Genomic DNA, 56,113 nt, shown 5'->3' with positions numbered 1-56,113 from the left:
AGCGTCAACGCGGGTTTCCAGGGTTCGGCGCGCGCCTTCCAGCAGTCGCTGTCGAACCAGCCGCTGCTGGTGCTGGGTGCCATCATCGCGGTCTATCTGGTGCTCGGCATCCTGTACGAAAGCCTGATTCATCCGCTGACCATCCTGAGCACGCTGCCGTCGGCCGGCATTGGCGCCATCCTTGCGCTGATGGCGTTCAACATCGAATTCGGGCTGATCGCCATCATCGGCCTGCTGCTGCTGATCGGCGTCGTCATGAAGAACGCCATCATGATGATCGACTTCGCGCTCGATGCCGAACGCAACCGCGGTTGCGCGCCGCACGAGGCGATCCGCGAGGCCTGCCTGATGCGGCTGCGGCCCATCCTGATGACCACGCTGGCCGCCATGGTCGGTGCGCTGCCGCTGGCCATCGGCTTCGGCGAAGGCTCCGAACTGCGCCAGCCGCTGGGCATTGCGGTAGTCGGCGGCCTGGTGGTGAGCCAGTTGCTGACGCTCTACACGACGCCGGTCACCTATCTTTATCTCGAACGTTTCAGCCGCTACAGCCGCCGGTGGTTTGCCGGCCGCGGCCGCACGGTGACGCCATGAATACGCTGCTCCCCCGTTCTTCTCCTGTCCTGTGCGCACTCCTGCTGGCATTGTTTGCCGCCGGGTGCACCTCGATCGGTCCCGATCACCAGCGACCGGCCTTCGACATGCCGGCCGATTTCCGTGCCGCCGAAGGCTGGAAGCCGGCCGAGCCGGCCGACCATCTGCCGCGCGGCGAATGGTGGCGCGCCTATGGCGACCGGGTGCTCGATGACCTGATCGTCCGGCTCGACGCGGCCAACCCCGACCTGCAGTCCGCGCTCGGCAGCTTCCGCCAGGCGCGCGCGGCCGCACAGCTCGCGCGCGCCGGTTACACACCTGAAATCGGGCTGACGGCGGCGGCCCGGCGCAGCCGCGGTGCGGCGATCGAAGGCCGCTCGGCAAACCAGTCCAACACCACCCAGCTCGGACTGGACGCCAGCTGGGAAGCGGATCTGTGGGGGCGCATCGGTCGCGAGGTCGAAGCCGCCGGCGCCGAACTCGATGGCAGTGCCGGCGACCTGGCGTCGGTGCGACTGAGCCTGCATGCCGAGCTGGTGCAGAACTACTTCCAGCTGCGTGCGACCGACCATCAGCGCGACCTGTACCGACGCACCGTCGCATCCTTCGAGCGCGCGCTCGAACTGGCGCGCAACCGCGTCGCGGCCGGCGTGTCGACGCGCGGTGACGAGGTGCAGGCACTGGCGCAGCTGCGCGCTGCGCAGGCGCAGGCGGTCGATCTCGATCTGACGCGGACCCAGCTGCAGAACGCGATCGCGGTGCTGATCGGCGCGCCGCCATCGGCCTTCGCGCTGGAATCGGCCGACTGGCCAACGGCACCCCCGGCCACGCCGGTCGGTCTGCCGTCAACGCTGCTCGAGCGGCGTCCCGATGTCGCAGCGGCCGAACGCCGCGTCGCGGCAGCCAATGCGCGCATCGGCGTGGCGCAGGCGGCGTGGTTCCCGTCACTGACACTGAATGCCTCGACCGGCTATGCCGGCAACCAGTTCGCGCAGTGGTTTTCGGCATCCAACCTGGTGTGGTCGTTCGGCCTGAGCGTGGCGCAGGCGGTCTATGACGGCGGCCGGCGCGATGCGCAGATCGAATCGGCGCGTGCCGCACATGACATAACGGTCGCCCAGTACCGGCAGACCGTGCTCGGTGCGCTGCAGGAAGTGGAAGACAATCTGAGCGCGCTGCGTCTGCTGGAAGACGAAGCGGCGCTGCGCGCGCAGGCGCTCGAAGCGTCGCGCGAGGCGGAAGCGCTGGCGCTGAACCGCTACCGCGCGGGCATCGCCAACTACACCGAAGTGATCACCGCCCAGACCACCGCACTCGACAACGAGCGCGGTCTGGCCCAGCTGCGCGGCCGGCAATTCTCGGCCAGCGCGCTGCTGAACAAGGCGGTCGGCGGTGGCTGGCAGGGGTTGGCCGCGGCACCCTGAGCTAGGCCGGACGACGGATGGCGAGCGTGGTTCGATGCGACTAGGATTCAGGCATATGTCCTTCGCCGCTGCGCGCTCGAGGTTCCGATGCCCGTCCCACCGCTGCCCGCCGGTTTCCTGTTCATTCTGCTAGCGCTGTCGCTGGTGCCGACGCTGGTCATTCCTGCGTCGTCGGCACAGGCGGCCGATTTCGCCTATGTCGTCCGCGAGGGTGACAACCCGTGGAACCTCACCCAGCGCTATCTGAAGGATCTTTCCTACTGGCCGCGCATCCAGCGCTACAACCGCATCACCGAACCGCGCCGCATGCAGCCCGGTACCCGGCTGCTGATTCCCGAAGGCTGGCTGAAACTGCGCACGCGCGAGGTGAAGCTCGACGCGGTGCAGGGCGACGTGGTCGTGATCGGTGCAGACGGGCAGCGCAGCGCAGCGGTGGCTGGCCAGTTGCTGGCCGTTGGCGCGCGCGTGCTGACTGGCGAAGCCGGCAGTGCGGCGCTGGCGTTCAGTGACGGCAGCCGCGTACAACTGCGTCCGGGCAGCGAACTGGGCGTGCGCCAATCGGCCGACTTTGCGGTTGGTGCCGGATCCTGGGTGCGGCTCGACCTGCTGCGCGGTTCGCTGGAAAGTCTGGTGGTGCCGCGCAGCGGCACGGCGAGCCGGTTCGAAATCGACACGCCGGCCGCGATCGCCGCCGTGCGCGGTACGCGCTTTCGCGTGCATGCCGGTGACGCCGATACGCGCAACGAGGTGATCGAAGGTCGCGTCGCCTTCGGCAATGCGGCGGGCGAACAGCAGGTGGCTGCCGGCCAGGGTGCGTCGGCCGTGCGCGGTGCGCCCATTGCGCCACCGCGTACGTTGCTGCCCGCGCCCGCGGCGCAGATCCTGTTCACCGACCGTCTGCCGCTCAATCTGCCCTTTCCGCCGCTCGCCGACGCCACCGCCTACCGTGTGCAGGTCGCGCCGGATGACCGCTTCGACATCGTGCTGTCCGACCGTACCGCATCTCAGGCCGCCGTTGCAGTCGCCACGCTGCCCGACGGCGAGTACCGCGTTCGTGTCCGCGGCATCGATGCGACCGGCCTCGAAGGGCGCGATGTGGAATGGCCGCTGACGCTGGACGCACGACCGGAACCGCCGGTGCTGGTCAGCCCGGCGCCGAATGCCCGCATCAGCGACGACCGGCCGGCGATGAGCTGGAGCCGGTCGCGTGCAGACGAACGCTGGCGTCTGCAGGTGTCGGCGAGCGAACGCTTCGACAGCCTGATCGTCGACCAGCGTGATCTCACCGAGCCGGCGTATGCGTCCGATGCCGCATTGCCACCCGGCAGCTACTTCTGGCGCGTGGCGAGCAGCAACCCCGACGAGGGGGCCGGGCCATTCAGTGACCCGCAGCCGTTCCGGCGCCCCGAACCCGGCCCGGCGATGGAAGCACCGGAGGCGTCGCCCGACGGGCTGGCGCTGCGCTGGCGCAGTGCCGGAGAGGGCGTGAGTTACCAGCTGCAGATTGCGACGCGCGATGACTTCGCTCAGCCGCTGGTCGATACCCGGCTCGAACGCGCCGGCTACCTGCTGCGCGATGCCGCGCCCGGACGCTACCTGCTGCGCGTGCGCAGCTTCGCCGCTGATGGCGTCGAAGGTGACTGGGCGCCGGTGCAGGCCATTACCGTGCCCGAGCCGCCGCCGTCGTTTCAACCGTGGTGGCTGCTGCCGCTGCTTTTGTTGCTCTGACAGGAGCCTGCATGAAGCTTGTTGAGCCGAAAGACTGCTGCGGCGGGTTTGCGGAAAGGTCGGGCCACCGGTCTGCCACCGGATCCGTCAAATGAAAGCAGCTCAGCGCATCGCCGCCGTGCTGCTCGACCATGGGCGCATGCCCTGGTTGGCTGCGATCGCCCTTCTGCTGGTGCTGCATGCCCTGTCGCCGCGTGCGCTGGAACGCGCTGACCTGCTGGTGCACGATCTGCTGGTGACGCAGGGCGTATCGGCCGACGCGCCGGCCAGCGCAGTCAGTGCGCCGCTGGTGATTGCCATCGATGAGGCCAGCCTGAAGGCACTGGGCGCATGGCCCTGGCCACGCTCGCGCCATGCCGAATTGATCGATGCGCTGAACCGTGCCGGTGTGGCCGGCATCGGGTATCCGGTCATGTTCGCCGAGCCGTCGCCGGACCCGCGCGAAGACGAGCGCCTGGCCGAAGCGATTGCGCACGCCGGCAATGTGGTGCTGCCGGTTGCACCGGTGGCGCGGCGGGGTGGCGGCATCGACACGCTGCTGCCGCTGCCGGCGCTGGCTGCAGCGGCAGCGCGGCTTGGCCATGTCGATGTCGAACTCGACGCCGATGCGCTGGCGCGACGCCTCTTTCTGGAAGCCGGCGAACACCGCCCGCAATGGCCGGCATTCGCGTGGGCGCTGCTGGATGTGTCACAGCCGCCGCGCCCGCTGGCCGGTCTGGGTCGGCAGCATGATGGCGGGGCCACCGCCGCAAGGCGGTGGGTGCGCGACCATGAAGTCATCGTGCTGCCGTCGTCGCATGACTGGCCGCTGCGACACATACCAGCGGTCGACCTGCTGGTCGGGCGGGTGCCGCCGGAAACCCTGCGCGGTCGCACCGTGCTGGTCGGGGTCACGGCGGCGGGGCTGGGCGTGCCGCTGGCGACGCCGATGTCCGGCCACGGCGCACCGATGACATCAGTGGATTTTCATGCGCGTGCCTACAGGGCACTGAGCGATGGCGCAGTCGTGACACCGCTTTCGCCGCGCTGGAGCCTGTTCGCCGGTCTGCTCCTGCTTGGCGCCGTCACCTGGGTGGGGCCGAAACGCCGCATGCGCGATGTCGCGCTGGTGGTAGCGGCCGTGCTGCTGCCCTGGCTGGGCACATTCGTGCTGCTCGATGGCCTGTCCCGCTGGCTGGGAACCAGCAGCGTTGCGATCGCCGTCACACTGGGTGCGCTCGGCTGGCTGGCCATCCAGTCGCTGCGCCTCGGATTGCGCCTCAACCGTGCCAATGCCCGCGCCGATGCCACGCTGCAGGCGATTTCAGATGCGGTGTTCCGGCTCGACATGCAGTTGCACGTCCGCTATCTGAACCGGCAGGCGCTGGCGCTGGTCGGTTCGACCATCGATCACGTGCAGGGGCGGGCGCTCGGCGACCTGGTCGTACTTGGCCGCGATCTGCTGATCGAAACGACGGCGCTGGCGGAGCGCTGTCGCGACAGCGCCAGATCGGTGACACGGCCGGGTCACGTCAACATGCCGGCGGGCCGCGACGGCCCGGCGCGTGCGCTGCGCCTTTCGGCCAGCCCGCTGTTCGATGCATCGGGTCGCATCGAAGGCGTCGTGCTGGTGCTCAATGATGTCAGCGATACCGTGGATGCGGCTGAACGTCTGGCACATCAGGCAACGCACGACGCGCTGACCGGCCTGCCGAACCGCCTCCTGCTGCGCGACCGGCTGCGCCAGGTGCTCGCGCAGCGCGACGCGGGCGTGGTGGCCGTGATGTTCGTCGACCTCGATCGCTTCAAGCGCATCAACGACAGTCTGGGTCACCAACAGGGTGACGCCGTGCTGACCACGCTGGCCAGCCGGCTGCGCACAGTATGTCGCGCGAGCGACACGGTGGCGCGCTGGGGTGGCGACGAATTCATGATCATCCTGCAGGGATTGGGCGATCGCGACGCCGTGTCGCGCGTGGCGTCCAAGGTGATGCATGCGGTCGGCCAGACGATCACGCTCGACGGCGTCGACTTCCGCTTCTCGTGCAGCATCGGCGTCGCCATCGCGCACGAAGACAGCAGCGATCCTGACGTGCTCTTTGCCATGGCCGATACCGCGATGTATCGCAGCAAGTCACAGGCCGGTGCGGCCATTCACTTCTACGCGCATGACATGAGTGCCGGCACGCGCGACTGGATCGAGCTCGAGTCGGACCTGCGCCACGGGCTCGAGCAGAATCGCTTCGAAGTGCATTACCAGCCACAGTACGAACTGGCGACCGGTCGTCTGTCGGCGCTTGAAGCTCTGCTTCGTTTCCGGCGTGAAGGCGGCACAACGGGGGCGGGAAGCGAATTGCTGCAACCGGTCGATTTCATCGCGGTCGCCGAAGAGTCCGGCCTGATCGAGGAAATCGGCGACTGGGTGCTGCAGGCCGTCACCCGGCAGATCGCCGAATGGTCGCGTCAGGGGCTGAACGTCGTACCGGTCGCCGTGAATGTGTCGGCGCGCCAGTGCCTCGGGCGTTCGCTGGTGCGTCGCGTGTCGGAAGCGCTGACCCGCTCCGGCATCGAACCGTCGCTGCTCCGACTGGAGCTGACGGAAACCACTGCGATGAGCGACGTCGATCATGTCGCGGCGCTGCTGGCGGACATTCACGCACTTGGTGTGTCGCTGTCGGTCGACGACTTCGGTACCGGTTATTCGTCCTTGTCCTATCTGAAGCGCTTTCCGATCGACGAACTGAAGGTGGATCGCTCCTTTGTGCGCGATCTGGTGCGCGACGCCGACGACGAGGCCATCGTGCGCGCCACGATCGCGCTGGCACATGGTCTGGGCATGCGGGTCGTGGCGGAAGGTGTCGAAAACGACGAACAGCTGTCGCGGCTGTCGGCGCAGGGCTGCGATGTCGTCCAGGGCTATCTGTTCTCGCGGCCGCTCAGTGCGGCCGACCTGCTCGCAAACAATATCCTGGGCAGCAAGCAGCGCAGCGAGCCGCGCGCACTGAGGCTGATCAAGTCCTGAACGGAACGGCGAAGGGAGGCTGAAGTGACAGAATCAGAAAGTGATTGACATCCGGACCGGAAGGGGTAATCTGTGTATATTGTTGCACTGCAACATAACCAAAGGAGACACACCATGACGACAAAACCCGATTTTCAGAAGCCGATGGAAGCCGTTCAGACATTGATGGCAATTCAGGCCCAGACCATTGCCAAGTCGATCGAACTGCAGAAGAAGTCCGGCGAAGAGCTGATGGCTTTCTTCCAGTCCGAAGCGCAGAAGGCCGCCAGCCTGAAGACCCCGGAAGAGCTGATCCGCTTCAACGTGGAAGCCAACACCGCGCTGTTCAAGCTGCTGCAGGCGCAGGGCCAGACATTCACCGCGTTCGCGACCGAAGCCGGTCAGGCCGCAATGGCATCGTTCAAGGGCTTGGGCAAGTAAATTTGCCGGACCGGTTCTCCGGTCAGCAGCCTGCGAAAAAAAAGACCCGGGTGGCTCAAGCCACCCGGGTCTTTTTGCATTCCGCCGGCGTCGCGGCAGCGCCGATCAGCTGGCTTTCTTGGTGCGTGTCGCGGCGGGCTTGGATGTTGCGGCCCTGGTCGCTGCTGACTTGGCTGGCGCAACCGGTTTGGCGGCAGTTTTCACTGCAGGCTTAGCAGCCTTGGCGGCGGGTTTGACGACCGGGCTGGCGGCAGGTTTTTCAGCAGCCGGCTTTGCGGCGGGTTTGCGCACCGCTTTCGCGGCCGGCCGCGCTGCCTGTCTTGCGGCAGGTGAGACCGGCGCAGCGGCAACCGTCGGTGCCGTGGTCGGCTTCGGTGTCGCAACCCTGTTCGGCGCAGCGGGCTTCGCAGCGGCTTCCGCGGCCATCCTGGGGCGCGCCGGTGCAGCCGTCGCGCCGCCGGCAAACTGCTCGAACGCACTGCGCGTCAGCGCGCTGATCTGTTCGAACGCGCCGCGTGCCTTGTCGATGGCTTCCTGCATCGAACCCATCGATTGCGTGCTGGTGATCGGCATGCCGGCCAGCAGCTTGCGCAGGCTGTCCATCAGGTCGGAGCCGCCGCTGTTCAGCTGTTCTCCGACCAGCCGGCCGAATTCCGCCTGCGTCTCAGATGTGATTTCCGCAATTTGTCGCGCGCAGCCGAGCATCTTTTCGGTGGTCGAGCGAGCCAGTTGCGACCGCAGTTCCACCTGATTCGCCGGTTCGCGCACATCGGCCAGCGCACGAGCGTTGGCAACGCTTTCTTCGAACAGTGCGCGGGCGGTCGCGACCTGCAGCTGCATGATGCGCTGCGAATTTTCCATCGACAGCTGCGCCAGACGCATCGCCGCCTCGATGTTCTTCTTCTGCAGCTCCGACATCTGCTCGGGATTGCTCATGGCACGACTCCTTGTGAGGTGAATGTCAGCGATTCTGCCGCCACTGCGCGTCAAGCGCCATGACGGTATCGGCAAAGATGCCCGGATCCATCGTCCGCAGCGACGATGAAATGACGGGCACAAAGGCCATGCGGGCCAGCACGTCGCGCTCGAGGTCGATGCCCGGTGCGATCTCGATCAGTTCGAGCCCGCTGTCGGTCAGACGGAACACGCAGCGCTCGGTGACGTAAAGCACCTGCTGACCGCGGCGGCGTGCCTCGCGACCACTGAACGTACGGTGCTCGACCGCCTGCACGAACTTCATCCGGTCGCCATCGCGCCGGATGCGCAGCGCGCCCCGTTCGACCGCGATGTTGCTGTCGCCGGTCGTGAAGCTGCCGGCAAAGACAAGTCTGCGGGCGTTCTGCGAAATGTTGATGAAACCACCAGCGCCGGCCAGGCGCGATCCGAAGCGGGACACGTTCAGATTGCCCTCGGCGTCCGCCTGCGCCAGACCCAGCACTGCGATGTCCAGGCCGCCACCGTCGTAGAAATCGAACTGATAGGGTTGGTCGATCACCGCCTGGGTGTTCACCGCCGCCCCGAAGTCGAGCCCGCCAGCAGGAATGCCGCCGATGACGCCCGGTTCGGCGGTCAGCGTCACGGCATCGCTCAGGCCTTCTTCGGCCACCACTGCGGCCACGCCTTCAGGCATGCCGATGCCCAGATTCGCGACGTCGCCGGGTCGCAGTTCAAGTGCGGCGCGGCGCGCGATCACCTTGCGGGTATCCAGTGGCATCGCCGCATGTGAGCCCGGCGGCAGCCGCACTTCGCCCGAATACGCGGGGTTGTAGTGCGAGGCAAAGGTCTGCATGTGATGTTCGGGTGGTGCCACGACGACGCAATCGACCAGCACGCCGGGAATCTTCACCTGGCGTGGATGCAGCGAGCCGCGCGCAGCGACGCGTTCCACCTGCACGATGACCAGACCGCCCGAGTTGTGCGCCGCCATCGCGACCGCCAGCGCCTCCTGTGTCAGTGCCTCGCGCTCCATCGTCACGTTGCCGTCGGTGTCCGCGGTGGTGCCGCGCACCAGTGCGACCGTCACCGGAAAGGCCTTGTAGAAGAGGAAGTCCTCCTCGCCGATGCGCATGCGGGTGACCAGGTCTTCGGTCGTGATCGCGTTGATCCGGCCACCGCCATGGATCGGGTCGACGAAGGTATCGAGGCCGACGCGCGTCAGCTGGCCCGGTCGATGCGCCGCGATGTCGCGGAACAGCTGCGAAATCACACCTTGCGGCAGGTTCCAGGCTTCGATGCGGTTGGCCACGGCGAGCGCCTGCAGCCGCGGTACCAGTCCCCAGTGGCCGCCGATCACCCGCTTCACCAGACCTTCGTGGCCGAAATGGTTCAAACCGCGCGAGTGGCCATCGCCCTGACCTGCCGCATAGACCAGCGTGAGGTCGCGTGGATGCTGCTCGGCGATGAAGCGCTGTTCGATTGCGATCGCCACATGTTCGGCGAAGCCGATGCCGACGAAACCGGTGGTGGCCACGCTCGCGCCGTCGGGAATGCGGGCAACCGCCTCGGCGGCACTCATGATCTTGCTGGCAGTCTTGGGCGTTGCAGTCATCGTGAAGGACATGTGTCGGACCGGCTCACTGTACCGGAGCCATCGCGGCCTGTGCGTCGCGAATTGATCCGCATCAAGCGCCGCCCGATTGAAAAGCGCAGTGTCTGCCCCAGATAGCGTGCAGACCATGATTAGGGAGACTCCCAATGCGTTTCGACAAACTGACCACCAAATTCCAGCAGGCCATCGCCGACGCCCAGAGCGTTGCAGTCGGTCGTGATCACCAGTACATCGAGCCGGCCCACCTGCTGCTCGCACTGCTCAACCAGGACGACGGTGCCACCAGTTCGCTGCTGCAGCGCGCTGGCGCCAATGTCGCACCGCTGAAGAAGTCGGTCGACGAGGCGCTGTCGCGCATCGCGACCGTCGAGGGGCACGGCGGCGAGGTGCAGATCGGGCGCGACCTGACCAATCTGCTGAACCTCGCCGACCGCGAGGCGCAGAAGCGCGGTGACCAGTTCATCGCGTCCGAAATGTTCCTGCTTGCTGCGGCCAGCGACAAGGGCGATATCGGCCGTCTGCTGAAGCAGTCGGGGCTGGACCGCGCGACGCTGGAAAAGGCGATCGAACAGGTGCGCGGCGGCTCGTCGGTCGGCAGCGCGGAAGCCGAAGGCTCGCGTGAGGCGCTGAAGAAGTACTGCGTCGACCTGACCGAGCGCGCGGCCGCCGGCAAGCTCGACCCGGTGATCGGCCGCGACGATGAAATCCGCCGTGCGATCCAGATCCTGCAGCGGCGCACCAAGAACAATCCGGTGCTGATCGGCGAGCCGGGCGTCGGCAAGACCGCCATCGTCGAAGGTCTGGCGCAGCGCATCGTCAATGACGAAGTGCCGGAAACGCTCAAGGGCAAGCGCGTGCTGGTGCTCGACATGGCTGGCCTGCTGGCCGGTGCCAAGTACCGCGGCGAATTCGAGGAACGGCTCAAGAACGTGCTCAATGAAGTGGCCAAGGATGAAGGCCGCATCATCATGTTCATCGACGAACTGCACACCATGGTCGGCGCCGGCAAGGGCGAGGGCGCGATGGATGCCGGCAACATGCTCAAGCCGGCGCTGGCGCGCGGCGAGCTGCACTGCATCGGCGCCACCACGCTGGACGAATACCGCAAGTACATCGAAAAGGACGCCGCGCTCGAACGCCGCTTCCAGAAGGTACTGGTCGACGAGCCGAGCGTGGAAGCGACCATCGCCATCCTGCGCGGCCTGCAGGAAAAATACGAATTGCATCACGGCGTCGAAATCACAGACCCGGCCATCGTCGCCGCGGCCGAGCTGAGCCACCGCTACATCACCGACCGCTTCCTGCCGGACAAGGCGATCGACCTGATCGATGAGGCGGCCGCGCGCATCAAGATGGAAATCGATTCCAAGCCCGAGGTGATGGACAAGCTCGACCGCCGGCTGATCCAGCTGAAGATCGAGCGCGAAGCCATGCGGCGCGAAACCGACGAGGCGTCACAGCGCCGCTTCGGCCTGATCGAGGAAGAAATCGCCCGGCTGGCGCGCGAATACAACGACCTCGAAGAAATCTGGAAAAGCGAGAAGGCGCAGGTTGCCGGCAGCAGCCACATCCGCGAAGAGATCGAAAGGGTGCGAGCTCAGATGGCCGATCTGCAGCGCAAGGGCCAGTTCGACAAGCTGGCCGAACTGCAGTACGGCACCTTGCCCCAGCTCGAAGCGCAGCTGAAGCAGGCCGAAAAGACCGGTTCGGCGAAGCCCGCCAACAAGCTGCTGCGCACCGAAGTCGGCGCCGAGGAAATCGCCGAGGTGGTGTCGCGCGCGACCGGCATTCCGGTCAGCAAGATGATGCAGGGCGAACGCGAAAAGCTGCTGATGATGGAAGACAGGCTGCACCGGCGCGTGATCGGTCAGGACGAGGCGGTGCGCCTCGTGTCCGACGCGATCCGCCGTTCGCGCGCCGGGCTGTCGGACGAGAACCGCCCGTACGGCAGCTTCCTGTTCCTCGGCCCGACCGGTGTCGGCAAGACCGAACTGTGCAAGACGCTGGCCGAATTCCTTTTCGATTCGGAAGACCACCTGATCCGCATCGACATGAGCGAATTCATGGAGAAGCATTCGGTGAGCCGCCTGATCGGCGCGCCGCCGGGCTATGTCGGCTATGACGAAGGCGGCTACCTGACCGAGGCGGTGCGGCGCAAGCCTTACAGCGTCATCCTGTTCGACGAGGTCGAAAAGGCGCATCCGGACGTGTTCAACGTGCTGCTTCAGGTGCTCGACGACGGTCGCATGACCGACGGCCAGGGCCGCACCGTGGATTTCAAGAACACGGTCATCGTGATGACCTCCAACCTCGGCAGCCAGATGATCCAGCAGATGTCGGGCTCGGATTACGCGGTGGTGAAGCTGGCGGTGATGGGCGAGGTGAAAACATTCTTCCGCCCGGAATTCATCAACCGGATCGATGAAGTGGTGGTGTTCCACGCGCTGGATGAAAGCAACATCCAGAGCATCGCGAAGATCCAGCTCGGCTATCTGGAAAAGCGCCTGGCCAAGCTCGACATGGGGCTGCAGGTGTCGGATGCCGCACTGGCCGAGCTGGGCAAGGCCGGCTTCGATCCGGTGTTCGGCGCACGGCCGCTCAAGCGCGCGATCCAGGAGCACATCGAGAACCCGCTGTCGAAGCGCATTCTGGAGGGCAGCTTCGGCCCGAAGGATGTGATCGTCGTCGATCTGGACGCCGGCGGTCACTTCAGTTTCCGCAAGCCGAACTGAGCGCGATCGGCGCCGCCCCTGTGGGCGGCTGTGGGAGATTCTATGTCTGAGCACAAGTGTTTTTGTGCTCCCTGGGTTGGTATTGCGAGCCGGTTTTCATGAGAGAGAACGCAACGCGAGCGATCTTTCTCGCGAGTGCGACGAGGGCCTGAGTGCAGGAGAATCCGCGAGCGATGCAGGCCTGATAGAAGGGTTTCCAGGTGGCTGAGCGGCTGGCTGCCATGGCGGCGTTGTGCAGGAGTCGGCGCACCTCCGGGTCGCCCTTTTTGCTCAGGGTGCCGCGGGCGTTCTGGTTTCCCGATTGGCGCACGCACACATCGAGCCCGAGATAGGCGATGAAGGCGTCTGCGCTTTTGAAGGCGCCCCGATGGAAGGTCGCGCACAAGGCGGCGGCGCTCAGCGGACCGACGCCTTCGATACCCTGGCAGCGGCGGTGATCGTCGATCCAGTCGCTGGCTTTGAGCTTTTCCACGATCTGGGCCTGAATCTGCTGGGCGAGCCGGTCGGCCTTGGCCAGCAAGGCGCGCACCTCGCGCTTGAAGCCGGGCAGATCGAACAGGCTCTGGCGCAAGATGACGGCGGTCCGGACCAGGGTGGCGCGACGACGCAGCAGTTGCTGCACGCGTTGCGTGGCCTCGGGCGGCAGCGTGTAGGGGCGCAGGTGCGAGCCCTCTTTGGCGACGTAGCGGGCGATGAGCCGGGCGTCGATCGGGTCGGTCTTGGCCCGCACGCTGGTGGCGCCGCGGTAGCGCGAGAGGCGGTAGCCGTCGATCAGGTAGAGCGGGTGCCCGGCCTTGATCACGGCGTCGCGCAGCGCGAGGTGGTAGGTGCCGGTGGCCTCGCAGCCGATGTGCAGCGGGCCGCTGGGCAAGGTGCGCAGCCAGGCCCGGATGGCTAGAGGGGTGTTGTCGATGCGCTGCACCGGGCCGTGCTCGCCCAGTGCGATATCGAGGCTGGCTTTGGATACGTCGATGCCGATGTGAATCGGCGAAGGCTGACTTGTCATGAACAGGCGCTCCCGACTAAGGTTTAGGGACTTGTCGGGACTCACCAGGCAATCGCTTGCAGGATATGGTCGATCAGGGCCGGCGAGGGCCGCGTCGATGGATTCCTCATGGGTGCTCGATGGTGAGGGGCGGGACGATATCTCCCACGGTCTGTGCAAAAGCCAGAAGCGGCGTTAGTCCCTCCACCCCGACAAGTTCTCACTACAACTTGCCGAGACAGAACATACAAGCGGCGATCCACTGCTGGCCCTGCATGGCCAGCCGGCTCTGCGGGCGGCGAGCAGTGCTCGCCGAAACCCCCGCGCCGCCCTCGCCGCGATACGCACTTTGCACGGCGATGGTCGCGGCACGATCGCGGCGAGGCCGCCGCTCCCACAGGGGTACTTCACTCCCACAGGGGTACTTCACTCCCACAGGGGTACTTCACTCCCAAAGGGGTACTTCACTCTCACAGGGAGGGGTACTTCACTCCCACACGCCGCTCCTCCCACGAAGGAATCGAGGCCTCGTTGTGTCCGATGCCTCCCTGCGTGTCGGACGGCGCTGACACGTGGCTGCGCTGCCCGCCGACACCCGGGTCCCTGCCGCTTTTCTAGACTCGTTTCGAAGCCCTGTGCCGCATCGGCATGACGGGGCGGACATACACGAACCTGGAGACTTGCGATGACGACCCCGACCCCTTCCCTGAAAACCCTGGCCATCGTGTCTGCGATGGCGGTGCTGATGACCGGCTGTGCCGGCATGAGCAAGAGCGAAAGCAATGCGCTGATCGGCGCGGCTGCCGGCGGTGTCGCCGGATCGGTGCTGACCGGCGGCAGCACGATCGGTACCGTCGGCGGCGCGATTGCCGGTGGCGCCATCGGCAACGAAATGGGCAAGAAGAAGCGCTGATCGCCGCACCGCCGGCGGTCAGCCGGCGGTACATCGGGGGCGCAGGCCGCTATGCTTGTGCCCATGCTGATCGATACGCACTGCCATCTTGACGCATTCGAATTCGACGCTGACCGCGCGGGCGTCATCGAACGCGCCCGCGCGGCCGGCGTCGGCGCCATCGTGCTGCCGGCGGTCGATCGTGCCGGTTTCGGTCGCGTCAGGGCGGTGTGCGCCGGCCAGTCCGACCTGCGCTTTGCGCTGGGCATCCATCCGCTTTATGTCCCCGCTGCACAGCTGCCCGACATCGACGCGCTGGCGTTTGAACTCGATGATCCGGAGGTGATCGCAGTCGGCGAAATCGGCCTCGACTTCTTCGTCACCGATATCGATCCGGTTCTGCAGGAAGACTATTTCGTTCGCCAGCTAAGGCTGGCGCGCGATTTCGGCCTGCCGGTGCTGCTGCACGTGCGGCGCAGTCAGGACCGCATCCTGAAGCATCTGCGCGCGGTGTTCGGCCGCACCGGTCCCGGCGGCATCGCGCATGCCTTCAACGGCAGTCGCCAGCAGGCGGACGAATTCATCAAGCTGGGTTTCGCACTGGGCTTCGGCGGCGCTGTGACCTGGGCACGTGCACTGAACCTGCGCCGGCTGGTAACCGAACTGCCGCTCGACACGCTGGTGCTCGAAACCGACTCGCCCGACATTCCGCCCGAATTTGCCGCCGGTGAACGTAACGAGCCGGCCAACCTCCCGCGCATCGCGCAGGTGATTGCCGGCATCCGTGGTGTCAGCGAAGAGACGCTGGTGCAGGCCACCGGGGCGAACGCGCTGCGCGTGCTGCCCCGGCTCGCCGCGAAGGCTTACAGCGCGTAGCTGGCTGACACGCCGATCAGCCAGGTGCGTTCCGACGCCGGCGCGTAGTAGCGACCGGTCAGCGCATTGCCGGCGTTGATGTACACCGAACCGACATATTCCTTGTCGAACAGGTTGTCGATCCGAGCGAATTCGTTCAGCTTCCAGCCGCCCACGTTCTGCGTGAAGCCGCCTCGAATCGATGCCACACCATAGCCACCGACCCGCACCAGATTGGTGTCGTCGCCGAACATGCGGCCGCTGGCGCGGTACTCCACGCCGCCGCTGAAACCCCACGGATCGTGCTTGTAGGTGACTTCGCCGAAGAACGACTTGTTGGCTACGCCGGCGATCTTGTTGCCCGAATCGACGGTGGTCGCCTGATTGACCGCGCAGGGGGTGGTCAGGCAGGTGGCAAAGGCATCTTCGAATTCGGCCTTGATCAGCGTCAGCGACGCGTAGGCGCCGATGTCGCGCGTCAGTCTGGAGTCGATTGCGAGTTCGAGACCGCGGCGCGACGTGTCGCCGGCATTCTGGTACACCGCCCGCCCGTTCTCGTTGCTGCGGATGACCACCTCATCGGACGAATCGATGTAGAAGGCCGCGATGTCGAGCCGGGTCGAATTGTTCAGGAAAGTCTTGAAGCCGATTTCGTAGTGGTCGCTGACCGACGGCTTCAGATTGAAATTCAGGCCCGCTCCGCCATCCGGGCGGTAGGCGAGTTCGATCAGTGTCGGTGCTTCGAAGCTGCGCCCCGCGTTCGCATAGAAGTTGCTGGTTTCGGTCACTTTCCAGATGGCGCCGAGGGCCGACGTCCAGTCGCTGAACGAGGCCGAACCGCTGTCGTCCGGATTCACACCTGCGACGTTCGTCGTGCCAGAGCAGCCGCCGTTGCAGATGAAGTTGTCCTTCGACTTGAAATCCATCTTCGTGTAGCGCAGGCCACCTGACAGCGACACGTCCTTCGTGACCGCCCACTCGCCCTGGACGAAAGTGCCCGTCTGTTCCGCCACATTGCGCTCGTCGCGCTTGAGGTCGCCCCGGAAGCCGAAGACCGCAGCCAGCGCCTGCGCGCCGCTGGAGGTCGTGCCGTTGCGGTAGCCCTTGCGCGCTTCGTCGGCGCGCTCGTATTCGGCGCCGACGCTGAACGTGACGGTTTCGAGCTTGCGCGTCCAGCGCAGGCTGGTGCCCCAGTAGTCGCGATCGAACACCGATACGCCACCGGACGCGGTGACGTTGTCCTGCGTGCCGGCGTTCAGCGCGAGGTACTGTTCATTGTTGCGGTTGCCCAGATAGAACATGGCGCGCAGGCTGTCGCGGTCGGACAGGGCGGTGTCGAACACCACGCCGCCCTGCGAATTTTCGAGCGTGCGACGTGTGCCGAAGAACTCGGCGGTTCCAGGGTTGCCGGCGAGGTTGCGATTGGAGGTGCCCTGCTGCCGGCGATCGCTGTTCAACTGGGTGAAGGTGAGACCGAGCGGATCCTGACCCTGCTGATGCATGTAGTTGCCGACGAAGGTCAGCGAAGCCTTGTCGCCGAGCATCCAGCGCGCCTTGAAATTGGCCTGCTGCTTGTCCGAGCGGCTGTAGTCGCGGTAGCCGTCGGTACGGAAGTCCGACACGCTGGCCGTGTAGTTGAAGTTGCCGACGGTGTCGCCGAACTTAACGCCCGAGCGCTGCGTGCCGTAGCTGCCGAACTGGAAGCTGGGGGTGATCGTGAAGCGGTCCGGGCCGTCTTCGGTGAAGATCTGGACGACGCCGCCCGAATGGTTGCCATACAGCGCCGAGAACGGGCCGCGCAGCACTTCGATGCGACTGGCCGATGCCAGATCGAACAGGCCGGTGCCGCCCTGGCCGTCCGGCGTGCTGGCCGGGATGCCATCGGCGATGAGCTTGACGCCCCGCACGCCGAACGCCGAACGCGCGCCGAAGCCGCGGATGGTCAGCGACTGTTCCTGCGTGTAGTTTTCCTTGCCGGCCGAAGCCACGCCGGGTACGCGGTTGATCACTTCCGACAGGTTCACCGTGCCGCGCTGTTCCTGGATCGTGGCCTTGTCGATCGAATCGATGGCCATCGGCAGATCGAAGGAATTCTGCTCGACCCGGGTACCGGTGATGACCACGGTCGGGGCAATCTTCAGTTCTTCGGCACTGGCGCACTGGCCAATCAGCGCAAGGGCGAGCGCAAGCGGGGTGTGACGGAGCGCGGGGGTCATGCGGGGCCTCTCTCTGGGTGTCTGCAGGCAAGGCGCGCGGGGCTGCGCGTTGCGAAGTGGGTTGGGCGACGTGTCTGCGCACGTCTGTCGAAGCGGCCGGAGTATAGGCAGGGCCGACTTACAAAACCTCACGAAAAGCTTGAATCTGCGACCCGGGACCGAAGCCGGGAATTACTCACCGCCTGCTGCGGCGAACAAGGTCTGGATGGCGGGCGGGGCGAGGACGCGCAAGGTCGGCGGGCGCAGACGATGTCGGCCGAGCCGCAGCAGCGCGCGGTCGCGCGTCACCAGCAGGTCGGCGCCGGCGCGCACTGCGAGGTCGAAGAACTTCTGGTCTTCGCGGTCGCGGCAGCGCGGTTGGAGGGTGTCGGGGCTTTCCGGCAGCGGCGACAGTTCGAGCTTCAGGAAATAGGCTTCGTAGAGCGCCGCCGCCTGTACCTCGTCCAGCCCGAACTTCGGGTAGCGCAGCACGGTGCGCAGTTCGCGCAGGCAGGCGTCGTCGCACACCAGCTGCGCACGGCCGGCCGCCAGCGCCTGCGCGACGCAGTCGAGTTCGGCGTTGTGCCACAGCAGCAGGTCGAGCACGGCATTGGTGTCGAGCACGATGCGCATCGGGCAGGGCAGGGCGAGTAAGTGCACGTGAATGGAGGCAAGTGAAGGGCGGCAAGTGTAGCCGGCGAACGAACCGGTGCGAGCCGCTGTCTTTCGCTGCGGGCGCGTGACGACCCGACCAACGACCGACCGGAGCGCGTACTCATGGTGAGCCAGGAACTGCTGTCCTTTCTGCTGACGCTGGCGGCCAAACTGTCGGGCTATCCGGAAATTCCGCTCGCCGACCTGCCACCGATCCAGATCATGAGCGAACAGGCGCTGGCGGATGCCGTCTGTCCCGAGACCGGCAACGGCTGCACCAATATCGTGGCCACCTTCGAAACAGAGCGTTACGTGATCTACGTGCGCGACACGCTCGATCTGGAGAACGCCGCTGACAATTCCTTCCTGCTGCACGAACTGGTGCATGTGCTGCAGCACAAGGCGCGTGGCGACGCCATATTCGCCGACTGCCCGACCACGCTGAAGACCGAAACCGAGGCCTATCAGGCGCAGAACGCCTACCTGAAACGCGAAGGCCAGTTCCTGCGCTTCGGCGAGGCGCTCGGCTTCATGAGCTGCGCCGGCGAGCAGAACACCTTTTTCACGCGCGACATCATGATCGACCCGCTGATCATGAAGTGAGCGCGTCCGGCCGGGTCAATCCAGCCACTGAGTCCAGCCACTCAGTCCAGCCACTGCGGACGCGGCTCGAAGCTGAACGGCGGCGTCGCGGCCGGATCGACCTTCACCAGCGTCCAGCCCAGCCAGGGCGAACCGTGGGTTTCCAGCCGCGTCACGTTGTCGAGCACGGCGCCGCTGCGCGGATCATGCAGCGGCTGATCGACCCGGTAACGGTGCGTGTCACCGTGGATCAGCAGTACCGGGCGCGCGTAGCGGGCAGCGCCAAGGGCCAGGCGGTCGAGCAGCGAGCGGTAACGCGGGCGCGGCGTGCCCTTCGCGTGATCGGCAAACGCCGGGTTGGCATGGAAGGCGATCACCAGCGCCTGCGCGCCGTCCGTCTGCGCCTGTGCGAAGGTGTCGTCCAGCCAGTGCAGCGTTGCATCGTCCAGCTGCGCACTGCGCGGGCCCGGTGGCAGCGCGCTGCCGGACACATTCAGCGTGGCGAACAGCACGCCCTGATGCGACCAGCGCACGTTTTCCGCGCAGCAGTCCTGCCGCGTCAGCGCGAGACGGCGCTGGCCGAGCGATTCACCGGTCGCGAAGAAGCGCGCCCGCAGCGCGTCCAGCCGCTCGTGCGGCGCATAGCGGCCGGCCGATTCGCGTGCGCAGTCGGTCCATTCGTTGTCGCCGGGAAGCAGGATCAGCGGGTGGGTCGAGCCGTCGAGCAATGCCTGCCGGTCGGCGAACGTGGCGTCGTCGCACACGCTGCCGCCGCTCTTGATGTCGCCGATGTGGATCGAAAAGGCCAGTGGCAGTGCGGCCTGTTCGGCCAGCATGTCGCGCGCCTTGTCGCGCTCGACCCGGCTGTAGGGCACATCGCCCCAGGCGGCAAAGCTGAATGAAGCGGGGTTCGCGGGCTGCCCGCTCGCCGGGCCGGCCATCGTCAGCGCCATCAGCAGGGCGATGACGCCGTCGCGCATCGGCACGCCCCGCTTCAGCCGGCCACGCGCCGCGCGGCGGCGATGCCGCTGCGCACCGCCGATTCCAGCGTTGCCGGATAAAGCGGCAGCAGGTAGTCGCCGGCCAGCGCCAGTCGCGGGTCGGCCGGCTGCGCGATCGCCGCACGACCCGGCGTGCAGCGGAAGGTCGCGCGCCGGTCGGTCAGCGTGCGCACGCGGCGCGGTTCGGGCAGCGACGGAAAGGCGCGCCGCACTGCATCGATGACGGCGCGCTCGGTGTCGTCGCGTGCCGCGTCGGCGGCCGACACCACGCAGGCCATCAGTCCGGGCGGCCCGCCGAGCGCGCCGCGGTCGAATATCCAGTGCGGCACGCCGTCGGCGAACCCCATCATCGACTGCGGCAGGCGCGCGCCTTCGCCGAAATCGGCGAACACGGTGGTGACCTGTTCGTACCCGAGCAAGGCGATCTCGGCCGCGATGCGCTCGGTGCCCGGCAGGGCGCCGATCAGCGCGGGCACGTGGTGCGGGCTGGTGGCGATGACGACCTGTGCAAACACTTCCGGGCCGCTGGCGACATCGAGCGCAAAACCGTCCGCATGCGGCGAAATGCTGCGCACCCGCTCGCCTGCGCGCACCTGGCCGCCCTGCCGCGTCAGCCAGGCGGCGGCCGGTGCGGGAAACAGCTGGCCCAGATCGGTGCGCGGCAGCAGGACGTCGGACGCGCCGGCGCGCCCGAGCAGCGTGTCGCGCAGCACCTGGGCGAACACGCGGGCACTCGCGTCGTCGAGCCCGGTATTCAGCGCGGCGATGCACAGCGGCGCCCACAGGTAGCGCACATTGGTGTCGGTCTGGCGGGTACGCGCAAACATCTGCGTCACGGTTTCGTCGTCGCGAGGTGCGCGGCGGATTGCCGCCATCAGTCGCATGGCCGCCAGCCGGTCGCCCCAGGTCAGACCCGGGCAGGTCATGAAGGCCATCGCCTGCGCCCACGGCGAGCCGGAGCGGGCGCGCAGTTCGAAGCCGTCGGTGAAGCGCAGCGACAGCGGCAGGCGGTCGAACAGCCGGTCCGGGTCGGCGCCGACGGTGCGCATCATCGCCAGCGTGTCGACATAGCCGCCGATCAGGATGTGCTGGCCGTTGTCCAGCGCCAGACCGTCGAGCTCGACCGCGCGCGCGCGGCCGCCGATCTGCGGCGCCGCCTCGAACACCACCGGGCGCACACCGCGCGCCACGCACTCGACCGCGCAGGCCAGCCCGGCCCAGCCGGCGCCGACGATGGCGACCGATGGCCGGTCGGTGTTCAACTGCGCAGCCACGTCTTCCAGGCCAGCCAGAGCTTGCGCACCGGCGTCAGCGCGATGCGCCGGTCCAGTACGCGGCAGCCGTCGCGCTCGATCTCGTCGAGCAATGTGCGATAGATCGCCGCCATCACCAGACCGGGGCGCTGCGATGCACGGTCAACCGCCGGCAGTGCGGCCATCGCCTGTTCGTAGTAGTGCCGGGCGCGCTCGATCTGGAATTCCATCAGCTGACGGAATTCGTCGCTGTAGCGCGCGTTCAGGATGTCGGCGGCGCGCACGTTGAAGCGCTGCAGCTCATCGACCGGCAGGTAGATGCGGCCGCGCCGCGCGTCTTCGCCGACGTCGCGGATGATGTTGGTGAGCTGGAAGGCGATGCCCAGATCGTGTGCGTACTTCTGCGTTTCGCGCTGCGTGCTGCCGAAGATCTGCGCCGCCAGCAGCCCCACCACCGACGCGACCCGGTAGCAGTAGAGCTGCAGTCCCTTGAAGTCGAGATAGCGCGACTGGTCGAGATCCATTTCCATGCCGTCGATGATTTCGAGCAGCTGCTCGCGCGGCAGACTGAATTCGCGGATGGCCGGGATCAGCGCGAGGCAGACCGGATGTTCCGGCGTGCCGTCGAAACAGGCGGCGACCTGGGTGCGCCACCAGGCGAGCTGGGTGCGCGCGAGGCTGATGTCGGTGGTTTCGTCGACCACGTCGTCGATCTCGCGGCAGAAGGCGTATAGCGCGGTGATCGCGCGGCGGCGCGGCGGCGGCAGGAACAGGAAGCTGTAGTAGAAGGACGAGCCGCTCTTTGCGGCACGGTCCTGACAGTATTCGTCGGGAGTCATGGGTAAGTCAGGGCTTTCCACCCGATCACGGGCCAGTCGGCACGGCCCAGTTTCGGGCGGTGGCGGAATACATCGTAGTCGACCTGCTCGATGCGCTGCAAAATGCGCAGCCCGCCCTGCACGACCAGGCGCAGTTCCCAGCCGGTGCGACCCGGCAGCGTGCGGGCCAGCGGCATGCCCGAATGCATCAATGCGCGGGCGTCATCGACCAGGTGTTTCATCAGTGCGCGGAAGGCGGTGTCGCAGGTCGACAGCGCCAGATGCGTTTCGGTCACATCGAAGCGCGCCAGCGCATCCTGCGGAATGTAGACGCGGCCCGGCGGAATGCCGTCCGGGTTCTTGCGCCAGTCGATGGCCACGTCCTGCCAGTGGTTGATCAGTTGCAGCGCGCTGCAGATGGCATCCGACTGCGCCAGGCTGGCGGCGTCGTCCACCTTGTACAGGCACAGCAGCAGGCGGCCGATCGGGTTGGCCGAGCGGCGGCAGTAGTCGAGCAGTTCGGCATTGCTGGCGTAGCGTGTCTGCACCACGTCCTGTGCGAAGGCGTCGAGCAGGTCGTGGAACAGCGGCAGCGGCAGCGACCACTGGCGCACCGCGCGCGCAAGGCGGCGGTGGATGGGGTCGTCCGGTTCGCCACCTCGCTCGATGATGCGCAACTGTTCGCGGCACAGTTCGAGCGCAGCCAGCCGCGCCTCGGGCGCGGCATCGCCTTCATCCGCCAGATCGTCGGCATGGCGGGCGAACCAGTAGATTGCGGCGACCGGCTCGCGCAGCGCGGGCGGCATCAGCTTCGACGCGACCGGAAAGTTTTCGTAGTGTTCGACCGACATGGGAGCCGGAGTATACCGGGCACGTGCCGCCGCCCCTGCCTGATAGAATCCGTGCCGCCTGCCCAGGTGGCGAAATTGGTAGACGCACCAGATTTAGGTTCTGGCGCCGCAAGGCGTGGGGGTTCGAGTCCCTTCCTGGGCACCAGCCGGCCGGTCAGGCCGGCCGAACGGTCACACTTTCTTCGCCACCATCCCGATCAGTGCCGAATGCCCGCGATGCGCGAGGCCTTCGTCCAGCACCGATTCATATTCCTGCAGGCACTCCAGTTCGAAATCGCCGAAGGCCTCGCGCAGCAGCGCGGCGGTATACAGGTTCTCGACCGCAGACGGGCCGCCCGTGCCGTAGTCGAGCTGCTTCGGCGTGTAGCCCTGCAGCACGATGTGCCCGCCCGGCCTGAGCGTGCGCTTCATGCTGTCGAACAGCGCACGGCGCTCGTCCGGCGCAGCGAACTGGATGAAGATGCCGACCACCAGATCGAAGGCCTCGTCCGGGTAGGTCCAGCTCAACGCGTCGGCCAGCGCGAAGTCGACACTGACGCCGCGCGCCGCGGCGAGCGTCGCCGCCTTGTCGAGCGCGACCGGCGAAAGTTCGGTCGCGGTCACGTCCAGTCCGCGTTCCGCCAGCCAGACCGCGTTGCGGCCTTCGCCGTCGGCGATGCTCAGTGCGCGCTGTCCGGGTACCAGCAATGCGGACTGCGATTGCAGGAAGCGGTTCGGCGCGGTGCCGAACAGATAAGCCTCACCGGCCGCACTGTACTTGGCGGACCAGAAATCCTGTGCATCGTCATGGCTCATGAGGGCGGGTCGGTATCCTTCAATCCTGCAGGTGACCCATGCGATGGGCCTTGGTCGACAGATAGCGGTGATTCAGCGGATTGGCGCCCGCGTGCAGCGGAATGCGCTCGACCACTTCGACCTGCTGCGCTTCGAGCGCGCGCACCTTCAGCGGGTTGTTGGTCAGCAGGCGGGCCTGGCGGATGCCCAGACTCTGCACGATGTGCGCCGCGAAACGATAGTCGCGCGCGTCGTCGGCGAAACCCAGCATGCGGTTGGCGTCCACGGTGTCGGCGCCGGTGTCCTGCAGTGCGTAGGCGCGAATCTTGTTGATCAGGCCGATGCCGCGGCCTTCCTGGCGCAGATACACGAGCGCGCCGCGCCCTTCGGCGGCGATGGCGCGCAGCGACGCTTCGAGCTGCGGGCCGCAGTCGCAGCGCAGGCTGAACAGCGTGTCGCCGGTCAGGCACTCGGAGTGCAGTCGCAGCAGCACCGGTGCGCCGTCGGAAAAGTCGCCCAGCGTCAGCGCGACATGTTCCAGCCCGGTGGCCGGGTCGGCGTAGCCATGCAGCGCGAAGTCGGCAAAGCGCGTCGGCAGGCGGCAAATGGCGCCGGACATGGCGGCTGGCCCGGCGCCAGCGGGCGCATCGACCGCGTTCTGGCCGGCCGCGTCGCCCTGCGGCAACTGGCCGATGGCGCGGTATTTCTTTTCACTGGATTGCGAGGTCATCTGCTGCTTTGCTGAAGGTGGCCGGATCAACGCCGGGAGCGGACGGATGTCGCCCGTCCGCGGGGCCATAAGTATGGCGCAAGTCGAGGGCGGTCAGGCAGACCTGCGTCAGGCTAGCGCATGCACGAGCACGGGCACCACAATCGATGTGACGACACCGTTCAATCCCATTGCGAGCGCCGAGAAAGCGCCTGCGGTTTCGCTGATCTGGAAGGCGCGCGCCGTGCCGATGCCGTGCGCGCTCATGCCGATCGCAAAGCCGCGGATCGCGTCGTCCTGCGTGCCGGTCGCCCTCAGCAGCGCCGGGCCGATGACCGCGCCGACGATGCCGGTCAGCATGATCAGCACCGCCGTCAGCGATGGCAGCCCGCCGATCTTTTCCGCAATGCCCATGCCGATCGGCGAGGTGACCGACTTCGGCGCCAGCGAACGCAGCACCTGATCGCTGGCCCCGAGTGCTTCGGCGATCAGCCACACCGACACGACCGACACCACCGATCCGGTGACCAGCGCCAGCATCGATGCGCCGAACAGCTTCTTCAGCCGTGGCCACTGCGCGTAAAGCGGCACCGCCAGCGCCACGGTGGCCGGACCGAGCAGGAAATGCACGAACTGCGCGCCCTCGAAATAGACCGCATAGGGCGTGCCGGTGAAGCTCAGGATGGCCACGATGAGCGCCACTGCAATCGCGACCGGATTGGCCAGCGGATGCGAGCCCAGCTTCACGTAGATCGCGTACGCCAGCTGGTAGGCGAGCAGGGTGAGCGTCAGCCCGAGCAGCGGCGAGGTCGATAGATAGACCCACAGTTCGCGCAGCTCGGGGTTCATCGCTGGCGGGCGGTGGCGCGCATGACGAAGGCGGTGACCAGCAGCGTGACGGCCGTACTGAGCAGGATGGCGACGGTGATCGGCAGCCAGGCGGTGGCCAGCAGACCCAGATGCGTCATGACCCCGGCGCCGGCAGGCACGAACAGCAGCGACAGGTGCTGCAGCAGGCCGTTGGCCGTGTCGCGCAGTTCGGTCGGCACGCCGCCGCGAATCACCAGCGCGGCAAACAGCAGCAGCATGCCGAGCACCGGTCCGGGCACCGGCAGGCGCAGCCACTGCACGACGGTTTCGCCGATCAGCTGGAACACGAGCAGGAGCGTGAGCGAGGCGAGCATGGGAGGCAGGGGAGGGTGAGCGCCCCGATTCTATCGATGTGCGCGCCGCGCATACGAAAAAGCCCCGCCACGGGCGGGGCCTCTCTAGTCGAACGCGCGCCGCTCAGCGATAGCCGGCGCGGTCGAACACCTTCTGTGCCTGGGCGGTCGTCTTCGCCAGTTCGCCGACGTTCAGCGTGTCGGCCTTGAAGCTGCCGAGCGACTTCAGTTCGGCGTTCGACACCTGCACCGACGGCACCACCGGCCATTCGTTGTTGCCGTCGGCGAAGTAGGCCTGCGCTTCGTCCGAGGCCAGATATTCGAGGAATTTCACCGCGGCGTCCTTGTTCGGTGCGGTCTTGAGCATGCCGCCGCCGGACACGTTGATGTGCGTGCCGAACGACGACTGGTTCGGCCACACCACGCCGACCTTTTCCATCAGCGCCTGGTCTTCGCGCTTGGTCGAGCGCAGCAGCCGCACGAGGTAATAGGTGTTGGACACCGCCACATCGCATTCGCCGGCCGCCACCGCCTTGATCTGGTCGGTGTCGCCGCCCTTGGGCGAGCGGGCGAAATTGGCCACGACGCCGCGCGCCCATTCTTCGGTCTTCGCCTCGCCGATGTGCTGGATAAGCGCGGCGCCGAGCGAAATGTTGTACGGGTGCGCACCCGACCGCGAACACACCTTGCCCTTGAGTGCCGGCTTGGCCAGATCTTCGTAATTGGCCACGTCGGCCGCCTTCAACTTCATCTTGTTGTAGACGATGACGCGCGCCCGCGTCGAAAAGGCGAACCAGTTCGACTCCGGGTCGCGCAGATGCGCCGGAATGCGGCTTTCGAGCACGGCCGACTTCACCGGTGCGAACAGGCCGAAGCCGTCGGCCTGGGCGAGACGCGATGCATCGACCGTGATGAACACATCGGCCGGGCTGTTGGCACCCTCGTTGCGGATGCGCTCCAGCAATTCTTCTTCCTTGCCTTCGATGCGGTTGATCTTGATGCCGGTCTGGCGCGTGAAGTTCGCGTACAGCGCCTCGTCGGTCTGGTAGTGGCGGGCGGAGTAAAGGTTGAGCACCTTTTCCTGCGCGCCGGCGGGTGCAATCAGCAGGCTGATGCCCAGTGCAGCGGCCAGCCGGATCAGACGGGAAGTCATCTAAAGCTCCAGTGAATACGGGTCATGCACACACGGAGGGCGTCGGGGAATCCGTCCCGTCCGATGGCGGCGAAAACTTAACAGAAGTGATTCGCAATTGCAAAGTGTTCGCAATTGCACTATCTTGAATGAGAATTGTTCTCATAAAGGATGTGCGCATGGATGCCGTACTCGTGGGCGCCGACCGGCTCGGAAACATTCCGGACGTACTGGCTGAATTCGGATTGAAGATCGGTCATCACATCACCGGGCGAGAGCCGAAACACCAGCGCTCGGCGCCGCGCCTGCCGGGCGGCACCGAACTGGTCATTCTGTTCACCGACTTTCTCGGTCACAACGTGATGAAGGCCTTCCGCGAAGCGGCGCGCGAGCAGGGGGTGCCTGTCGTGGCATGCCGGCGGTCGGTGTGCGCGCTGAAGCAGGCGCTGGAAGGGTGCGGGGCCGTGCGCTGCGCGCAGTGCCCGAAGGCTCAGCGGAGTGCGGTCGCGCCCTGACTGTCGACGTCGATGCGCCGGGCGCCATTGAATCGGCGCGCCCAGTAGCGGCCGGTCATGTCGTCGATGCGCACGCCGCCGCCGCGCGAATTGGCATGCAGGAACTTGTCGTCACCCATGTAGATGCCGACGTGGGAAAAGGTGCGGCTCAGCGTGTTGAAGAACACCAGATCGCCCGGCTGCAGGTCTTCGCGCCCGACGCGGGCACCGACGCGCGCCATTTCAACGGCCGTTCGCGGCAGCAGCACGCCCAGTGCGTCGGAAAACACATGACGCACGAAGCCGCTGCAATCGAAACCGGTTTGCGGGTTGTTGCCGCCGAAGCGGTAGCGGATGCCGAGCAGCGCGAAACCGCTGTCGAGCAGATCGGTGACCGCACCTGCGGCAGCGGCGGCATGTTCCGCCACCCGATCGCCGGACAGGTCATCCAGCGAAAAGCCTGTCGGCGCCTGTTCTACCGGTTCGGCACGTGCGGCGAGGGGAAGTGCGGCAGCCAGAGCCAGTGCGGCACAAAGGCATATCCGGTTCAGGGGTATTCGACGCATGGGTCGCGAATATACGCATGCATGCTCACCCTGCCAAGTTTTCGGGTCTGCCGGCATCCGGTCGCGCAGTGTCCGCGACCGGATGCCGGCAGATTCCGGTACGACGCAAAACCTCGCCGCCGCGGCGCCGGCTTCCCCTACAATCACGCGTTCGACCCCCTTGCAAGCCGGTTTCTGGGCCCATGAGTGACCGCAATACGAATGCTGACGTGATGCCGCCGGTGAAGGTGCTGGTCATCGATGACTCACGCATGGTGCGTGCGTCCATCATCAAGCGCATCCGCGACCGCTTCGATTTCCGCGAAGAAGCCGATGGCGAAGCCGGCTGGCAGACGCTGCTGGTGGACGATTCGATCCAGGTCGTGCTGTCCGACCTGACGATGCCCAAGCTCGATGGCTACGGCCTGCTCGAACGCGTGCGCTCGTCGCGCGTCCAGCGCATCGCCGACATTCCGGTGATCATGATTTCCGGCGACGAAGACGACGCCGCCCGCGAGCGGGCGCGCGAGCTGGGTGCGACCGACTTCATCACCAAGGGCATCGGCACGGTCGAGCTTATTGCGCGCATCGAATCGGCAAGTCGCCTCAACAGCACGCGACGCCAGCTCGCCGACAGCCGCGAAGCACTGGCCGCCGCGTCGCCGATAGACCCCGATTCCGGCATGGCGAGCCCGCAGTACATGGAAATCCACGGCGCCCAGCTGCTGTCCGCAGCGGTTCGCCAGCGCGGCGAGGTCAGCGTGCTGATCGTCGGCATCGACAATTTCGGCGACATCGTGCGCAGCTTCGGCCGCCATGTAACCGACCTCATCATGCGCAAGCTGGCCAAGGTGCTGGCGACCAAGGTACGGCGGGAAGACACCTTTTCGCAGATCGGCGAAGGCCAGTTCGCCATCATCACGCCGGACATCAGTCTGGCCAGTGCCGAACAGTTCGCCAATCGCATGCGTACCGTGATTGCCGCGACCGCCATGCAGTACCGCGGCCAGACGCTGCGCATCAGCCTTAACATCGGCGTGGCGAACAGCCTGTCCGACAACGCCGACTCGGTGTCGCAGATGCTCGGGCTGGCGGTGGCGCGTGCCGACATGGCGCAGCGCGAGGGCGGCAACGCCGTGCGCAGCAGCGGCGGCGAGCCGCAGAAATTCGCGTGGACAGCCGGCATCGTGAGCATCGAGCGCGCGCTGCTGCTGATCAAGTCCGGGGCGTCCGACGAGATCGATGCCCAGCTGCCTGCGCTGATCTACCGGCTGTTGCCGCTGCTCGAATTGATTAGTGTCAAATACGATTGCGACATTCCGCTCGGCTGCTTGCGCGGGTACGCAAGCGAAGCTGATACTTCGATCGTTGATAAAAAATAATATCCGCAAGACGGCGCAGGTCAGAGGAGGAAGCATGTCAGCAAGCACCGATTTTCACGCGCGTTCGATTTCCCAACGCGATACGTTCTGGGCCGAACAGGCCCGCCTGATCGACTGGCAGGAGGCCCCGCAGCAAACCTGCGACTTTTCCCGGCCACCCTTCGCCAAGTGGTTCGTCGGTGGCACCACCAATCTCTGTCACAACGCGGTCGACCGGCATGCCGCGACGCGACCGGATGCGGCGGCACTGATTTTCGTATCGACCGAAACCGGCATCGAAAAGACCTATTCGTTCGCCGAACTGAAGCGCGAAGTCGAGCGCATGGCGGCGATGCTGCTGTCGCTCGGCGTCGAGCGCGGCGACCGCGTGCTGATCTACATGCCGATGATTGCCGAAGCGGCCTTCGCCATGCTCGCCTGCGCACGCATCGGCGCCATCCACTCGGTGGTGTTCGGCGGCTTCGCATCCGGTTCGCTGGCCACCCGCATCGATGACGCCAAGCCGAAAGTCATCGTGTCGGCCGAAGCCGGCATGCGCGGCGGCAAGGTCGTGCCCTACAAGCACCTGCTCGACGAAGCCTGTTCGCTGGCCGAATTCCCGCCGGCGCGCGTGCTGATGGTGAACCGCGGGCTGGACAAGGAATGTCCCGTGGTGGTCGGACGCGACGTCGATTACGCGACGCTGCGCACCCACCACATGAATGCGAGCGTGCCGTGCGTGTGGCTCGAATCGAGCGAGCCGTCATACATCCTGTACACCTCCGGCACCACCGGCAAGCCCAAGGGCGTGCAGCGCGATACCGGCGGCTACGCGGTCGCGCTGGCGGCGTCGATGCAGCACATCTACTGCGGCCACCCCGGCGAAACGATGTTCACGACATCGGACATCGGCTGGGTGGTCGGTCATTCCTACATCATCTACGGCCCGCTGATCGCCGGCATGGCGACGCTGATGTACGAAGGCACGCCGCTGCGTCCCGACCCGGGCATCTGGTGGAGCCTGGTCGAAAAGTACAAGGTGTCGGTGATGTTCTCGGCACCGACCGCCGCCCGCGTGCTGAAGAAGCAGGATCCGGCCTACCTGAAGAAGCACGACATTTCATCGCTGCGCCACATCTTCCTGGCCGGCGAGCCGCTGGACGAGCCGACCCACGAGTGGCTGATGAGCGCGCTCGACAAGCCGGTCATCGACAACTACTGGCAGACCGAAACCGGCTGGCCCATCCTGTGCGAACTGCCGGGTGTCGAGCAGACGCCGATCCAGCTCGGTTCGCCCGGCCATCCTGTGTATGGCTACGACCTGCGCATCTTCCGCGAGGACGGTACCGAGTGCGGGCCGAACGAGAAGGGCATCGTCGGCATCGTGCCGCCGCTGCCGCCGGGCTGCCTGTCGACGATCTGGGGCGATGACGAGCGCTTCGTGCGCACCTACTTCTCGCTGTTCAAGTCGCCGCTGGTGTATTCGTCGTTCGACTGGGGCATCCGCGACGACGCCGGCTATCACAAGATCCTCGGCCGCACCGACGACGTGATCAACGTCGCCGGCCACCGTCTGGGTACGCGCGAAATCGAGGAAGCCATCCAGGCGCATGCCGGCGTGGCCGAAGTGGCCGTGGTCGGCGTGGCGGACAACCTGAAAGGCCAGTTGCCGATGGCGTTCGCCGTGGTCAAGGACGCCAGCCGGGTCGCGACGCCGGAAGGTCGCGCCTCGATGGAAAAGGAAGTGATGCAGACGGTCGACAACCTGCTCGGCGCCATCGCGCGCCCGGGCCGGGTGCTGTTCGTCAATGGCCTGCCGAAGACGCGCTCGGGCAAGATGCTGCGCCGCTCGATCCAGGCCATCGCCGAGGGGCGCGATCCGGGTGACCTGACCACGCTGGACGACCCGACCACGCTCGACCAGATCCGCCAGTCGCTCGGCTGAACAACCGCCGGCTGACGCGTACGCGTCAGCCCGGCATGCCGCTGATGCGGCTCATCAGCGCGGCGGCGTTATGCACGTCGTAGCGCTGCATCAGCTGGGCGCGGATCTTTTCCACGGTGCGCGGACTGATGCCCAGTTCGCGCGCGCATTCCTTCGATGTCAGACCGCGTGTCATCGCCGACAGCACTTCGCGCTGGCGCAGGCTCAGCGTATCCACGGTGCCGCTGACGCGCAGCGGTTCGAACAGCCAGCTGGCGCGCCGGTACGGGTCGCTGCGGTCGAGCGCATTGCCGAGCACGCGGAACCAGCGCAGCCCGCCGTCGCGCAGCCGCATCAGCCGCTCGTCCTCGTACGTTCCCGATTCGAACAGCGCCTGCCAGCCGCGCTCGCCGACGCGTTCGAACTCGGTGGTCGTCGGATACAGCACGGCCATGCTCTGGCCGATCAGCGCCGAGCGCGGATAGCCGAAACTGGCAGCGAAGCGGTCGTTGCACCACTCGATGCGGCGCTGCGAGGTCAGCACCAGCCCCAGCGGACAGAGGTCGGCCGCCTGGTCGGCGGCGGTGGAATCGGGCATCAAGGAAGACATATCTGGCTCGGCAGGGCGTAGTTCTGCGACTGGCGGAGGTGTTCGGGCGCGCCTAATGTATACCCGATCCGCCGGCCGCCCAATGGGGCCGGCTTTCGCCACAGAATTTCGCCACAGCAGGCCGCCGTGCGCGGCCGCGGGAGACAGTCCATGATCGATCTGACCGGTTTCGCCCACACGCCCTTCGCCCGGCGCCCCGACGCAGATGTCGAAACCCTGATGGCGGAAGTCGCCGCCGAGGCGATTGCCGATGCCGGCCTCGAACCGACCGACATCGACGCCGTGGTGGTCGGCCACTTCGGCGTCGGCATGGTGAAGCAGGGCTTCGTGGCCGGACTGTCGGCCAACCTGCTGCCCGGTCTGCGCATGACGCCTGCGGTGCGGGTCGAGAACGCCTGCGCCAGCGGCAGCGCCGCAGTGCATCAGGGCGCGCTCGCCATCCGCGCCGGCACCGCCCGGCGCGTGCTGGTGATCGGTGTCGAGGTGATGTCGCAGCTGTCCACCCGCGACGTCGGCAACGCGCTGCTGCGCGCGTCCTACTTCAAGGACGAAGCCGAAACGCCAGCCGGTTTTGCCGGCATGTTCGGCGTCATCGCCGACCGCTACGCCGAGCGCTTCGGCGACCCGCGCGACGCGATGGCGCGCATCGCGTCGAAGAACCACGACAACGCGGCGCACAACCCGCTGGCGCAGTACCGCAATCCGCTCAGCATCGAATTCTGCGCGACCGAATCGGAAAAGAATCCACGCGTCGTCGGCCGCCTGCTGCGCACCGACTGTTCGCCGATTTCCGATGGCGCCGCCGCCATCGTGCTGTGCGACAGCGACGCGCATGATGGCAACCGGCCTTTCGTGCGGCTGCGCGCCACGGCGCAGGCCAACGACATCATGCCGACGTCGCAGCGCGACATGAGCGAACTGGCCGGCGCGCGCGTCGCCTGGCAGCGTCTGCTCGATTCGGCAAAACTCACGCTGGATGACCTCGACAGCGTCGAGGTGCACGACTGCTTCACCATCGCCGAACTGATGATGTACGAAGCCATCGGCCTGACGCCTCCCGGCGGCGGCCACCGCGCGCTGGAAGAGGGCTGGGTGCATGCCGGCGGCAAGCTGCCGGTCAATCTGTCCGGCGGCCTCAAGACCAAGGGTCACCCGATCGGCGCCACCGGCGTATCGATGCATGTCATCAGCGCCTGGATGCTGCTCGGCCGCTTCCGCGCCGACGTGTTGCCCGACGCGCGCTTCGCCGGCATCCTGAACATGGGTGGCGCCAGCGTGGCCAACTACGGTTCCATTCTCGAACGCGTGCAGTAAGCGGTCCGGTCGGGCCACCCATAAAAGATCAAGATCAACGGAGACAGAAAACAATGAACATCGCCCTGTGGCTGCAGCGTACCGCGCAGCAATACCCCGATCGCCCGGCCATCGCCCTCGGTCGCGAGGTGCTGTGGAATTACCGCGGATTCGCCGAAAGCGCGGCGCGCTTCGCAACCTGGATGCGCGCGCAGGGGCTGGCACCGGGCGACCGGGTGGCGCTGTTCATGTACAACACGCCCGACTACCTGCCGCTGATGTGGGGCGCCTGGTGGGCCGGCGTCGCGGTGGTGCCGATCAATGCCAAGCTGCACGCCAAGGAAGCCGCCTTCATCTGCAGCCACAGCGGGTCGAAGATCGTGTTCTGCGGCGCCGAGGCGCGCGACGAGCTCGAAGCCGTGCTGCGCGACGGCGGCAATGCGGTGCCGGTGCTGTCGTCATTCGCATTCCTACGCGATGCGTCGATCGCGCCGTCGGCCATCGAGCCGCGCGGCGACACTGATCCGGTGTGGCTGTTCTACACCAGCGGCACGACCGGCCGGCCCAAGGGCGTGAACCTGTCGCTGCGCCAGCTGCGCTGGACCTGCATGGGCTATCTGTCCAGCGTGCAGGCGCTGGCACCGGGCGACGTGGCGCTGCATCCGGCGCCGATGTCGCACGGCGGCGGCCTGTTCCACCTGCCGTACGTCATGCAGGCCGGCATCAACGTGGTGCCCGAATCCGGCGGCTTCGACGCCCAGGAATGCTTCGACCTCGCCGCACACTGGACCGAAGCGTCCTTCTTCGCCGCGCCGACCATGGTGCGCCGCCTGATCGACGTGGTGAAGAAGACCGGCCAGCGTCCGACCGGGCTGGCCACCATCTGCTACGGCGGCGGCCCGATGTATCTGGCCGACCTCGAAGAGGCGCTGGAACTGATCGGCCCGCATTTCGCGCAGATCTACGGCCAGGGCGAGTGTCCGATGATGATCACCGTGATGCCGCGCGCGCTGATCAACGACCCGACGCAGCCGCGCTACCGCGAGCGTCTGGCGTCGGTCGGCTTCGCGCAGTCCATGGTCGAAGTGGCGGTGGTCGATGCGCAGGGCAAGGACGTGCCGACCGGCGAAACCGGCGAAATCCGGGTACGCGGCGAAGCGGTGATGAATGGCTACTGGGACAACCCGGAAGCGACGGCCGCATCCATCGTCGACGGCTGGCTGTACACCGGCGACGTCGGCCGGCTCGACGAAGACGGCTTCCTGACGCTACTCGACCGCAGCAAGGACCTGATCATCAGCGGCGGCAGCAACATCTATCCGCGCGAAGTCGAAGAGGCGCTGCTGACCCACGAATCGGTCGCCGAAGTGGCGGTGATCGGCCGTCCCGACCCGGAATGGGGCGAAGTGGTGATTGCCTTCGTCGTCACGCGCCAGCCGATGACCGCGGCCGAACTGGATGCGCACTGCCTGACCGAAATCGCGCGCTTCAAGCGGCCCAAGCACTATCGCTTCGTCGATGAACTGCCGAAGAACAACTACGGCAAGGTGCTGAAGACGGCGCTGCGCGAGATGGATGCGAAGTCTTAGCGACGAGTCGTAGAGACAGGTCGCACGGCAGTCGGGCCGGTCGCCTGACGTCCTGACGCGCCGTCCGCAGGGCGGTCCGCGTCAGCGCAGCGACCGGTAGTGGTCGAGTACCTTCGGCACGTAGCGCAGGGTTTCCGCGAACGGCGGTATCCGGCGCCCGTGCCGCTCGACTGCACCTTCGCCGGCGTTGTAGGCAGCCAGTGCCAGTTCGAGCTGGTTGTCGAAGCGCGCCATCAGGTCGCGCAGGTAGAGTGCGCCGCCGAGCAGGTTCTGGTCCGGATCGAAGCGGTCGGTCACGCCGTAGCGGCGCGCCGTGTCCGGCATCAGCTGCATCAACCCGGCTGCACCCTTGGGCGACAGCGCCTTCGGGTTGTAGGCCGATTCGACCGCAATCACCGCATTGAGCAGACCGGCTTCGACGCCGGTGCGGCCCGCCACGCGCGCAATGCGTTGTTGGTGCGCTGCAGCAGCAGCCGGCCGGGTGACGGCCCGGACAGCGCTTGCCGGGGCGCCCGCCGCATGCGATTCCAGCAGCAGTTCATAGCCGTCGCCGACCGGCGCGTCGGTCAGATGCAGCGTGCCCTCACCATCCTCGCGCGCGTAAATGTCCGCCTGTGCCGGCGCGGCACACAGCAGGCAGCACAGCGACAGCATCAGTTTGGTGGGTCGATTCATCTGAAGGAAACACATGCCCGGTAAAGTGTCGAGTATTGCAATCTTGCTGCCGCAAGGTTTCGCTCATGTTGCACTGCCCGCAAACGCTTGCTGCCGCATGGCCGGCACAGCTAGACTGAGTCAATGATGACACGTAACGAATTCCCGGACAGAACCGTTCCCGGCCACCTTCCAGCAGCCACGCGAGGCGCCGTTGTGCAGCGCGGCTTCACGCTGCTCGAACTGCTGGTCGTCATGGTCATCATCGGTCTGCTGGCCGGTTACGTCGGTCCGCGCTACTTCAGCCAGATCGGCAAATCCGAGGTGAAGGCGGCGCGCGCCCAGATGGACGCGCTGGAAAAGTCGCTCGACCAGTACAGACTGGATAACGGCCGCTACCCGACGACGGAAGAGGGCCTGAAGGCGCTGGTCGAACGCCCGGCCACCGCGCCCAAATGGGGCGGCCCCTATCTGAAGAAGGCGGTGCCGCCGGATCCGTGGGACCGCCCCTACATCTATCGCGCGCCGGGCGAACACGGCGAATACGATCTCAGCTCGCTGGGCAAGGACGGTCAACCAGGCGGCAGCGACGAAGCCGCCGACATCACGAACTGGTGACATGCTTTTCCGCATCCGGGCCCTCGACGTCACCAATCGCATCACCCAGCTTCAGATCGAGGCGTCGGACGAAATGTCCGCCCGCGCCCAGGTTCAGGCCGACGGCCTGACCGTTCTGTCGGCTGCGCGTGCGCGCACGCTCAGCTTCACGCGCCAGCGTTTTCCGGTGCTGCTGTTCTGCCAGGAACTGCTGGCGCTGCTGCGCGCCGGCCTGTCGCTGGTCGAAGGGCTGGAAGTGATGGCCGACAAGGAAGGGCGCACGCTGTCGCGCACCGTGCTCACGGCACTGATCGACGCGCTGCGCCAGGGCAAGACGCTGTCGATGGCGATGGCGGCGCAGACCTCGGTGTTTCCCGACCTGCTGGTGGCGATGATCCGCGCCTCGGAACGCACCAGCGACCTCGATCAGGCACTTGAACGCTACGTCGCCTACAGCGAACAGCTGGAAAGCGTGCGCGGCAAGCTGGTCGCAGCGGCGACCTACCCGGTCATCCTGCTGGTGGTCGGTCTGCTGGTGGTGATGTTCCTGCTGGCTTTCGTCGTGCCGCAGTTTTCCAAGGTGTATGAAGACATTTCGACCGAACTGCCGCTGGCGTCTCAGTGGCTGCTCGCCTGGGGTCATTTCGTGAAGGCGAATTCCGGCGCGCTCGGCATCGCGGTGGTCGCCATCGTCGTCGGCCTCGGCTGGACGCTGCGCCAGCCGGCATTCCGGCAGGGCTTCATGGCGCAGCTCGAACGCCTGCCCGGCATCGGCGACCGCATGCGGATTTTCCGGCTGGCGCGCTTCTTCCGCACCGTCGGCATGCTGCTGCGCGGCGGCATTCCGGTCGTGCAGTCGCTCGAACTGGTGCGCGAGCTGCTGCCGCTGCCGATGCAGCAGAGCCTGTCGCGCGCGCTGCTGTCGATCCGCGAAGGCCGTTCGGCGTCCGACGCCTTCACCGAGGTCGGCCTGAGCACCGCCGTGGCGTCACGCATGCTGCGCGTCGGCGAACGGGCCGGCAATCTGGGCGACATGATGGAACGCATCGCTGCCTTCCACGACGAGGAAATGACGCGCTGGCTCGACCGCGCCACCCGTCTGTTCGGTCCGCTGCTGATGCTGGGCATCGGTCTGGCGATCGGCGGCGTCGTGGTGCTGATGTACATGCCCATCTTCCAGCTCGCGGAAAGCCTGCAATGAACGCCCCCCTGCCTGCCGGTGCGCCGCAGGGCGTGCCCGCCGACCTGATCGCCCGTGCCCGGCTGCGCGCCGGACGCGGCTCGATCATGCAGGCGCTGATCGACCTGTCGGGCGATACGCCGGACGCCATGTGCGCCCGCGTGGCGGCCCAGCTCGGCCTGCCGGCGATGAACAGCGCCGCGCTCAACGCGCTCACGCCATCGCTCGAACGCATCCGCTTTTCCGAGGCACTGGCGCGCGCCGTGCTGGTGGCCGTCGACGCATCCGGCCACCTGATCGCCGTGGTGGCCGACCCCTACGACGGCGCGCTGCAGGACTGGCTGGCCGCCACACTGCCCGCCAGTTTCGAGTTGCGGGTCGCCACGCGCGACGACATCACCGCCGCGCTGGCGCGCTACGAAGACAGCCAGCGCGCGTCCACCGGCCTGCTCGACGACAGCGACCGGGTCAGCGCCAGTTCGGCCGAAATTCTGTCGCTGGCGCGCATCGCCGACGACGCCAGCCCGGTCGTGCGGGTGGTCAATTCCACGCTGTACGACGCGCTCAAGCAGGCGGCCTCCGACATCCACCTCGAATCGGTGCCGGCCGGCATGCAGGTGAAGTACCGCATCGACGGCGTGATGGTGCGGATCGGCCAGATCGCCGGCGCCGACACCGCCGAGCAGGTGGTGTCGCGCATCAAGGTGCTGGCCGAACTCGACATCGCCGAGCGGCGCGTGCCGCAGGACGGACGCTTCAAGGTGGCCTATGCCGGTCGCGACATCGACCTGCGTGTATCTATCATGCCCAGCGTGCATGGCGAAGACGCGGTGCTGCGCGTGCTCGACAAGGACCACCTGACGCAGGAACTGCAGGCGCTGTCGCTGGAAAGCCTGGGCTTCGACGACATCGCGCGCGCCGCCATGCGCAAGCTGGCGGCCGAACCCTACGGCATGCTGCTGGTGACCGGCCCGACCGGCTCCGGCAAGACGACCTCGCTGTACGCGACCATCGGCGAAATCAACCACGGTCTCGACAAGATCATCACGATCGAAGATCCGGTCGAGTACCAGCTGCCCGGCGTGCTGCAGATTCCGGTCAACGAAAAGAAGGGCCTCACCTTCGCGCGTGGCCTGCGCTCGGTGCTGCGGCACGACCCGGACAAGATCATGGTGGGCGAAATCCGCGACGGCGAAACCGCCGAGATCGCGGTGCAGGCCGCGCTGACCGGTCACCTGGTGCTGACCACGGTGCACGCCAACAATGTGTTCGACGTGATCGGCCGCTTCCTGCACATGGGCGTCGATCCGTACAACCTGGTGTCGGCGCTCAATGGCATCGTCGCGCAGCGCCTGCTGCGCCTGAACTGCCGCCACTGTTCGGTCGCCCAGCAGCCCGATGCCGCGCTGCTCGCCGAATCCGGTCTGGCCGACGCGGTCGGCTACGACTATCGCGCCGGCACCGGCTGCGGCCATTGCCGCGGCACCGGCTACAAGGGCCGGCGCGCCATTGCGGAGTTGCTGGTGCTCGACGACGAACTGCGCGAACTGATCGTGACGCGCGCGCCGATGCGGCAATTGAAAGAGGCCGCGCGGGCGCGCGGCACGCGCACGCTGCGCGAAGCGGGTCTGGTGCTGGTGGCCAGTGGTGAAACCAGTCTGACGGAATTGAACCGTGTCACTTTTGTCGTCTAGGTCACTGCTGCTCGAAGTCGGGCCGCATGGCCTGTCGCTGGCGCGCGCGGGCGAGCGTCTGCATGCCGACGTGCAGCCGCTGGCGCACGACACGCTGGCCGCTGCGCTGGCCCGCATTCCGGCGGCCGCCACGCCGCGCCGCGCCGCGGTCGAGGTGTCGATCGACAACGCCTGGACGCGCTGGCAGGTGATCGAGCTGCCGCCCGGCGTGGCCGGACGCGATGAGGTGCAGGCGCTGGTGCGCGCCCGCATGATGGAAGTGTTCGGTACCGCCGCTCAGGGCTGGACCTTTGCCTGGGACGCCCGGCCCGCCGAGCGCGTGCTGGCCTGCGGCATGGACACCGCACTGGTGCAGGCACTGGTGGCCTGGGCGGCGGCCATCGGCGTACGGCTCGCCAGCGTGCAGCCGGCTTGGTTGCGCGCCTATGCGGCCTTCGGCGGCAGCGCCGCACTGGGCGGTTTTGCGCAGCTTCAGCACGGCTGGCTGTGCATGGGCCTGTGGTCGGGCGGGCGCTGGCTGCACATGCGCGGCGAAGCGCTCGATGATCCGGCCGCGCTGCCGGCGCTGCTCGAACGTCGCCTGAGCCTGTTCGACGGTGCGCTCGATGGCGGCCAGCTGTTCGTCCAGGGCGCGCCGTCGATGAACCTGCCGCGCGGCTGGCGCTGCGTCGCCGGCGGGGTGGTCGCATGAAGCTGCCATCGATGGCCCGGCCGGGCGCACGACCCGCGACACCCGAGCTCGATTTCGTAGCGCGCCGCCAGGCACCCGGCTGGATGGGCTGGCTGCTGCTGGCCGTCGGCGCCGTTGCCGCCTTTGCGTCGTTCGACCGCTGGCAGACCACCGAAGATGAAGTCGCCGCTCTGCGCGACGACAACCGGCGCGAGGCGCGCAAGGCCGAACAGGCGCGCGTGCTGGCGCGCCGCGAACAGGACGATCCGGCGCTGCGCGCGCGCATCGACGTCGCACGCAAGCTGTCGCTGCAGCGCGCGCGCGAATGGCAGCCGCTGTTCGCCGAGCTCGAAGCGCGCGGCAAGGAGGATGTGGCGCTGCTGTCGGTCGAGCCTGACGCGGCACGCGGCGTGCTGCGCGTGACCGGCGAGGCGCGCGACCTCAATGCGCTGTTCGCCTATGCCGAATCCTTCGCCGATGCGCAGGCGGTCGGTGCGCCGCGCATCGAGGTGTTCGAACTGAAGGAGCGCGACGGCCTGCAGGTGGTCGCGTTTTCGCTGCGTCTGCAGTGGAGGGGTGCATGAACATGCTGCGCGCCCGTCTGCTGTATGCCGCGTCGCGTGCCGGCTGGGCTGGTGCGCTCGGCGTGGCGCTGCTCGCGTTTGCGCTGGCCATCCATCTGGGTGCCACGGCGCCGCTCGAAACCGAACTGGGCGTGCTCGAAGGCGAACGCAGCGCGCTGGCCGAACGGCTGTCGCTGGGGCGCACGGTCGAATCGCCACGCGAACAGCTCGACCGCTTCGACGCCTCGCTGGTGCCGCGCGCGCGCATGCCGTCGATTCTCGAAGCGCTGTCGAAGGCGGCCGGGCGCAACAAGCTCGTGCTGGCGCGCGTCGAAAGCCGCGAGTCGCAGCCGGTCGGCGCCGGCTATGCGCGGCAGGAATATCTCTTTCCGCTGCGCGGCAGCTACCCCGCGCTGCGCACCTGGCTGGCCGAAATCCAGCAGGTATCGCCGGCCGTGCTGGTGGAAGAAGTCGTGCTGCGCCGTGAAGACATCGCGCGCGGCACTGTCGATGCCAGCGTGCGCGTGTCCATCCTGATGAAGGACGCGCCATGAACCGCGGCCTGATTGCGGCTCTGGCCGCCACGCTGGCGGCCGTGTGGTACGTCGCCGGCCTGGGCGACGAAAGCGATGCCGAGCCGTCTGCGGCCGACACCCGTCGCCCGTCCAGTGCCGCGCGCGCCGTGGCGGCAGCGGGCGAGGCGCCCGGCGTGCTGATCGCCGCTGCACCGGAACGCGCCGCGGCCGAAGTCGGGCGCGACCTGTTCGCCACGCACAGCTTCCTGCCGCCCGCGCCGTCGCCGGCTGCACTGGCTGCGATCGCGGCGCGCAAGGGACCGCCGCCGGCGCCGGTTGCGCCGCCGCTGCCGTTCCGCTATCAGGGCAAGCTGATGGAGGAGGGCGGCATCACCGTGTTCCTCGCCCAGGGCGAACGCATCCTGCCGGCGCGCGCCGGCGACCTGCTGAACAACCAGTACCGCGTTGAATCGGTGACGGCTACGGCCATCACCTTCATGTTCGAACCGCTCAAGCAGCGGCAGACCCTGACCATCGGAAGCGCCCCATGACTGCATTCCAGCCAGCCCGCCTGCGCGCGCTAACTTTTGCGTTCCTCGCCGTCACCCTGGCCGGGTGCGCCACCAATCAGGCGTTCGAAGACGGCAAGAAGGCGCTCATCAGCGGCGAACAGGAACGTGCGCTCAGCCTGTTCGAACAGGCGACCAAGGAAGCGCCGGACAACCCCGAATTCCGCGCCACCTTCTTCCGCCAGCGCGAAGTCGCCGTGTCAAAATTGCTGGCACAGGCGGAAAACGCCCGTCTGGCCGGCCGGCGCGACGAAGCCACCGCGGCACTCGACAAGGCGCAGACGCTCGACCCGCGCAACCAGCGCGCCCAGTTCATCCGCGACCAGATGACGCGCGGCGTGCGTCACGACGCGATGGTGCGCGAAGCGCGCACGCTGCTCGAACGCAAGGACATGGGCGGCGCCGAAGCGCGTCTGCGCAACGTGCTCGAACAGGACAACACGCACACCGCCGCGCGCGAAATGCTGCGCGAGGTCGAACAGGCCCGTCCGAAGCAGACCGCGCCGGCGGAACTGGGCGGCCTGTTCCAGAAGCCGGTCACGCTCGAGTTCCGCGACACCTCGCTGCGCAATGTGTTCGAGGCGATCGCCCGCTCGACCGGCATCAACTTCGTGTTCGACAAGGACGTGCGGCCCGATCTGAAGGTGACGCTGTTCGTGCGCAACACGACCGTGGCCGAGGTGTTGCGGCTCATCCTGATCACCAACCAGCTCGAGCGCAGCGTGCTGTCGGACAACACCGTGCTGATCTACCCGAACACCGCGGCCAAGCAGCGCGAGTACAAGGAAATGGTCACGCGCACCTTCTTCCTCGTCAATGCCGAGGCCAAGCAGGTGCAGAACCTGATCAAGACGGTGGTGAAGACCAAGGACATCTATATAGATGAGCGCATCAACCTCATCGTGATGAAGGACACCGCAGACGCGGTCCGCTTGGCCGAACAGCTGGTGGAATCGGTCGATGTGGCCGAACCCGAAGTGATGCTGGAAGTCGAGGTGCTCGAAGTCAGCAGCAACAAGCTGAAGGAACTGGGGCTGGATTTCCCGGACCAGATCGGCTTCGGCGCGCTGCGTTCGCAGCAGCAGGTGATCCAGCAGTCGACCGCCGCCGGCGTGACCAGCAACGTCGTGCAGCTGCCGGGCCAGGAAATCGCACCCGGCGTCGTGCCGCTGAGCGACATCAGCGACCTCACCGGCTACATTTCCAACCCGGGTCTGATCCTGAACCTGCGCAAGCAGGACGGCTCGGCCAACCTGCTGGCCAATCCGCGCATCCGCGTGAAGAACAAGGAAAAGGCCAAGGTGCACATCGGCGAAAAGCTGCCGGTGTTCACCACCACCTCGACCGCCAACGTCGGCGTGTCGGCGTCGGTCACCTATCTCGATGTCGGTCTGAAGCTCGACGTCGAGCCGCTGATCCACCTCGAAGATGATGTTGACATCAAGATGACGCTCGAAGTGTCGAGCGTGGTGCGCGAAGTGCAGGGCCCGCAGAGCTCGCTCGCCTACCAGATCGGCACCCGGTCGACCGCGACCGCACTGCGTCTGAAGGACGGCGAAACGCAGATTCTCGCCGGCCTGATTTCCGATGAAGAACGTTCAAGCGCGTCGCGCCTGCCCGGGCTGGGCGATCTGCCCATCATCGGCAAACTGTTTTCGAGCGAGCGCAACAGCACCAACAAGACCGAAATCGTTCTGCTGATCACGCCGCGCATCGTGCGCAACCTGAACCGCCCGGCGCACATCATGCCGGCGCTGGCCGCCGGCACCGAGGCCGCCGTCGGTGCGCCGTCGCTGTCGGTGCGCAAGACCGGCAAGGATCAGGGTGTAAGGCTGTCGAGTTCGGGTGGCGGCGGCGGTGCCGCTGTGGCCGCGCCGGTCGCACGTCCGCTGGTGCCGGAACCGCCCGAACCAGGTCCGGGCGAAGAACCGGCAGACGCCCCCGGACAGGTCGAGCTGCGCATGCAATCGACCGGCGAGGCGGCCATCGGCGGCGAAGCGGGCGTGACCGTGTCGATGACGGTACCGGCCGGCGCCCAGCCGGCGACGGTCGAACTGGTGTATGACCCGAACGTGCTGACCGCGCAGGGCAATGTCACCGCGCCGGGCCGCACATCGGTCAGCATCGCCGGCGGTGACGGTCAGGAGGCGCGCAGCGAGGTGCGCTTCCGGGTCAGCCCGACGGCACCGATCGGCAGCACCAGCGTGCAGGTCGGCAGCGTCACCCTGCTCGGTGGCGACGGCAACCCGCTGCCCGTGTCGCCGCCGTCACCGGCCGATATCACGATCAAGCCATGATGGTCGCAGCAGGGATCGCCGCGCCCTGAGGGAGCGGCGGCCTGTGGGATAGGCGACCTGTGGGAGATTCTATGTCTGAGCACAAGTGTTTTTGTGCTCCCTGGGTTGGTATTGCGAGCCGGTTTTCATGAGAGAGAACGCAACGCGAGCGATCTTTCTCGCGAGTGCGACGAGGGCCTGAGTGCAGGAGAATCCGCGAGCGATGCAGGCCTGATAGAAGGGTTTCCAGGTGGCTGAGCGGCTGGCTGCCATGGCGGCGTTGTGCAGGAGTCGGCGCACCTCCGGGTCGCCCTTTTTGCTCAGGGTGCCGCGGGCGTTCTGGTTTCCCGATTGGCGCACGCACACATCGAGCCCGAGATAGGCGATGAAGGCGTCTGCGCTTTTGAAGGCGCCCCGATGGAAGGTCGCGCACAAGGCGGCGGCGCTCAGCGGACCGACGCCTTCGATACCCTGGCAGCGGCGGTGATCGTCGATCCAGTCGCTGGCTTTGAGCTTTTCCACGATCTGGGCCTGAATCTGCTGGGCGAGCCGGTCGGCCTTGGCCAGCAAGGCGCGCACCTCGCGCTTGAAGCCGGGCAGATCGAACAGGCTCTGGCGCAAGATGACGGCGGTCCGGACCAGGGTGGCGCGACGACGCAGCAGTTGCTGCACGCGTTGCGTGGCCTCGGGCGGCAGCGTGTAGGGGCGCAGGTGCGAGCCCTCTTTGGCGACGTAGCGGGCGATGAGCCGGGCGTCGATCGGGTCGGTCTTGGCCCGCACGCTGGTGGCGCCGCGGTAGCGCGAGAGGCGGTAGCCGTCGATCAGGTAGAGCGGGTGCCCGGCCTTGATCACGGCGTCGCGCAGCGCGAGGTGGTAGGTGCCGGTGGCCTCGCAGCCGATGTGCAGCGGGCCGCTGGGCAAGGTGCGCAGCCAGGCCCGGATGGCTAGAGGGGTGTTGTCGATGCGCTGCACCGGGCCGTGCTCGCCCAGTGCGATATCGAGGCTGGCTTTGGATACGTCGATGCCGATGTGAATCGGCGAAGGCTGACTTGTCATGAACAGGCGCTCCCGACTAAGGTTTAGGGACTTGTCGGGACTCACCAGGCAATCGCTTGCAGGATATGGTCGATCAGGGCCGGCGAGGGCCGCGTCGATGGATTCCTCATGGGTGCTCGATGGTGAGGGGCGGGACGATATCTCCCACGGTCTGTGCAAAAGCCAGAAGCGGCGTTAGTCCCTCCACCCCGACAAGTTCTCACTACAACTTGCCGAGACAGAACATACAAGCGGCGCCTGTGGGAGCGGCGGCCTCGCCGCGATGCGCACGTCGCACAGCGCTGGTCATGGCACTGATCGCGACGAGGCCGTCGCTCCCACAGATACATCACCTTCGCTTGAGGCCTCGCCGCGATGCGCACTTTGCACAGCGCTGGTCATGGCACTGATCGCGACGGGGCCGTCGCTCCCACAGATACATCGCCTTCGCTTGAGGCCTTGCCGCGATGCGCACTTTGCACAGCGATGGTCATGGCACCGATCGCGACGAGGTCGTCGCTCCCACAGATACATCGCCTTCGCTTGAAGTCTCGCCGTGATCTTCGGAGGCGCGCCACTCCTGATGCACAGGCGGCCGCTGTGGGATCGGCAGCCTGTGGGATCGGCGGCCTCGCCGCGATGCGCACTTTGCACAGCGATGATCATGGCACTGATCGCGACGAGGCCGTCGCTCCCACAGATACATCGCCTTCGCTTGAGGCCTCGCCGCGATGCGCACTTTGCACAGCGATGGTCATGGCACTGATCGCGACGAGGCCGTCGCTCCCACAGTCCCTGCGCTTGAAGCCTCACCGTGAACGAAGAAAAGGAAGGCAGAGCCTTCCTTTTCTTGTCTTCAGCTGCTTGAGAATCAGCCGGCCTTGCGATAGGCCTTGGCTTCCTTCTTCAGACGCTTGAAGGTTTCCGGATCGGTCGCGCGCAGGTACTCGACGACATCCATGTCTTCGCGACGGATCTTGCTGATGTCGATCTGTTCGACATGAACCAGGCGCAGCAGAGCCTGAACAGGCTTGGGCATGTTGCGGCCGCTTTCGTAGCGGGATCCGCCGCTCTGCGTCACGCCGAGACGCGACCAGAACTGCGACTGGTTCATGCCCAGCTTCTTGCGAATCTCTCGTGCATCGATGGTGTCAGTGGATTTCATGCTCGTTGTCCTTGAAGAAATGAATGACGACCCAGCCGTGCCTGCCTTGAAAGTCCGGTCCGGGCAACTTGCCGAATCGCATAAATATGCTGCGTTTCTCCTATCACTAAAGGCATAAGAGAAATTCAGTATAAATGATCGCATCGTCCTGTATCAAACAGATTTGCATATTTTTGCAACTCGATTGCTGCGCGAAAAGCCGGTGCGCCGAGCGGTCCGCGAACATGCCAGCCGGTCATCGGTTGCGAGCGCGGCGCGGCGTGCTGCCGGGCGGATCGGTTACAATCGCCGGTTTTCGTATAACGCTGCGGAAGTACAGATGGCCCTCATAGTCCAGAAATACGGCGGTACGTCGGTCGGCAAGCCCGACCGCATCAAGAGCGTGGCGCGCCGCGTCGCGCGCTACGTTGCCCGCGGCGATCAGGTGATCGTCGTGGTGTCGGCGATGAGCGGCGAAACCAACCGCCTGCTCGGTCTCGCGAAAGAGGTGTCGCCGGCACCCGATCCGCGCGAACTCGACGTGCTCGCGTCGACCGGCGAGCAGGTCACCATCGGCCTGCTGTCGATGGCGCTGAAGGATCTCGGGCTGAAGGCGCGCAGCTACACCGGCGGTCAGGTGCGCATCCTGACTGACAGCGCGTTCACCAAGGCGCGCATCCTGTCCATCGACGAACGCAACATCCGGCGCGATCTCGACGACGGCAATGTGGTCGTGGTGGCGGGTTTCCAGGGGGTGGATGCCGACGGCAACATCACCACGCTCGGCCGCGGCGGCTCCGACACCACCGGCGTCGCGCTGGCCGCGGCACTGAAAGCAGACGAGTGCCAGATCTTCACCGATGTCGACGGGGTGTACACCACCGACCCGCGCATCGTCCCCGAAGCGCGCCGGCTCGACCGCATCACCTTCGAGGAAATGCTCGAAATGGCCAGCCTCGGCTCCAAGGTGCTGCAGATCCGCTCGGTCGAGTTCGCAGGCAAGTACAAGGTCAAGCTGCGCGTGCTGTCCAGTTTCGAGGACGAGGGCCACGAAGGTCCGGGCACGCTGATTACTGTCGAGGAAGAAGCCAATATGGAACAACCCATCATTTCCGGCATCGCGTTCAACCGCGACGAAGCCAAGATCACCGTACTGGGCGTGCCTGACCGCCCGGGCATCGCCTACCAGATCCTCGGCCCGATCGCCGACGCCAACATCGACGTCGACATGATCATCCAGAACGTCGGCCACGACGGCTCGACCGACTTCTCGTTCACGGTCAACCGCGGCGAGTTCGCCAAGGCGATGGAAATCGTCGAAGGCGTGCGCCAGCACATCGGCGCGCGCGAGATCAAGGGCGACAACAAGATCTGCAAGGTGTCGGCGGTCGGCGTCGGCATGCGTTCGCACCCGGGCGTCGCCAGCAAGATGTTCCGCACGCTGGCCGAAGAGGGCATCAACATCCAGATGATTTCGACATCCGAAATCAAGGTGTCGGTGGTACTCGACGAGAAGTACCTCGAACTCGCCGTGCGCGTGCTGCACCGCGCGTTCGAACTCGACCAGCCGGCGGCTTGATCCGCTCGGCAGGCGCGATGCGCGTTTGACCCGGGCAGGGTCAGGCGGTATGATTCGCGCGCTTTTGGAAGGACCGGAGGGGTGGCCGAGTGGTCGAAGGCACTCCCCTGCTAAGGGAGCATACGGGCCAAAACCTGTATCGAGGGTTCGAATCCCTCCTCCTCCGCCAGTTTCAGAGCTTGAACGGCAGTATATTTGTGCTAATATCTTGCCTCTTTGCAGCGCGCCCGTAGCTCAGCTGGATAGAGTACTTGGCTACGAACCAAGGGGTCGGGCGTTCGAATCGCTCCGGGCGCGCCAACAACGCAAAGACAGTCGGAAAGAAAAGCCAGTCGTCAGACTGGCTTTTTTCTTTTGTGCGGTCGGGGATGGGTGATGGGCTGCGGGGCGGGGGCAGCACCCTGGTTTGAATGTCGATGATCCTCAGGCTGCCTTGCGAGCCGGCGCCTTTTTCACTTTCATCTCAACGCGCATTCCGGCCTTTGCGAGCATGCTTACCAGCGCATCCAGGCTGAATTCGTTGATCTTTCCCTTCAGCAGCATGTTCAGCCGCGGCTGCGTCACCCCCATCAGGCGGGCAGCCCGCTGCTGCGTCTGGTCGCTGTCCGCGACATACTTACGGATCGCATGCATCAGTTCTGATCGCAGTGCCAGGTGTTGTGCCTCTTCCGGATCGAAGCCCAAGTCGGCAAAGACGTTACCGCTGCCCCTTTCGATGGTCGTGTCAGGTGTGCTCATTTCGTTTCAATCGTTGCCAGCAGATCTCGGTAACGGCGCGCCGCCAGATCGATATCGGCCTTCGACGTGCGCTGTGTCTTCTTGATGAAGGCGTGCAACATAGACGGCTTCTTCGAACTTCGCCACGTACACCACGCGATAGGCGCTTTCGGTGCGGATGCGAATCTCCCGCACGCCTGCGCCGATTCCCGACATGGGCTTCCAGTCGCTTGGGTCGCCGCCTTGCTGAACGGCCCACAACTGATACCCGGCTTCGCGCTTCGCATCAGGCGGGAATGCAGACATGGCCTTCAGGCTGTCGCCCATCCAAAGAATCGACTTCATCGTCAATTTATACGTTTTCCAATATAACAAGCAAGCGCGGAATGTTCCGGAAAACCGGGGGGTGAAGAGCCGGGCGCGGCAATAACGCAAAGGCAGTCGGAAAGAAAAGCCCGTCGTCAGACTTGCTTTTCTCCTTTGTGCGGGCTGCGCTGGCTATCCGGGATTGGACGGGCCGCTCATCATGCCGCGCTGTGCGCAACCGGCGCGGGGTCGTGCTTGTCCATCGTCCATGCCTCCGTGACGGTCGCGCCAGATCATCCGCACCGGCTGCCGCGCTCAGCGCCGCAAGCGCCACTATATTTGGTCCATTGGTGATTCTAACTATGCAAATGTCTTTTGCGGACATGTGCGGTCGATGAACGCCGCCACATTGATCAAACGCAAGGCAGATTCCCACGCGGCATCCATGCTTGAAGTGTCGAAGGCACCCGCCTTTGCGTCACATGGAGATGTGTCATGCCGAAGATCAGCGATCTCATCAATCCGGGACTTCATCGCCCCACCGGACCGGTTGTGCGCCCGCCGCTGGAGTTTGCCAAGGCGACCGTGATCCTGTTCGACGATGTGCCCGAGGGCACTGTGATCGACACCCAGTACGCAGCCAAGGGCGTGACCTTCGCGTCGATCACGACCCAACCGGCCAAGCGCTGGCACGCATACGCGCGTTCGGCCTGGGGCATGGAATCGGCACCGAACGGCATTTCCGTGGTCGCGCCGCCGCAGCTCTGCATGTTCGACGCACGTCAGGGCGGCATCGAAGCCGTCTTCGCGAAACCGCAGCGCTGGGTTTCGATCGACGCCAAGCCGATGGAAGCGCCGGAAGGCATGACCGCGGCGACCGCGCAGCCCTTCCTCGAAGCCTATGACGCCGCCGGAAAGCTGCTCGGACGCGCCGAGTACCCGGTGGCTCACAGCGATGCGGCGTGGGGTAGCTGGCAGATCGTGCTTTACTCGTCCACCACCGCCAACATCGCGAAGGTCATTTTCTCGTGCTCGCGCGACGGCAACACGCCGGTGTATTCACTGTTCGACCGCTTTGCCTTCGCGCCCGAACGGTCGCTGATCGCTCGCCCGCTGGGCGGCTGAAGCGGTTTTGTCATCCGGGCCCGGATCCGACACCACACAAAGGGCTGCCAATGGCCCACGGAGGAAATCGTCATGAATCTGCCCCTGACCTCGGAACAACGTCAGCGCCTCGAACTCATCCTGCGTCAGGAACACGAAGAACTGAGCGCGCGGCGCAAGGCGTATCTCGGTGGCCTCACGCGTGCCGAGCACGCCCGCGAAGTGCTGCTGCAGGACGGTGACGACGCGCCGCAGCGCGCGTCCGACCGCGAGATCGATCTGCAGCGTGTCGAAGAAGACGTCGTGCGCCTCGCCGACATCGACGCCGCGCTGCAGCGGATCGCCGAAGGCAACTACGGCATCTGCCGCGAGTGCGGCGCAGACATCCCGGCCAAACGGCTGGAAGTCGCGCCCCAGGCCAGGTACTGCGTCGCCTGCGAAGCGCAACGCGAACGCGGCCACAAACCCGCAGCAAGCCTCTGAAGCCGCCCGTGCGCAGGGGCCGCGCCCGCGGAGACCGCGTCGAAGTCTCAAGCGCAGGGACTGTGGGAGCGACGGCCCCGTCGCGATCAGTGCCATGACCATCACGGTTCAACGTGCGTTTCGCGGCGAGGCCGCCGCTCCCACAGGGATTGGCGCCGCTGCAGATACCACGGCGAGGCCTCAAGCGCAGGGACTTGTGGGAGCGACGGCCCCGTCGCGATCAGTGCCATGACCATCGCCGTGCAAAGTGCCTATCGCGGCGAGGCCGCCGCTCCCACAGGGGTGGCGCCGCTCCGGATACCGCGGCGAGGCCTCAAGCGCAGGGACTTGTGGGAGCGACGGCCCCGTCGCGATCAGTGCCATGACCATCACAGTTCAGCGTGCCTATCGCGGCGAAGCCGCCGCTCCCACAGGGGGTGGTGCCGCTCCGGATACCACGGCGAGGCCTCAAGCGCAGGGACTTGTGGGAGCGACGGCCCCGTCGCGATCAGTGCCATGACCATCACAGTTCAGCGTGCCTATCGCGGCGAAGCCGCCGCTTGTATGTTCTGTCTCGGCAAGTTGTAGTGAGAACTTGTCGGGGTGGAGGGACTAACGCCGCTTCTGGCTTTTGCACAGACCGTGGGAGATATCGTCCCGCCCCTCACCATCGAGCACCCATGAGGAATCCATCGACGCGGCCCTCGCCGGCCCTGATCGACCATATCCTGCAAGCGATTGCCTGGTGAGTCCCGACAAGTCCCTAAACCTTAGTCGGGAGCGCCTGTTCATGACAAGTCAGCCTTCGCCGATTCACATCGGCATCGACGTATCCAAAGCCAGCCTCGATATCGCACTGGGCGAGCACGGCCCGGTGCAGCGCATCGACAACACCCCTCTAGCCATCCGGGCCTGGCTGCGCACCTTGCCCAGCGGCCCGCTGCACATCGGCTGCGAGGCCACCGGCACCTACCACCTCGCGCTGCGCGACGCCGTGATCAAGGCCGGGCACCCGCTCTACCTGATCGACGGCTACCGCCTCTCGCGCTACCGCGGCGCCACCAGCGTGCGGGCCAAGACCGACCCGATCGACGCCCGGCTCATCGCCCGCTACGTCGCCAAAGAGGGCTCGCACCTGCGCCCCTACACGCTGCCGCCCGAGGCCACGCAACGCGTGCAGCAACTGCTGCGTCGTCGCGCCACCCTGGTCCGGACCGCCGTCATCTTGCGCCAGAGCCTGTTCGATCTGCCCGGCTTCAAGCGCGAGGTGCGCGCCTTGCTGGCCAAGGCCGACCGGCTCGCCCAGCAGATTCAGGCCCAGATCGTGGAAAAGCTCAAAGCCAGCGACTGGATCGACGATCACCGCCGCTGCCAGGGTATCGAAGGCGTCGGTCCGCTGAGCGCCGCCGCCTTGTGCGCGACCTTCCATCGGGGCGCCTTCAAAAGCGCAGACGCCTTCATCGCCTATCTCGGGCTCGATGTGTGCGTGCGCCAATCGGGAAACCAGAACGCCCGCGGCACCCTGAGCAAAAAGGGCGACCCGGAGGTGCGCCGACTCCTGCACAACGCCGCCATGGCAGCCAGCCGCTCAGCCACCTGGAAACCCTTCTATCAGGCCTGCATCGCTCGCGGATTCTCCTGCACTCAGGCCCTCGTCGCACTCGCGAGAAAGATCGCTCGCGTTGCGTTCTCTCTCATGAAAACCGGCTCGCAATACCAACCCAGGGAGCACAAAAACACTTGTGCTCAGACATAGAATCTCCCACAGGGGGCAGTGCCGCTCCGGATACCGCGGCGTAGCCTCAAGCGCAGGGACTTGTGGGAGCGACGGCCCCGTCGCGATCAGTGCAGCGGCCATCGCCGTGCGAAGTGCGTATCGCGGCGAGGCCGCCGCTCCCACAACAAACAGCACTGCTCCCACAACAAACAGCACTGCTCCCACAGGAACCTCGCCGCTCCCACCAGACCTTCACTGATTTCAAGGTGCGTCGCGTCGGCCAGACGGCCGGGTTGAGGCATCGATCGATGCCGAAGGGTGCGTGGTCATCCTTCTGATTGATGCAGGTCGCGCCTCGGTGAACCTTCTCTCCTCATTTCAGCAGCCTTGATGCAGCGCAAGCCGTATTGGCGCGCTGCGCCCATGCTTGGTACATCGAAGGCAACAGCTTTCGCCCCGCGCGGAAACGTCCGATCAGGATTTGAAACTACACAGCGGGCCACCACAGCATTGCAACGGAGGCCTTCATGCATATCTTCATGACTGCAACACAGCAGAAGCATTTCGAAAGCGTCCTGCGTCGGCAACAGGCGGAACTGGCTGCCCGACGCAGAGCGTATCTCGCGGGGATGACCCGATCCGAGCCTGCGCCCGAGGTGCTGCTGCAAGATGGCGACGACGCTGCGCAGCGCGCGTCCGATCGCGCGATCGATCTGCAGCGCGTGGAAGAGGACGTTGCGTGCCTCAGTTCGATCAACGCCGCGCTGGTGAGGATCGCCGCAGGCACGTACGGCATCTGCCGCGAGTGCTGCAACGACATCCCGGTCGAGCGACTCGAAATCGCCGCGCAAACGCCCTATTGCGTCGTCTGCGAAGCGCGATGCGAGTGTGTCCGCAAGCCTTCGCACAAGCTTTAAAGCACTCTCTGCCGCTCGGAATGCCGCACCGCCTGGTGTGAGCCCGGTGGGAGCGGCCACTGTGTGAGCCAGTCACTTTGGGGCAGCCCCTGTGAGCTTGCCGCTGTGGGATCCAGATCCTGTGTGGGATGCAGCTCCTGAGGGATCCAGCCACTGTGGGATGCAGCCACTGAGGGAGCAGCCACTGTGGGAGCAGCCACTGTGGGAGCGGCGGCCTCGCCGCGATCAGTGCAGCGATGATCGATGATCAACGTGCGTATCGCGGCGAGGCCGCCGCTCCCACAGAAAGCCTCGCTGCTCCCACAGAAAGCCTCGCTGCTCCCACAGAAAGCCTCGCTGCTCCCACAGAAAGCCTCGCTGCTCCCACAGAAAGCCTCGCTGCTCCCACAGAAAGCCTCGCCGCTCCCACAGAAAGCCTCGCTGCTCCCACAGAAAGCCTCGCTGCTCCCACAGAAAGCCTCGCTGCTCCTACAGAGCGCCTCACCACCCCCACAGAAGCCTTGCCCTTCCTCAAATCCCCGCAGCGCCGTGAAGTCCTGCCAAAAGAAGCCGCCCTACACGAAAGCGTCGCTCCGCCGAAACACGGCTGAGCTCGCTGCCTGCGCCGGTCCGCAGCACCATGCCGAGGGGGGGCTGGTGCACTGCAGGTTCGCCGTTCGGCCCGGGTGAGGTAGGGTGCGCGGTGCGGTGATTGCACGGAACCAACCGAACTGAGGCGGAGCGTGTTGCATGAGGAAGACGTACTCACCCCGGGGCTTCATCGAGGCGCTTTCGGCCTTTCTCATTCGCGGCTCGCTGAAGCTGGTGTTGAAGCCGGCGTTTTCGCCGCGTTGGTCGATTGATGCGCAGCGGCGCTGGCTGGCGCGGCTCGCCAGAACCACGCTGGTGCCGGCCGGGGTGTCGATCGAGCCGGCCACGGTCGGCGGGGTGCCGGGCGAATGGCTGCGCCGGCACGACACGCCGCCGGTGCGACCGGGCGTCATCCTGTATCTGCACGGCGGCGCCTACTGCGTGGGCTCGGCACATGGCCATCGGGCGCTGACATCGCGCATCGCGCTGGCCAGCGGCCTGTCGGTGTTTTCGCTGGAATACCGGCTCGCTCCCGAACACCGCTTTCCGGCCGCCATCGACGACGCCGTGGCAGCTTTCCGCGCGCTGAACGAGCAGGGCCCGGTCGTCATCGCCGGCGATTCGGCGGGTGGCGGTCTGGCACTGGCGGCGGCCCTCGCGCTGCGCGACGCCGATGCGCCGCGCCCTGCCGCCCTCGTGCTGCTGTCGCCCTGGGTGGACATGACACCCGCCGGCATGCCCGACACGATTCCCGCCGGCGAAGCCATGCTCAGTACCGACTGGGCCTCAGCCTGCGCCGCGCACTACCTGGGCGACGCGCCGCCCGAATCGCCGCTCGCCTCGCCGCTGCACACCGATCTGCGCAGCCTGCCGCCGACGCTGATCCAGGCCGGCACCGACGAGCTGCTGCACGACCAGGCGGTGGCGCTGCACGACGCGCTCGAGGCCGCGGGCGTCGAAGTCGAGTGCGACATCACCGAGCGGCGCTGGCATGTGTTCCAGATGCATGGCGGCGCGCTGCCCAGCGCCGACGCGGCCATCGCCCGCATCGCCCGTTTCACGCACGCATCGCTCGCGCACGCCACGCCGCCCATCACCACGCGGCACGAGGTGGTCATCCTCGGCGCCGGCATGTCCGGCCTGTGCATGGCGGTGCAGCTCAAGCGCGCCGGCATCCACGATTTCGTCATCCTCGAAAAGCAGCCGGGGCTCGGCGGCACCTGGTGGGACAACACCTACCCGGGCGCCCATGTCGACGTGCCCGCACCGGCCTATTCGTTCTCGTTCGCGCCCAACCCCGGCTGGTCGCGCCGCTTCGCCTCGGCGCCGGAAATCCAGGCCTACATGCAGCAGGTGGCCGAAAAGCACGGCCTGATCGGCCACATGCGGCTCGGTACGCGGCTCACCGAAGCCACGTTCGACGAATCCAGCGGCCGCTGGCAATTCGCCACCGAGCGCGGCGACGCGCTGAGCGCGCGCTTTTTCGTGTGCAGCACCGGCCCGCTGAGCCAGCTGCGCTGGCCCGACATCCCCGGGCTGGCCGATTTCCGCGGCAAGACCCTCCATTCCGCCCGCTGGGACCACGGCTATGCCATGGCCGGCAAGCGCGTCGCCGTCATTGGTACCGGCTCCACCGCGTCGCAACTGGTGCCGCCGGTCGCCGCCGAAGCAGGGCAACTGCACGTGTTCCAGCGCACCGCCAACTGGGTCATGCCGCGGCTCGACCGTCGCTACACCGTGTTCGACCGCGTGCTTGCCCACCTGCCGCCGTACGCCGCCGCGGTGCGGGCTGCCTGGGTGCAGGCGCTCGAACTGGGCCGACGCGGCTTCGATGAAGGCACGCTGGCACGCAAGTCCATGCTGATGACCGCCGCCCGCCACCGCGACAGGCAGGTGCCCGACGCCGCACTGCGCGAGCGGCTCACGCCGCCGTACCCGCTGGGCTGCAAGCGCATCATCTATTCCAACGATTTCTACCCCGCGCTGTGCCGACCCAATGTCGAACTGGTGACCGACGCCATCACCCGCATCACGGCGACCGGCGTGGTCACGGCTGACGGCCGTGAGCGCGAGATCGACACCCTGGTGTGCGCCACCGGCTTCGACGCGGTGCAGCTGCTGTCGTCGCTGCGCGTCACCGGTTGCGGCGGGCGCACGCTGGCCGACGCCTGGGCCGACGGCCCGGCCGCCTACCAGGGCATCACCGTGGCGGGTTTTCCCAATATGTTCCTGATGCTCGGCCCCAACACCGCCACCGGCCACACCTCGACGCTGCTCTATATAGAACCCGAAGTGCAGCACGCCATCGCCTGCATGCAGGCCGTGCGCACCGGCGGCCGGCGCTGGATCGACGTGCGCCCCGAAGTCGCCGACGCCTGGAACCGCGACCTGCAGCAGCGCCTTGGCACCTCGGTCTGGAGCCAGTGCCGCAGCTGGTACCGCATGGAAAACGGCCGCGTAATCGCCATCTTCCCCGGCTTCACCCGCGAATACGTGAAAGCCGTGAAGAAACCCGATCTGGCGGATTACACGCTGGCGTAAATGGAACGGACTTGCGGGCTGTGGTCTGTGGGATTGTGGGAGCGACGGCCCCGTCGCGATACGCGCTCCGCACAACGACGGTCGCTGCACGATCGCGGCGGGGGGCGCTGCTCCCAAAGTGCACGTGCGTGACTTCTTCGATCACCTCACGCGGCAACAGTGATCGATTCCCTTTGTCAGCCGGATCAATGGCATCAATCTTTTTGTACGCGTTTCTCTCGGTTCGCGTAATCATGACGTCGCTGGCGTGTGTTTACAGTTGCTTCATGCCAATGCACTGCGATTCCCTGCCGGCTATTCAGGTTGGACTCTGGGTTCGTCGTTCAGTCTTCGGGGCGGGCGCCGACGCGAAATCTTGGCGACAGCGCAAGCAACAGCAGCATTTTTCCACCCGCACGGACCTTGTCGATTCACCGTGTGATCTTCTTCTCCGAAACATCTGCTGCCGGAGGTTGCCATGCGTGTCGCGAAAGTTTTCAAGGGTTACATGACGAGTGCTGTCCTTTGGATCGGGCTGTTCTGCTCAGTGTCCGGGTCGGTATCTGCGAACACTGTTCATGTCGACTTCACCGATCAAGGTTCATTTCAGGCCGACGTATGGCAGCAAGGTGCGCTCACCATCACCGGCTCTGACAAGCTCAATTTTCTTCAGCTCAACGGGATCGGTATCGTTGGGCAGATCGACCACGCGATAGACCCCGGTGAAACAGTCATTTTCTCGTTTGCCGGCCCAGCGAACTACGTGAAGCTGTTCAACGGTTCGATTGGCAACCTCAGTGGCGTCAAATACAACACCGCGACGATCAATGCTTTTGGCGTCAACGGCACTTTTCTCGGCACTGCTGCAGGCGTTGAACCCACGCCGTGGATCGTCGTTTCCGAGCTTTTCGGTGACGAACTCATTACGTCTTTCTCCGTGCGGGCCACAGAAGACATCTATCGGTTCAGTGCGCTTGAGTACGCCCTCGCCGCACCGGTGCCCGAGCCCGGATCTGGCTGGATGATGATCGGCGGCCTGTGCTTGCTGATCTATGCGGGTAGATCAGCCCGTCAAAACTGAGCAACCGCAAGTTACGCAACGCGCGTGCTCGTAACAAAGCAGTGGCACCGCACAAACGTTACGCCGCGTCGGTTTTCGTAGGAGCCTCCACGGCAGTCAAGCCCTTACCACCATGCAAA

Annotated in this window: 49 protein-coding genes, 3 tRNA genes and 1 pseudogene (1 of these 53 cut by a window edge); 32 read left to right on the top strand and 21 right to left on the bottom strand. The window is 66.2% G+C overall.

The window, feature by feature from the left end; translation table 11 throughout:
* The 5 genes from BSY238_RS02335 to BSY238_RS02315 all read left to right on the top strand — a co-directional run.
* Positions 1-591, top strand: the end of a protein-coding gene (locus tag BSY238_RS02335; protein WP_069037730.1) for a multidrug efflux RND transporter permease subunit. 2,508 nt of this gene lie to the left of the window's left edge; 591 of the gene's 3,099 nt are visible here — the last part of the coding sequence; its start codon lies off the left edge, out of view; it ends in the stop codon at positions 589-591.
* Positions 588-2,015: an efflux transporter outer membrane subunit gene (locus tag BSY238_RS02330; RefSeq protein ID WP_069040393.1), complete on the top strand. Its 1,428-nt coding sequence runs from the start codon at positions 588-590 to the stop codon at positions 2,013-2,015. Before BSY238_RS02335 ends, BSY238_RS02330 begins: the two co-directional genes overlap by 4 nt.
* Positions 2,016-2,102: 87 nt before the next feature.
* Positions 2,103-3,743, top strand: coding sequence for a FecR domain-containing protein (locus tag BSY238_RS02325; RefSeq protein ID WP_083223886.1), 1,641 nt, complete (start codon positions 2,103-2,105; stop codon positions 3,741-3,743).
* Between the two features lie 91 nt (positions 3,744-3,834).
* A complete protein-coding gene (locus tag BSY238_RS02320; protein WP_069037729.1) occupies positions 3,835-6,744 on the top strand; it encodes an EAL domain-containing protein in 2,910 nt (969 codons plus the stop codon).
* Positions 6,745-6,858: 114 nt separating this feature from the next.
* Positions 6,859-7,164, top strand: coding sequence for a hypothetical protein (locus BSY238_RS02315; protein ID WP_069037728.1), 306 nt, complete (start codon positions 6,859-6,861; stop codon positions 7,162-7,164).
* Between the two features lie 105 nt (positions 7,165-7,269).
* Here BSY238_RS02315 and BSY238_RS18960 read toward each other — a convergent pair whose 3' ends face one another.
* Positions 7,270-8,100 carry a phasin family protein gene (locus BSY238_RS18960; protein ID WP_069037727.1) on the bottom strand — a complete coding sequence of 277 codons (831 nt, stop codon included), beginning with the start codon at positions 8,098-8,100 and terminating at the stop codon, positions 7,270-7,272.
* 25 nt (positions 8,101-8,125) lie between these two features.
* Positions 8,126-9,724, bottom strand: coding sequence for an acyl CoA:acetate/3-ketoacid CoA transferase (locus BSY238_RS02305; protein WP_223300238.1), 1,599 nt, complete (start codon positions 9,722-9,724; stop codon positions 8,126-8,128).
* 134 nt (positions 9,725-9,858) lie between these two features.
* On the opposite strand from BSY238_RS02305, the gene clpB reads away from it, so the two are divergent.
* Complete coding sequence (gene clpB, locus BSY238_RS02300; protein ID WP_069037725.1) at positions 9,859-12,444, top strand: ATP-dependent chaperone ClpB; 2,586 nt, start codon at positions 9,859-9,861, stop codon at positions 12,442-12,444.
* Between the two features lie 40 nt (positions 12,445-12,484).
* Here the strand turns inward: clpB and BSY238_RS02295 are convergent, their stop codons facing one another.
* The gene (locus tag BSY238_RS02295; RefSeq protein WP_069037672.1) at positions 12,485-13,450 is read right to left on the bottom strand and encodes an IS110 family transposase; all 966 of its coding nucleotides are present in this window, start codon (positions 13,448-13,450) and stop codon (positions 12,485-12,487) included.
* 664 nt (positions 13,451-14,114) lie between these two features.
* On the opposite strand from BSY238_RS02295, the gene BSY238_RS02290 reads away from it, so the two are divergent.
* Both BSY238_RS02290 and BSY238_RS02285 read left to right on the top strand, forming a co-directional pair.
* Entirely contained in the window at positions 14,115-14,342 is a 228-nt protein-coding gene (locus BSY238_RS02290; RefSeq protein WP_069037724.1) for a glycine zipper 2TM domain-containing protein, read from the top strand.
* A 63-nt stretch (positions 14,343-14,405) separates the two neighbouring features.
* Positions 14,406-15,197 (top strand): TatD family hydrolase, encoded by a 792-nt coding sequence (locus tag BSY238_RS02285; protein WP_069040391.1) that lies wholly within the window; start codon positions 14,406-14,408, stop codon positions 15,195-15,197.
* Here BSY238_RS02285 and BSY238_RS02280 read toward each other — a convergent pair.
* Both BSY238_RS02280 and BSY238_RS02275 read right to left on the bottom strand, forming a co-directional pair.
* Complete coding sequence (locus tag BSY238_RS02280) at positions 15,185-17,392, bottom strand: TonB-dependent receptor family protein (RefSeq protein WP_069037723.1); 2,208 nt, start codon at positions 17,390-17,392, stop codon at positions 15,185-15,187. The two genes, BSY238_RS02285 and BSY238_RS02280, sit on opposite strands and share 13 nt — an antisense overlap.
* Positions 17,393-17,563: 171 nt before the next feature.
* On the bottom strand, positions 17,564-18,031 hold the full coding sequence (locus tag BSY238_RS02275) for a putative toxin-antitoxin system toxin component, PIN family (protein ID WP_223300237.1): 468 nt from the start codon (positions 18,029-18,031) through the stop codon (positions 17,564-17,566).
* A gap of 117 nt (positions 18,032-18,148) precedes the next feature.
* Between BSY238_RS02275 and BSY238_RS02270 the strand changes: the two genes are divergently transcribed.
* The gene (locus BSY238_RS02270) at positions 18,149-18,628 is read left to right on the top strand and encodes a hypothetical protein (RefSeq protein ID WP_069037721.1); all 480 of its coding nucleotides are present in this window, start codon (positions 18,149-18,151) and stop codon (positions 18,626-18,628) included.
* A 41-nt stretch (positions 18,629-18,669) separates the two neighbouring features.
* Here BSY238_RS02270 and BSY238_RS02265 read toward each other — a convergent pair whose 3' ends face one another.
* The 4 genes from BSY238_RS02265 to hpnC are packed head-to-tail and all read right to left on the bottom strand — an operon-like array spanning position 18,670 to position 22,530.
* Positions 18,670-19,587, bottom strand: coding sequence for a hypothetical protein (locus BSY238_RS02265; protein ID WP_069040390.1), 918 nt, complete (start codon positions 19,585-19,587; stop codon positions 18,670-18,672).
* Positions 19,588-19,601: 14 nt separating this feature from the next.
* A complete protein-coding gene (gene hpnE, locus BSY238_RS02260) occupies positions 19,602-20,882 on the bottom strand; it encodes a hydroxysqualene dehydroxylase HpnE (protein ID WP_269465912.1) in 1,281 nt (426 codons plus the stop codon).
* The gene (gene hpnD, locus BSY238_RS02255) at positions 20,867-21,700 is read right to left on the bottom strand and encodes a presqualene diphosphate synthase HpnD (RefSeq protein WP_069037720.1); all 834 of its coding nucleotides are present in this window, start codon (positions 21,698-21,700) and stop codon (positions 20,867-20,869) included. The genes hpnE and hpnD overlap by 16 nt, the downstream gene beginning before the upstream one ends.
* Positions 21,697-22,530 (bottom strand): squalene synthase HpnC, encoded by an 834-nt coding sequence (gene hpnC / locus BSY238_RS02250; protein WP_069037719.1) that lies wholly within the window; start codon positions 22,528-22,530, stop codon positions 21,697-21,699. The genes hpnD and hpnC overlap by 4 nt, the downstream gene beginning before the upstream one ends.
* 60 nt (positions 22,531-22,590) lie before the next feature.
* Between hpnC and BSY238_RS02245 the strand changes: the two genes are divergently transcribed.
* Positions 22,591-22,675 (top strand) — tRNA-Leu (locus BSY238_RS02245).
* Positions 22,676-22,701: 26 nt separating this feature from the next.
* Here BSY238_RS02245 and BSY238_RS02240 read toward each other — a convergent pair.
* From BSY238_RS02240 to BSY238_RS02220, 5 genes are all read right to left on the bottom strand, one after another.
* A complete protein-coding gene (locus tag BSY238_RS02240; RefSeq protein WP_069037718.1) occupies positions 22,702-23,325 on the bottom strand; it encodes an SAM-dependent methyltransferase in 624 nt (207 codons plus the stop codon).
* Between the two features lie 19 nt (positions 23,326-23,344).
* Complete coding sequence (ribA, locus tag BSY238_RS02235) at positions 23,345-24,034, bottom strand: GTP cyclohydrolase II (protein WP_069037717.1); 690 nt, start codon at positions 24,032-24,034, stop codon at positions 23,345-23,347.
* A gap of 108 nt (positions 24,035-24,142) precedes the next feature.
* Positions 24,143-24,862, bottom strand: a complete 720-nt coding sequence (locus BSY238_RS02230) for an LrgB family protein (protein ID WP_069037716.1) — start codon at positions 24,860-24,862, stop codon at positions 24,143-24,145.
* Positions 24,859-25,197 carry a CidA/LrgA family protein gene (locus tag BSY238_RS02225; RefSeq protein ID WP_069037715.1) on the bottom strand — a complete coding sequence of 113 codons (339 nt, stop codon included), beginning with the start codon at positions 25,195-25,197 and terminating at the stop codon, positions 24,859-24,861. The genes BSY238_RS02230 and BSY238_RS02225 overlap by 4 nt, the downstream gene beginning before the upstream one ends.
* Before the next feature lie 103 nt (positions 25,198-25,300).
* Positions 25,301-26,329, bottom strand: a complete 1,029-nt coding sequence (locus BSY238_RS02220; RefSeq protein ID WP_069037714.1) for a Fe(3+) ABC transporter substrate-binding protein — start codon at positions 26,327-26,329, stop codon at positions 25,301-25,303.
* A gap of 158 nt (positions 26,330-26,487) precedes the next feature.
* Between BSY238_RS02220 and BSY238_RS02215 the strand changes: the two genes are divergently transcribed.
* Positions 26,488-26,823 (top strand): DUF2325 domain-containing protein, encoded by a 336-nt coding sequence (locus tag BSY238_RS02215; RefSeq protein WP_069037713.1) that lies wholly within the window; start codon positions 26,488-26,490, stop codon positions 26,821-26,823.
* Here the strand turns inward: BSY238_RS02215 and BSY238_RS02210 are convergent.
* Positions 26,799-27,368 (bottom strand): C40 family peptidase, encoded by a 570-nt coding sequence (locus BSY238_RS02210; protein ID WP_083223884.1) that lies wholly within the window; start codon positions 27,366-27,368, stop codon positions 26,799-26,801. The genes BSY238_RS02215 and BSY238_RS02210 overlap by 25 nt on opposite strands.
* A gap of 182 nt (positions 27,369-27,550) precedes the next feature.
* Here BSY238_RS02210 and BSY238_RS02205 point away from each other — a divergent pair, with 182 nt between their 5' ends.
* The gene (locus tag BSY238_RS02205) at positions 27,551-28,729 is read left to right on the top strand and encodes a GGDEF domain-containing response regulator (RefSeq protein WP_069037712.1); all 1,179 of its coding nucleotides are present in this window, start codon (positions 27,551-27,553) and stop codon (positions 28,727-28,729) included.
* Between the two features lie 34 nt (positions 28,730-28,763).
* On the top strand, positions 28,764-30,653 hold the full coding sequence (locus BSY238_RS02200; RefSeq protein WP_069037711.1) for a propionate--CoA ligase: 1,890 nt from the start codon (positions 28,764-28,766) through the stop codon (positions 30,651-30,653).
* Positions 30,654-30,678: 25 nt separating this feature from the next.
* On the opposite strand, the gene BSY238_RS02195 is transcribed toward BSY238_RS02200, so the two are convergent.
* Positions 30,679-31,230: a LuxR family transcriptional regulator gene (locus BSY238_RS02195; protein ID WP_069037710.1), complete on the bottom strand. Its 552-nt coding sequence runs from the start codon at positions 31,228-31,230 to the stop codon at positions 30,679-30,681.
* Positions 31,231-31,392: 162 nt separating this feature from the next.
* Between BSY238_RS02195 and BSY238_RS02190 the strand changes: the two genes are divergently transcribed.
* Both BSY238_RS02190 and BSY238_RS02185 read left to right on the top strand, forming a co-directional pair.
* A complete protein-coding gene (locus BSY238_RS02190; protein ID WP_069037709.1) occupies positions 31,393-32,556 on the top strand; it encodes a thiolase domain-containing protein in 1,164 nt (387 codons plus the stop codon).
* Positions 32,557-32,609: 53 nt separating this feature from the next.
* Entirely contained in the window at positions 32,610-34,124 is a 1,515-nt protein-coding gene (locus BSY238_RS02185; RefSeq protein WP_069037708.1) for an AMP-binding protein, read from the top strand.
* Positions 34,125-34,205: 81 nt separating this feature from the next.
* Here BSY238_RS02185 and BSY238_RS02180 read toward each other — a convergent pair whose 3' ends face one another.
* Positions 34,206-34,799, bottom strand: coding sequence for a lytic transglycosylase domain-containing protein (locus BSY238_RS02180; RefSeq protein WP_069037707.1), 594 nt, complete (start codon positions 34,797-34,799; stop codon positions 34,206-34,208).
* Between the two features lie 123 nt (positions 34,800-34,922).
* On the opposite strand from BSY238_RS02180, the gene gspG reads away from it, so the two are divergent.
* From gspG to BSY238_RS02140, 8 genes are read left to right on the top strand one after another with little or no spacing between them, the layout of a single operon-like run.
* Positions 34,923-35,396 (top strand): type II secretion system major pseudopilin GspG, encoded by a 474-nt coding sequence (gene gspG, locus BSY238_RS02175; protein WP_223300235.1) that lies wholly within the window; start codon positions 34,923-34,925, stop codon positions 35,394-35,396.
* Between the two features lies 1 nt (position 35,397).
* Positions 35,398-36,576 (top strand): type II secretion system F family protein, encoded by a 1,179-nt coding sequence (locus BSY238_RS02170; RefSeq protein WP_069037706.1) that lies wholly within the window; start codon positions 35,398-35,400, stop codon positions 36,574-36,576.
* Complete coding sequence (locus BSY238_RS02165) at positions 36,573-38,249, top strand: GspE/PulE family protein (protein WP_069037705.1); 1,677 nt, start codon at positions 36,573-36,575, stop codon at positions 38,247-38,249. The genes BSY238_RS02170 and BSY238_RS02165 overlap by 4 nt, the downstream gene beginning before the upstream one ends.
* Positions 38,239-38,940 carry a hypothetical protein gene (locus BSY238_RS02160; RefSeq protein ID WP_069037704.1) on the top strand — a complete coding sequence of 234 codons (702 nt, stop codon included), beginning with the start codon at positions 38,239-38,241 and terminating at the stop codon, positions 38,938-38,940. The genes BSY238_RS02165 and BSY238_RS02160 overlap by 11 nt, the downstream gene beginning before the upstream one ends.
* Entirely contained in the window at positions 38,937-39,503 is a 567-nt protein-coding gene (locus BSY238_RS02155) for a hypothetical protein (protein WP_223300234.1), read from the top strand. Before BSY238_RS02160 ends, BSY238_RS02155 begins: the two co-directional genes overlap by 4 nt.
* Positions 39,500-40,036, top strand: coding sequence for a hypothetical protein (locus BSY238_RS02150; protein ID WP_069037703.1), 537 nt, complete (start codon positions 39,500-39,502; stop codon positions 40,034-40,036). Before BSY238_RS02155 ends, BSY238_RS02150 begins: the two co-directional genes overlap by 4 nt.
* The gene (locus tag BSY238_RS02145) at positions 40,033-40,548 is read left to right on the top strand and encodes a hypothetical protein (protein WP_069037702.1); all 516 of its coding nucleotides are present in this window, start codon (positions 40,033-40,035) and stop codon (positions 40,546-40,548) included. Before BSY238_RS02150 ends, BSY238_RS02145 begins: the two co-directional genes overlap by 4 nt.
* Positions 40,545-42,863, top strand: a complete 2,319-nt coding sequence (locus BSY238_RS02140) for a secretin N-terminal domain-containing protein (RefSeq protein WP_069037701.1) — start codon at positions 40,545-40,547, stop codon at positions 42,861-42,863. Before BSY238_RS02145 ends, BSY238_RS02140 begins: the two co-directional genes overlap by 4 nt.
* Before the next feature lie 69 nt (positions 42,864-42,932).
* Here the strand turns inward: BSY238_RS02140 and BSY238_RS02135 are convergent, their stop codons facing one another.
* Positions 42,933-43,898, bottom strand: coding sequence for an IS110 family transposase (locus tag BSY238_RS02135; protein WP_069037672.1), 966 nt, complete (start codon positions 43,896-43,898; stop codon positions 42,933-42,935).
* Between the two features lie 850 nt (positions 43,899-44,748).
* Positions 44,749-45,042 (bottom strand): helix-turn-helix domain-containing protein, encoded by a 294-nt coding sequence (locus BSY238_RS02130; RefSeq protein ID WP_069037700.1) that lies wholly within the window; start codon positions 45,040-45,042, stop codon positions 44,749-44,751.
* 319 nt (positions 45,043-45,361) lie between these two features.
* On the opposite strand from BSY238_RS02130, the gene BSY238_RS02125 reads away from it, so the two are divergent.
* The 3 genes from BSY238_RS02125 (at position 45,362) to BSY238_RS02115 (ending at position 46,900) form a co-directional block, all read left to right on the top strand.
* The gene (locus tag BSY238_RS02125) at positions 45,362-46,600 is read left to right on the top strand and encodes an aspartate kinase (RefSeq protein ID WP_069040385.1); all 1,239 of its coding nucleotides are present in this window, start codon (positions 45,362-45,364) and stop codon (positions 46,598-46,600) included.
* Between the two features lie 75 nt (positions 46,601-46,675).
* Positions 46,676-46,769 (top strand) — tRNA-Ser (locus BSY238_RS02120).
* 54 nt (positions 46,770-46,823) lie between these two features.
* Positions 46,824-46,900: transfer RNA gene (locus BSY238_RS02115), tRNA-Arg, on the top strand.
* A 123-nt stretch (positions 46,901-47,023) separates the two neighbouring features.
* Here the strand turns inward: BSY238_RS02115 and BSY238_RS02110 are convergent.
* Together BSY238_RS02110 and BSY238_RS02105 are read right to left on the bottom strand one after the other, a co-directional pair.
* On the bottom strand, positions 47,024-47,338 hold the full coding sequence (locus BSY238_RS02110; protein WP_069037699.1) for a helix-turn-helix domain-containing protein: 315 nt from the start codon (positions 47,336-47,338) through the stop codon (positions 47,024-47,026).
* Positions 47,335-47,623 (bottom strand): annotated as a pseudogene (locus tag BSY238_RS02105) (type II toxin-antitoxin system RelE/ParE family toxin). The gene BSY238_RS02110 and the pseudogene BSY238_RS02105 overlap by 4 nt, the downstream one beginning before the upstream one ends.
* Positions 47,624-48,118: 495 nt before the next feature.
* Between BSY238_RS02105 and BSY238_RS02100 the strand changes: the two are divergent.
* From BSY238_RS02100 to BSY238_RS02075, 6 genes are all read left to right on the top strand, one after another.
* A complete protein-coding gene (locus tag BSY238_RS02100; protein ID WP_069037698.1) occupies positions 48,119-48,748 on the top strand; it encodes a hypothetical protein in 630 nt (209 codons plus the stop codon).
* Positions 48,749-48,820: 72 nt separating this feature from the next.
* A complete protein-coding gene (locus tag BSY238_RS02095) occupies positions 48,821-49,210 on the top strand; it encodes a TraR/DksA family transcriptional regulator (protein WP_069037697.1) in 390 nt (129 codons plus the stop codon).
* Between the two features lie 769 nt (positions 49,211-49,979).
* On the top strand, positions 49,980-50,945 hold the full coding sequence (locus BSY238_RS02090) for an IS110 family transposase (protein WP_069037672.1): 966 nt from the start codon (positions 49,980-49,982) through the stop codon (positions 50,943-50,945).
* Positions 50,946-51,433: 488 nt separating this feature from the next.
* The gene (locus BSY238_RS02085) at positions 51,434-51,823 is read left to right on the top strand and encodes a TraR/DksA family transcriptional regulator (RefSeq protein WP_069037696.1); all 390 of its coding nucleotides are present in this window, start codon (positions 51,434-51,436) and stop codon (positions 51,821-51,823) included.
* A 729-nt stretch (positions 51,824-52,552) separates the two neighbouring features.
* A complete protein-coding gene (locus BSY238_RS17910) occupies positions 52,553-54,934 on the top strand; it encodes an alpha/beta hydrolase fold domain-containing protein (protein WP_083223881.1) in 2,382 nt (793 codons plus the stop codon).
* 457 nt (positions 54,935-55,391) lie between these two features.
* Positions 55,392-55,994 (top strand): PEP-CTERM sorting domain-containing protein, encoded by a 603-nt coding sequence (locus tag BSY238_RS02075; RefSeq protein WP_150123863.1) that lies wholly within the window; start codon positions 55,392-55,394, stop codon positions 55,992-55,994.
* Positions 55,995-56,113 lie beyond the last annotated feature (119 nt).

This window comes from Methyloversatilis sp. RAC08, assembly GCF_001713355.1.
In the GTDB taxonomy this organism is placed as follows: Bacteria; Pseudomonadota; Gammaproteobacteria; order Burkholderiales; family Rhodocyclaceae; genus Methyloversatilis.
The sequence above is the reverse complement of the archived record's forward strand: the minus strand, read 5'-3'. Positions and strand labels throughout refer to the sequence as shown.

What these genes read in the sequence shown, in the direction of transcription:
- BSY238_RS02330 (WP_069040393.1), top strand. Translation starts at nt 588, where the DNA reads ATGAATACGCTGCTCCCCCGTTCTTCTCCTGTCCTGTGCGCACTCCTG.
- BSY238_RS02325 (WP_083223886.1), top strand. Translation starts at nt 2,103, where the DNA reads ATGCCCGTCCCACCGCTGCCCGCCGGTTTCCTGTTCATTCTGCTAGCG.
- BSY238_RS02320 (WP_069037729.1), top strand. Translation starts at nt 3,835, where the DNA reads ATGAAAGCAGCTCAGCGCATCGCCGCCGTGCTGCTCGACCATGGGCGC.
- BSY238_RS02315 (WP_069037728.1), top strand. Translation starts at nt 6,859, where the DNA reads ATGACGACAAAACCCGATTTTCAGAAGCCGATGGAAGCCGTTCAGACA.
- BSY238_RS18960 (WP_069037727.1), bottom strand. Translation starts at nt 8,100, where the DNA reads ATGAGCAATCCCGAGCAGATGTCGGAGCTGCAGAAGAAGAACATCGAG.
- BSY238_RS02305 (WP_223300238.1), bottom strand. Translation starts at nt 9,724, where the DNA reads ATGTCCTTCACGATGACTGCAACGCCCAAGACTGCCAGCAAGATCATG.
- clpB (WP_069037725.1), top strand. Translation starts at nt 9,859, where the DNA reads ATGCGTTTCGACAAACTGACCACCAAATTCCAGCAGGCCATCGCCGAC.
- BSY238_RS02295 (WP_069037672.1), bottom strand. Translation starts at nt 13,450, where the DNA reads ATGACAAGTCAGCCTTCGCCGATTCACATCGGCATCGACGTATCCAAA.
- BSY238_RS02290 (WP_069037724.1), top strand. Translation starts at nt 14,115, where the DNA reads ATGACGACCCCGACCCCTTCCCTGAAAACCCTGGCCATCGTGTCTGCG.
- BSY238_RS02285 (WP_069040391.1), top strand. Translation starts at nt 14,406, where the DNA reads ATGCTGATCGATACGCACTGCCATCTTGACGCATTCGAATTCGACGCT.
- BSY238_RS02280 (WP_069037723.1), bottom strand. Translation starts at nt 17,392, where the DNA reads ATGACCCCCGCGCTCCGTCACACCCCGCTTGCGCTCGCCCTTGCGCTG.
- BSY238_RS02270 (WP_069037721.1), top strand. Translation starts at nt 18,149, where the DNA reads ATGGTGAGCCAGGAACTGCTGTCCTTTCTGCTGACGCTGGCGGCCAAA.
- BSY238_RS02265 (WP_069040390.1), bottom strand. Translation starts at nt 19,587, where the DNA reads ATGCGCGACGGCGTCATCGCCCTGCTGATGGCGCTGACGATGGCCGGC.
- hpnD (WP_069037720.1), bottom strand. Translation starts at nt 21,700, where the DNA reads ATGACTCCCGACGAATACTGTCAGGACCGTGCCGCAAAGAGCGGCTCG.
- hpnC (WP_069037719.1), bottom strand. Translation starts at nt 22,530, where the DNA reads ATGTCGGTCGAACACTACGAAAACTTTCCGGTCGCGTCGAAGCTGATG.
- BSY238_RS02240 (WP_069037718.1), bottom strand. Translation starts at nt 23,325, where the DNA reads ATGAGCCATGACGATGCACAGGATTTCTGGTCCGCCAAGTACAGTGCG.
- ribA (WP_069037717.1), bottom strand. Translation starts at nt 24,034, where the DNA reads ATGACCTCGCAATCCAGTGAAAAGAAATACCGCGCCATCGGCCAGTTG.
- BSY238_RS02230 (WP_069037716.1), bottom strand. Translation starts at nt 24,862, where the DNA reads ATGAACCCCGAGCTGCGCGAACTGTGGGTCTATCTATCGACCTCGCCG.
- BSY238_RS02225 (WP_069037715.1), bottom strand. Translation starts at nt 25,197, where the DNA reads ATGCTCGCCTCGCTCACGCTCCTGCTCGTGTTCCAGCTGATCGGCGAA.
- BSY238_RS02220 (WP_069037714.1), bottom strand. Translation starts at nt 26,329, where the DNA reads ATGACTTCCCGTCTGATCCGGCTGGCCGCTGCACTGGGCATCAGCCTG.
- BSY238_RS02215 (WP_069037713.1), top strand. Translation starts at nt 26,488, where the DNA reads ATGGATGCCGTACTCGTGGGCGCCGACCGGCTCGGAAACATTCCGGAC.
- BSY238_RS02210 (WP_083223884.1), bottom strand. Translation starts at nt 27,368, where the DNA reads ATGCGTCGAATACCCCTGAACCGGATATGCCTTTGTGCCGCACTGGCT.
- BSY238_RS02205 (WP_069037712.1), top strand. Translation starts at nt 27,551, where the DNA reads ATGAGTGACCGCAATACGAATGCTGACGTGATGCCGCCGGTGAAGGTG.
- BSY238_RS02200 (WP_069037711.1), top strand. Translation starts at nt 28,764, where the DNA reads ATGTCAGCAAGCACCGATTTTCACGCGCGTTCGATTTCCCAACGCGAT.
- BSY238_RS02195 (WP_069037710.1), bottom strand. Translation starts at nt 31,230, where the DNA reads ATGCCCGATTCCACCGCCGCCGACCAGGCGGCCGACCTCTGTCCGCTG.
- BSY238_RS02190 (WP_069037709.1), top strand. Translation starts at nt 31,393, where the DNA reads ATGATCGATCTGACCGGTTTCGCCCACACGCCCTTCGCCCGGCGCCCC.
- BSY238_RS02185 (WP_069037708.1), top strand. Translation starts at nt 32,610, where the DNA reads ATGAACATCGCCCTGTGGCTGCAGCGTACCGCGCAGCAATACCCCGAT.
- BSY238_RS02180 (WP_069037707.1), bottom strand. Translation starts at nt 34,799, where the DNA reads ATGAATCGACCCACCAAACTGATGCTGTCGCTGTGCTGCCTGCTGTGT.
- gspG (WP_223300235.1), top strand. Translation starts at nt 34,923, where the DNA reads ATGATGACACGTAACGAATTCCCGGACAGAACCGTTCCCGGCCACCTT.
- BSY238_RS02170 (WP_069037706.1), top strand. Translation starts at nt 35,398, where the DNA reads ATGCTTTTCCGCATCCGGGCCCTCGACGTCACCAATCGCATCACCCAG.
- BSY238_RS02165 (WP_069037705.1), top strand. Translation starts at nt 36,573, where the DNA reads ATGAACGCCCCCCTGCCTGCCGGTGCGCCGCAGGGCGTGCCCGCCGAC.
- BSY238_RS02155 (WP_223300234.1), top strand. Translation starts at nt 38,937, where the DNA reads ATGAAGCTGCCATCGATGGCCCGGCCGGGCGCACGACCCGCGACACCC.
- BSY238_RS02150 (WP_069037703.1), top strand. Translation starts at nt 39,500, where the DNA reads ATGAACATGCTGCGCGCCCGTCTGCTGTATGCCGCGTCGCGTGCCGGC.
- BSY238_RS02145 (WP_069037702.1), top strand. Translation starts at nt 40,033, where the DNA reads ATGAACCGCGGCCTGATTGCGGCTCTGGCCGCCACGCTGGCGGCCGTG.
- BSY238_RS02140 (WP_069037701.1), top strand. Translation starts at nt 40,545, where the DNA reads ATGACTGCATTCCAGCCAGCCCGCCTGCGCGCGCTAACTTTTGCGTTC.
- BSY238_RS02135 (WP_069037672.1), bottom strand. Translation starts at nt 43,898, where the DNA reads ATGACAAGTCAGCCTTCGCCGATTCACATCGGCATCGACGTATCCAAA.
- BSY238_RS02130 (WP_069037700.1), bottom strand. Translation starts at nt 45,042, where the DNA reads ATGAAATCCACTGACACCATCGATGCACGAGAGATTCGCAAGAAGCTG.
- BSY238_RS02125 (WP_069040385.1), top strand. Translation starts at nt 45,362, where the DNA reads ATGGCCCTCATAGTCCAGAAATACGGCGGTACGTCGGTCGGCAAGCCC.
- BSY238_RS02110 (WP_069037699.1), bottom strand. Translation starts at nt 47,338, where the DNA reads ATGAGCACACCTGACACGACCATCGAAAGGGGCAGCGGTAACGTCTTT.
- BSY238_RS02100 (WP_069037698.1), top strand. Translation starts at nt 48,119, where the DNA reads ATGCCGAAGATCAGCGATCTCATCAATCCGGGACTTCATCGCCCCACC.
- BSY238_RS02095 (WP_069037697.1), top strand. Translation starts at nt 48,821, where the DNA reads ATGAATCTGCCCCTGACCTCGGAACAACGTCAGCGCCTCGAACTCATC.
- BSY238_RS02090 (WP_069037672.1), top strand. Translation starts at nt 49,980, where the DNA reads ATGACAAGTCAGCCTTCGCCGATTCACATCGGCATCGACGTATCCAAA.
- BSY238_RS02085 (WP_069037696.1), top strand. Translation starts at nt 51,434, where the DNA reads ATGCATATCTTCATGACTGCAACACAGCAGAAGCATTTCGAAAGCGTC.
- BSY238_RS17910 (WP_083223881.1), top strand. Translation starts at nt 52,553, where the DNA reads ATGAGGAAGACGTACTCACCCCGGGGCTTCATCGAGGCGCTTTCGGCC.
- BSY238_RS02075 (WP_150123863.1), top strand. Translation starts at nt 55,392, where the DNA reads ATGCGTGTCGCGAAAGTTTTCAAGGGTTACATGACGAGTGCTGTCCTT.